40 protein-coding genes, 2 tRNA genes and 1 pseudogene are annotated in these 42,255 nt (G+C 72.3%); 30 read left to right on the forward strand and 13 right to left on the reverse strand.

Annotated elements, in window-relative coordinates:
• Nucleotides 1-1,308: Asp-tRNA(Asn)/Glu-tRNA(Gln) amidotransferase subunit GatB (gatB, locus tag VLJ82_RS08670; protein WP_408662940.1), on the forward strand; the 1,308-nt coding region annotated here is incomplete at its 5' end.
• 152 nt (nucleotides 1,309-1,460) lie between these two features.
• Nucleotides 1,461-1,814 (forward strand): pyridoxamine 5-phosphate oxidase, encoded by a 354-nt coding sequence (locus VLJ82_RS08675; protein ID WP_408662978.1) that lies wholly within the window; start codon nucleotides 1,461-1,463, stop codon nucleotides 1,812-1,814.
• A 13-nt stretch (nucleotides 1,815-1,827) separates the two neighbouring features.
• Here the strand turns inward: VLJ82_RS08675 and VLJ82_RS08680 are convergent, their stop codons facing one another.
• A complete protein-coding gene (locus VLJ82_RS08680) occupies nucleotides 1,828-3,075 on the reverse strand; it encodes a PQQ-dependent sugar dehydrogenase (RefSeq protein WP_408662941.1) in 1,248 nt (415 codons plus the stop codon).
• A gap of 80 nt (nucleotides 3,076-3,155) precedes the next feature.
• On the opposite strand from VLJ82_RS08680, the gene VLJ82_RS08685 reads away from it, so the two are divergent.
• Nucleotides 3,156-4,112: a 2-hydroxyacid dehydrogenase gene (locus VLJ82_RS08685; RefSeq protein WP_408662942.1), complete on the forward strand. Its 957-nt coding sequence runs from the start codon at nucleotides 3,156-3,158 to the stop codon at nucleotides 4,110-4,112.
• 41 nt (nucleotides 4,113-4,153) lie between these two features.
• Here VLJ82_RS08685 and VLJ82_RS08690 read toward each other — a convergent pair whose 3' ends face one another.
• Complete coding sequence (locus VLJ82_RS08690) at nucleotides 4,154-4,534, reverse strand: PH domain-containing protein (protein WP_408662943.1); 381 nt, start codon at nucleotides 4,532-4,534, stop codon at nucleotides 4,154-4,156.
• A 31-nt stretch (nucleotides 4,535-4,565) separates the two neighbouring features.
• Between VLJ82_RS08690 and ilvD the strand changes: the two genes are divergently transcribed.
• Nucleotides 4,566-6,266, forward strand: a complete 1,701-nt coding sequence (gene ilvD, locus VLJ82_RS08695; protein WP_408662944.1) for a dihydroxy-acid dehydratase — start codon at nucleotides 4,566-4,568, stop codon at nucleotides 6,264-6,266.
• A 42-nt stretch (nucleotides 6,267-6,308) separates the two neighbouring features.
• On the opposite strand, the gene VLJ82_RS08700 is transcribed toward ilvD, so the two are convergent.
• On the reverse strand, nucleotides 6,309-7,097 hold the full coding sequence (locus VLJ82_RS08700; protein ID WP_408662945.1) for a CAP domain-containing protein: 789 nt from the start codon (nucleotides 7,095-7,097) through the stop codon (nucleotides 6,309-6,311).
• A gap of 436 nt (nucleotides 7,098-7,533) precedes the next feature.
• Here VLJ82_RS08700 and VLJ82_RS08705 point away from each other — a divergent pair.
• The 7 genes and pseudogenes from VLJ82_RS08705 to VLJ82_RS08735 all read left to right on the forward strand — a co-directional run.
• A pseudogene (locus VLJ82_RS08705) lies at nucleotides 7,534-9,342 on the forward strand (acetolactate synthase large subunit); the annotation flags it as partial.
• Nucleotides 9,343-9,462: 120 nt separating this feature from the next.
• Nucleotides 9,463-9,984 carry an acetolactate synthase small subunit gene (gene ilvN, locus VLJ82_RS08710; RefSeq protein ID WP_408662946.1) on the forward strand — a complete coding sequence of 174 codons (522 nt, stop codon included), beginning with the start codon at nucleotides 9,463-9,465 and terminating at the stop codon, nucleotides 9,982-9,984.
• Nucleotides 9,985-10,094: 110 nt separating this feature from the next.
• A complete protein-coding gene (gene ilvC / locus VLJ82_RS08715) occupies nucleotides 10,095-11,129 on the forward strand; it encodes a ketol-acid reductoisomerase (RefSeq protein ID WP_408662947.1) in 1,035 nt (344 codons plus the stop codon).
• A gap of 28 nt (nucleotides 11,130-11,157) precedes the next feature.
• Nucleotides 11,158-12,180: a 3-isopropylmalate dehydrogenase gene (locus VLJ82_RS08720; RefSeq protein WP_408662948.1), complete on the forward strand. Its 1,023-nt coding sequence runs from the start codon at nucleotides 11,158-11,160 to the stop codon at nucleotides 12,178-12,180.
• A gap of 53 nt (nucleotides 12,181-12,233) precedes the next feature.
• Nucleotides 12,234-13,841, forward strand: a complete 1,608-nt coding sequence (gene cimA / locus VLJ82_RS08725; protein WP_408662949.1) for a citramalate synthase — start codon at nucleotides 12,234-12,236, stop codon at nucleotides 13,839-13,841.
• 106 nt (nucleotides 13,842-13,947) lie between these two features.
• Nucleotides 13,948-15,270 (forward strand): HNH endonuclease signature motif containing protein, encoded by a 1,323-nt coding sequence (locus tag VLJ82_RS08730; RefSeq protein ID WP_408662950.1) that lies wholly within the window; start codon nucleotides 13,948-13,950, stop codon nucleotides 15,268-15,270.
• A gap of 140 nt (nucleotides 15,271-15,410) precedes the next feature.
• Complete coding sequence (locus VLJ82_RS08735) at nucleotides 15,411-16,223, forward strand: class I SAM-dependent methyltransferase (protein WP_408662951.1); 813 nt, start codon at nucleotides 15,411-15,413, stop codon at nucleotides 16,221-16,223.
• Between the two features lie 22 nt (nucleotides 16,224-16,245).
• Here the strand turns inward: VLJ82_RS08735 and VLJ82_RS08740 are convergent, their stop codons facing one another.
• Nucleotides 16,246-16,680, reverse strand: coding sequence for a hypothetical protein (locus VLJ82_RS08740; RefSeq protein WP_408662952.1), 435 nt, complete (start codon nucleotides 16,678-16,680; stop codon nucleotides 16,246-16,248).
• A gap of 84 nt (nucleotides 16,681-16,764) precedes the next feature.
• On the opposite strand from VLJ82_RS08740, the gene VLJ82_RS08745 reads away from it, so the two are divergent.
• The 5 genes from VLJ82_RS08745 to VLJ82_RS08765 all read left to right on the forward strand — a co-directional run bounded on the left by VLJ82_RS08745 (nucleotide 16,765) and on the right by VLJ82_RS08765 (nucleotide 20,668).
• Nucleotides 16,765-17,559: a fumarylacetoacetate hydrolase family protein gene (locus VLJ82_RS08745; RefSeq protein WP_408662953.1), complete on the forward strand. Its 795-nt coding sequence runs from the start codon at nucleotides 16,765-16,767 to the stop codon at nucleotides 17,557-17,559.
• Complete coding sequence (gene gltX, locus VLJ82_RS08750; RefSeq protein ID WP_408662954.1) at nucleotides 17,556-19,040, forward strand: glutamate--tRNA ligase; 1,485 nt, start codon at nucleotides 17,556-17,558, stop codon at nucleotides 19,038-19,040. The genes VLJ82_RS08745 and gltX overlap by 4 nt, the downstream gene beginning before the upstream one ends.
• A 240-nt stretch (nucleotides 19,041-19,280) precedes the next feature.
• Nucleotides 19,281-19,352, forward strand: a tRNA-Gln gene (locus VLJ82_RS08755).
• A gap of 63 nt (nucleotides 19,353-19,415) precedes the next feature.
• Nucleotides 19,416-19,488, forward strand: a tRNA-Glu gene (locus VLJ82_RS08760).
• A gap of 187 nt (nucleotides 19,489-19,675) precedes the next feature.
• A complete protein-coding gene (locus tag VLJ82_RS08765; RefSeq protein WP_408662955.1) occupies nucleotides 19,676-20,668 on the forward strand; it encodes a peptidoglycan-binding domain-containing protein in 993 nt (330 codons plus the stop codon).
• Between the two features lie 34 nt (nucleotides 20,669-20,702).
• On the opposite strand, the gene VLJ82_RS08770 is transcribed toward VLJ82_RS08765, so the two are convergent.
• Complete coding sequence (locus VLJ82_RS08770; protein ID WP_408662956.1) at nucleotides 20,703-21,239, reverse strand: flavin reductase family protein; 537 nt, start codon at nucleotides 21,237-21,239, stop codon at nucleotides 20,703-20,705.
• Nucleotides 21,240-21,409: 170 nt separating this feature from the next.
• Between VLJ82_RS08770 and VLJ82_RS08775 the strand changes: the two genes are divergently transcribed.
• The 5 genes from VLJ82_RS08775 to VLJ82_RS08795 all read left to right on the forward strand — a co-directional run bounded on the left by VLJ82_RS08775 (nucleotide 21,410) and on the right by VLJ82_RS08795 (nucleotide 24,103).
• Nucleotides 21,410-22,288: a Gfo/Idh/MocA family protein gene (locus VLJ82_RS08775; protein WP_408662957.1), complete on the forward strand. Its 879-nt coding sequence runs from the start codon at nucleotides 21,410-21,412 to the stop codon at nucleotides 22,286-22,288.
• A gap of 67 nt (nucleotides 22,289-22,355) precedes the next feature.
• The gene (locus VLJ82_RS08780; RefSeq protein ID WP_408662958.1) at nucleotides 22,356-22,931 is read left to right on the forward strand and encodes an adenylate kinase; all 576 of its coding nucleotides are present in this window, start codon (nucleotides 22,356-22,358) and stop codon (nucleotides 22,929-22,931) included.
• Between the two features lie 231 nt (nucleotides 22,932-23,162).
• The gene (locus VLJ82_RS08785) at nucleotides 23,163-23,453 is read left to right on the forward strand and encodes a three-helix bundle dimerization domain-containing protein (protein WP_408662959.1); all 291 of its coding nucleotides are present in this window, start codon (nucleotides 23,163-23,165) and stop codon (nucleotides 23,451-23,453) included.
• A gap of 107 nt (nucleotides 23,454-23,560) precedes the next feature.
• Nucleotides 23,561-23,734: a CsbD family protein gene (locus tag VLJ82_RS08790; RefSeq protein WP_408662960.1), complete on the forward strand. Its 174-nt coding sequence runs from the start codon at nucleotides 23,561-23,563 to the stop codon at nucleotides 23,732-23,734.
• Nucleotides 23,735-23,824: 90 nt separating this feature from the next.
• Nucleotides 23,825-24,103 (forward strand): GlsB/YeaQ/YmgE family stress response membrane protein, encoded by a 279-nt coding sequence (locus VLJ82_RS08795; protein WP_408662961.1) that lies wholly within the window; start codon nucleotides 23,825-23,827, stop codon nucleotides 24,101-24,103.
• Between the two features lie 214 nt (nucleotides 24,104-24,317).
• Here VLJ82_RS08795 and VLJ82_RS08800 read toward each other — a convergent pair whose 3' ends face one another.
• Nucleotides 24,318-25,022, reverse strand: a complete 705-nt coding sequence (locus tag VLJ82_RS08800; protein WP_408662962.1) for an IclR family transcriptional regulator — start codon at nucleotides 25,020-25,022, stop codon at nucleotides 24,318-24,320.
• A gap of 77 nt (nucleotides 25,023-25,099) precedes the next feature.
• Between VLJ82_RS08800 and leuC the strand changes: the two genes are divergently transcribed.
• From leuC to VLJ82_RS08815, 3 genes are all read left to right on the forward strand, one after another.
• Nucleotides 25,100-26,497, forward strand: a complete 1,398-nt coding sequence (gene leuC / locus VLJ82_RS08805) for a 3-isopropylmalate dehydratase large subunit (protein ID WP_408662963.1) — start codon at nucleotides 25,100-25,102, stop codon at nucleotides 26,495-26,497.
• Between the two features lie 12 nt (nucleotides 26,498-26,509).
• A complete protein-coding gene (leuD, locus tag VLJ82_RS08810; protein WP_408662964.1) occupies nucleotides 26,510-27,106 on the forward strand; it encodes a 3-isopropylmalate dehydratase small subunit in 597 nt (198 codons plus the stop codon).
• Nucleotides 27,107-27,361: 255 nt separating this feature from the next.
• Entirely contained in the window at nucleotides 27,362-28,150 is a 789-nt protein-coding gene (locus tag VLJ82_RS08815; protein ID WP_408662965.1) for an HU family DNA-binding protein, read from the forward strand.
• A gap of 71 nt (nucleotides 28,151-28,221) precedes the next feature.
• On the opposite strand, the gene VLJ82_RS08820 is transcribed toward VLJ82_RS08815, so the two are convergent.
• Genes VLJ82_RS08820 through cofC form a run of 3 tightly spaced genes read right to left on the reverse strand, consistent with a single transcriptional unit; the run spans nucleotide 28,222 to nucleotide 31,917 of the window.
• A complete protein-coding gene (locus VLJ82_RS08820; protein WP_408662966.1) occupies nucleotides 28,222-29,112 on the reverse strand; it encodes an NUDIX hydrolase in 891 nt (296 codons plus the stop codon).
• Nucleotides 29,109-31,253 carry an RNA degradosome polyphosphate kinase gene (locus VLJ82_RS08825; RefSeq protein WP_408662967.1) on the reverse strand — a complete coding sequence of 715 codons (2,145 nt, stop codon included), beginning with the start codon at nucleotides 31,251-31,253 and terminating at the stop codon, nucleotides 29,109-29,111. The genes VLJ82_RS08820 and VLJ82_RS08825 overlap by 4 nt, the downstream gene beginning before the upstream one ends.
• A 43-nt stretch (nucleotides 31,254-31,296) precedes the next feature.
• Nucleotides 31,297-31,917: a 2-phospho-L-lactate guanylyltransferase gene (cofC, locus tag VLJ82_RS08830; protein WP_408662968.1), complete on the reverse strand. Its 621-nt coding sequence runs from the start codon at nucleotides 31,915-31,917 to the stop codon at nucleotides 31,297-31,299.
• 149 nt (nucleotides 31,918-32,066) lie between these two features.
• Here cofC and VLJ82_RS08835 point away from each other — a divergent pair, with 149 nt between their 5' ends.
• Genes VLJ82_RS08835 through VLJ82_RS08845 form a run of 3 tightly spaced genes read left to right on the forward strand, consistent with a single transcriptional unit; the run spans nucleotide 32,067 to nucleotide 34,859 of the window.
• Complete coding sequence (locus tag VLJ82_RS08835; protein ID WP_408662969.1) at nucleotides 32,067-32,765, forward strand: lysophospholipid acyltransferase family protein; 699 nt, start codon at nucleotides 32,067-32,069, stop codon at nucleotides 32,763-32,765.
• Complete coding sequence (locus VLJ82_RS08840) at nucleotides 32,762-33,760, forward strand: NAD(P)H-dependent glycerol-3-phosphate dehydrogenase (RefSeq protein WP_408662970.1); 999 nt, start codon at nucleotides 32,762-32,764, stop codon at nucleotides 33,758-33,760. The genes VLJ82_RS08835 and VLJ82_RS08840 overlap by 4 nt, the downstream gene beginning before the upstream one ends.
• A 22-nt stretch (nucleotides 33,761-33,782) precedes the next feature.
• Nucleotides 33,783-34,859: a D-alanine--D-alanine ligase family protein gene (locus VLJ82_RS08845; RefSeq protein WP_408662971.1), complete on the forward strand. Its 1,077-nt coding sequence runs from the start codon at nucleotides 33,783-33,785 to the stop codon at nucleotides 34,857-34,859.
• An 89-nt stretch (nucleotides 34,860-34,948) separates the two neighbouring features.
• Here the strand turns inward: VLJ82_RS08845 and VLJ82_RS08850 are convergent, their stop codons facing one another.
• Both VLJ82_RS08850 and VLJ82_RS08855 read right to left on the reverse strand, forming a co-directional pair.
• Nucleotides 34,949-35,386, reverse strand: a complete 438-nt coding sequence (locus VLJ82_RS08850) for a DUF3515 family protein (protein WP_408662972.1) — start codon at nucleotides 35,384-35,386, stop codon at nucleotides 34,949-34,951.
• A 179-nt stretch (nucleotides 35,387-35,565) separates the two neighbouring features.
• Complete coding sequence (locus VLJ82_RS08855) at nucleotides 35,566-35,808, reverse strand: Lrp/AsnC family transcriptional regulator (RefSeq protein WP_408662973.1); 243 nt, start codon at nucleotides 35,806-35,808, stop codon at nucleotides 35,566-35,568.
• Nucleotides 35,809-35,990: 182 nt separating this feature from the next.
• Between VLJ82_RS08855 and VLJ82_RS08860 the strand changes: the two genes are divergently transcribed.
• Nucleotides 35,991-36,938 (forward strand): thiamine-phosphate kinase, encoded by a 948-nt coding sequence (locus VLJ82_RS08860; protein ID WP_408662979.1) that lies wholly within the window; start codon nucleotides 35,991-35,993, stop codon nucleotides 36,936-36,938.
• Nucleotides 36,939-37,029: 91 nt separating this feature from the next.
• Here the strand turns inward: VLJ82_RS08860 and rpmB are convergent, their stop codons facing one another.
• Nucleotides 37,030-37,221, reverse strand: coding sequence for a 50S ribosomal protein L28 (gene rpmB, locus VLJ82_RS08865; RefSeq protein ID WP_408662974.1), 192 nt, complete (start codon nucleotides 37,219-37,221; stop codon nucleotides 37,030-37,032).
• Between the two features lie 252 nt (nucleotides 37,222-37,473).
• Between rpmB and VLJ82_RS08870 the strand changes: the two genes are divergently transcribed.
• Entirely contained in the window at nucleotides 37,474-39,096 is a 1,623-nt protein-coding gene (locus tag VLJ82_RS08870) for a DAK2 domain-containing protein (protein WP_408662975.1), read from the forward strand.
• A gap of 66 nt (nucleotides 39,097-39,162) precedes the next feature.
• The gene (recG, locus tag VLJ82_RS08875; RefSeq protein WP_408662976.1) at nucleotides 39,163-41,355 is read left to right on the forward strand and encodes an ATP-dependent DNA helicase RecG; all 2,193 of its coding nucleotides are present in this window, start codon (nucleotides 39,163-39,165) and stop codon (nucleotides 41,353-41,355) included.
• Nucleotides 41,356-41,392: 37 nt separating this feature from the next.
• Here recG and VLJ82_RS08880 read toward each other — a convergent pair.
• The coding region (locus VLJ82_RS08880; RefSeq protein ID WP_408662977.1) for a hypothetical protein at nucleotides 41,393-42,255 on the reverse strand (863 nt) is incomplete at its 5' end.

Consider the following 42,255-nt stretch of genomic DNA (forward strand, 5'->3'; position numbering starts at 1 on the left):
GCGATCGAGTACACCATCAAGATCGGCCTGGCGCTGAACTGCTCGATCGCCTCGTGGTGCCGGTTCGCCCGCAAGAACTACTTCTACCCGGACATGCCGAAGAACTACCAGATCTCGCAGTACGACGAGCCGCTGTGCACCGACGGCTACCTCGACGTCGAGGTGCACGGCGAGACGGTGCGGGTCGGGATCGAGCGGGTGCACCTGGAGGAGGACACCGGCAAGAACACCCACGTCGGCGGCGCGACCGGGCGGATCCACGGTGCGGACTACTCGCTGGTCGACTTCAACCGGGCCGGCATCCCGCTGGTGGAGATCGTCACCAAGCCGGTCGCCGGCACCGGTGCGCTGGCCCCGGAGGTGGCCCGTGCCTACGTGGCGGAGCTGCGCGACATCCTGCGCACGCTCGGGGTCTCCGACGTCCGGATGGAGCAGGGCAGCCTGCGCTGCGACGTCAACACCTCGCTCACCCCGGCGGGCTCGGCGGAGTGGGGCACCCGGACCGAGACCAAGAACGTCAACTCGCTGCGCAGCGTCGAGCGGGCGATGCGCTCGGAGATGATCCGGCAGGCGGCGCTGCTGGACGCCGGGGGGAAGGTCAAGCAGGAGACCCGGCACTTCCAGGAGACCACCGGCCAGACCCGGTCCGGACGCAGCAAGGAGGAGGCCACCGACTACCGGTACTTCCCCGAGCCGGACCTGGTGCCGGTGGCGCCGGACGCCGGCTGGGTGGAGCAGCTGCGGGCCGGCCTGCCGGAACTGCCCGCCGCCCGCCGCAGCCGGCTGCGCGCCGAACTGGGCCTGAGCGCCGAGGAGCTGCAGGCGCTGGTCAACGCCGGTGCGGTGGACGTCTTCGCCGACACCGTGGCCGCCGGCGCGCCCGCGGCCGAGGCCCGCAACTGGTGGCTGGGCTACCTCGCCCAGCTGGCCAACGCCCGCGAGATCGAGGTGGCGGTGCTGCCCATCTCGCCGGCGCAGGTGGCCAAGGTGATCGAGCTGGTCGGCGCCGGAACGCTGTCTACCGCGCTCGGCCGGCAGGTGGTGGACGCGGTGCTGGAGACCGGCGACGACGTCGAGCAGGTGATCGCCGAGCGGGGCCTGGCGGTGGTGTCGGACACCAGCGCGCTGACCGAGGCCGCCGACGCCGCGATCGCGGCCAACCCGGACGTCGCCGAGAAGGTGCGCGGCGGCAAGCTGCCGGCGGTCGGGGTGCTGGTCGGCTCGGTGATGAAGGCGACCCGCGGCCAGGCCGACGCGGCCACCGTCCGGGCGATCCTGCTGGAACGGCTCGGAGTGTCCGAGGGCTGAGCGTTGTCGGTGCCGGCTGGTAGACCATCCGGCATGGCCAGCTGGAGGGAACTCGCCACCGACGCCCCGGACTTCGCCGCCCGGGTGCGGGCCCGTTTCGACGCGGGCACCAACAGACCCTGGCCACCCTGCGCCGGGACGGCTCGCCGCGGATCAGCGGCTCCGAGCTCGTTGTCACCGACGACGAGGTGACGCTGGGCATGATGCCGGACTCGGTGAAGCTGGCCGACGTCCGGCGCGATCCCCGGGTGGCGCTGCACTCGCCGACCCTGGAACCGCCGCCGGGCGATCCCGGTGCCTGGCTGGGCGAGGCGAAGCTGGCCGGCCGGCTGGTCGAGATCGAGCGACCGCCCGACGTGCCACCCGACGCGGCCTCGTTCCGGCTGGACGTCACCGAGGCGGTGCTGACCTACGTCACCAGCTCCGTTCCGGACGGCCCGGTGGACCTGCTGGTGGTGGAGTCCTGGCATCCCGGCATCGGCCACCGGCGCCGGGCCCGCCGCTGAGCGGGGCGAACCGTCAGGTGATCGGGCTCGCGGTGTCGTCCGACGGCGAGATCCGGATGACCCGGTCGTCGTCGGCGGTCGGCCTGCCCTGGCCGTCCCGGTTGCGGGTGGTCAGCCACAGCGCCCCGTCCGGCGCGGCGACCACGGTAGCCAGCCGGCCGTACCGGTTCTGCAGCGCGGGGCTGAACGCGCCCAGCGTGACCGCGCCGCCGGAACCCTGGGTCAGGTTGCTGACGGCCAGCGACCGGCCGGTGGAGGTGGCCACGAACAGCCGTCCGGCGGCTATCGCGCAGCCACCGCCGCCGCCGAGCGCCGGCGGCAGCGTCCGGAGCGGATCCACCGACGAGGACAGGTTGCCGGGCCAGCCGTAGTCGTTGTCCGGACGGATCACGTTCACCTCGTCGGCGTCCCCGCCGACGCCGGGCGTCCCCGCCGAGATCGCGATCCGCAGGCCGGTGCGGGTGTCCACGCACAACCCGTCGACGCTGCGCAGCCCGAGGCTGAACACCGGCGAGCTGGGCAGCGGGTTGCTCGGCAGCGGCCGGCCGATGTCGCTGGTGCGCAGGATCTTGCCGGCCAGGCTGCTGGTCGAGGCCGCCAGTGCCGGCTGGCCGGCGTCGCCGGTGCCGATCAGCAGGGCGCCGGTGGCGTCGAAGGCCAGCCGGCCGGCGTTGCCGGTGCGGCCCTTCGGAATGCCGGTGACGATCGCCGACGGCGGCGAGCCGAGCGCGAAGTGCACCACCCGGTTGTCGGTGGCGGTGCTCAGGTAGGCATAGACCAGGCCGTCCTGGTCGAAGGTGGGCGAGATCGCCAGGTCCAGCAGGCCGCCGTCGCCGCTGCCGTCCACGACCAGCCGCTGCACCGGGGTGGCCGGCCGCCCGGGCACCGGCTGCACCCGCAGGATCCTGCCGGTGGTGCGCTCGCCGACCAGCGCGGTGCCGTCCGGCAGCACCACCAGCCCGGTCGGCTGGTTCAGCTTGGTCGCCAGCACGGCGGGGTCGGTGGCCGGGGTGCCGGTCGGCGCGGAGCCGGACGGGCCGGGGGGCGGGGCGCTGCCCGAGGAGCTGTCCGACGGCGACGGGGCCGGCAGCCGGGGGGCCGGCAGCTGCGGGCGCGGGTCGTTGTTGCCCTGGTAGTTCGGCTGCGGCACCCAGGTCGGCGGGTCGCCGGCCGTCCCGCTCCGGCAGCCGGTGGTGCCGGCCAGCACGGCGGCGACGGCCACCACCGGGACCGCCGTCCGGGTCAGCAGGGAAGGCAACACCGGTCCAGTCTGCCTGCTCGAGCTGTGTGACGGGCATGGGACGGAGAGAACCCACCGGTCGTCACGCTAGTTTGATGCGCGTGAGCCAACTGTGCGTGCCGTCCACCGCCGTCCGCGACCGCGGGCTGGCCATGGCCCGGCGCCAGGACGATCCGCAACCCGAGCTGATCGAGCTGCTGTCCGGCGCGGTGATCCACGAGCCGACCAGCCTGCCGGGCCAGGAGCTGGCCGGTGTCGACTTCTGGGTGCCGGACTTCCTGGGCGCCGACCCGGTGCTGTACCGGGGGATCGTCGCGGCGATGCCGGGCCTGCGGGTGATCCAGGCCCAGACCGCCGGGGTGGACGTGCTGCTGCAGGTGCTCCCCGACGGCGTCGAGCTCTGCGACGCGCGGGGCGTGCACGGCTCGTCCACCGCCGAGTGGGCGCTGACCGCGCTGCTGTCGGTGTTCCGGGAGTTCCCCCGGTTCGAGCGGGCCCGCCAGCAGCGGCGCTGGGACTACTCGGTCACCGACGAGCTGGCCGGCAAGCGGGTGCTGATCGTCGGGGCCGGCGACGTCGGCCAGCAGCTGGCCCGCCGGATCACCGCCTGCGACGCCATTCCGGTGCTGGTCGCGCGGACCGCGCGCGAGGGGGTCTTCTCGATCGGAGAGCTGCCCGACCTGCTGCCGGGCGCCGACGCGGTGGTGCTGATCGTGCCCAAGACGCCGGAGACCGTCGGCATGGTGGACGCGGCGTTCCTGGCCGCGATGCCGGACGGCGCCGTGCTGGTCAACGCCGCCCGCGGGCCGGTAGTGCACACCGCCGCGCTGCTGGCCGAGCTGACCTCGGGACGGCTGCGGGCCGCGGTGGACGTCGTCGATCCGGAGCCGCTGCCCTCGGACCACCCGCTGTGGCTGGCTCCCAACCTGCTGCTCACCCCGCACGTCGCGGGTTCGGTGCTGGGTTTCGGCGACCGGTTCGCAGCCCTGCTGGTCAGCCAGCTGCACCGGTACCTGCACGGCGAGCAGCTGGCGAACGTGGTCACCGGCGAGTACTGACGCCGCGGTGGCTGCCGCCCCTGCCGGCCGCCGCAACCGGCTCAGCCGGCGGCTGCCGGGTCCGGTATCCGTCCGGCGCCGGCAGCGATCAGGTCGTCCAGCCGGGTGCTGCGCACGCACGGCAGCTTCAGCTGGCCACCGATCCGGTCCACCGCGTACACCGCCCCGGAGCGGTCCAGCCGCAGGCCGGCGAGCTCGTCCCAGCCGATCATCCGGGAGCCGAACATCGCCCGGGCGTGCACGCCGCGCTCGTCGACGATGGTGGCGGTGCGGGCGACGTAGCACGCCCCGGCCAGCGGCAGCAGGTAGACCAGCGCCAGCACCGGCGAGTGCACCACCGCGGTGCAGCACAGCGCGGTGAACGCCACGATCAGGTAGGACAACGCCGGATGCTTGAGCACGGTCCGCTGCGGAGTCGTCATGGCCGCCAGCCTAGGTCGTAGGCTCGACGCCGTGAGCACCCAGCAGCCCGGCAGTAAGGCACGCCACCACCGCAAGCCGCACTCCGGCGCGGTCACCGACGGCATCGAACGGGCCGCCTCCCGGGGGATGCTGCGCGCAGTGGGCATGGGCGACGACGACTGGGGCAAGCCACAGATCGGGGTGGCCTCGTCCTGGAACGAGATCACGCCCTGCAACCTGTCGCTGGACCGGCTGGCCAAGCGGGCCAAGGAGGGCGTCCGGGGCGCCGACGGGTTCCCGCTGGAGTTCGGCACCATCTCGGTCTCCGACGGCATCTCGATGGGCCACGAGGGCATGCACTACTCGCTGGTCTCCCGGGAGGTGATCGCCGACTCGGTCGAGACGGTGTTCCGGGCCGAGCGGCTGGACGGCGCGGTGCTGCTGGCGGGCTGTGACAAGTCGCTGCCGGGCATGCTGATGGCCGCGGCCCGGCTGGACGTCGCCGCGGTGTTCCTGTACGCCGGCTCCACGCTGCCCGGCAAGCTGCACGGCAACGACGTCACCATCATCGACGCCTTCGAGGGGGTCGGCGCGTGCCTGGCGGGCAAGATCACCCGCGACGAGCTGGACGAGATCGAACGCGCCGTCTGCCCCGGCGAGGGCGCCTGCGGCGGGATGTACACCGCCAACACGATGGCCTCGGCGGCCGAGGCGCTCGGCATGTCGCTGCCCGGCTCGGCGGCGCCGCCCGCGCCGGACTCGCGCCGGGACGCCTATGCCGGCCGCTCCGGCGAGGCGGCCGTGCACCTGGTGGACGCCGGGATCACCGCGCGTCAGATCCTGACCAGGCAGGCGTTCGAGAACGCCATCACGGTGGTGATGGCGCTCGGCGGTTCCACCAACGCGGTGCTGCACCTGCTGGCCATCGCCCGGGAGGCTGCGGTGGAGCTGTCGCTGGACGACTTCAACCGGATCGGCGACAAGGTGCCGCACCTGGCCGACCTCAAGCCGTTCGGCCGGTTCGTGATGACCGACGTGGACCGGATCGGCGGCATTCCGGTGGTGATGCGGGCCCTGCTGGACGCCGGCCTGCTGCACGGCGACGCGCTGACCGTGACCGGCCGGACGCTGGCGGAGAACCTGGCGCTGCTGGCGCCGCCCGCGCCGGACGGCGAGGTGATCCGGCCGCTGGCCAGCCCTCTGCACCGCACCGGTGGGATCACCATCCTGCATGGCTCGCTGGCTCCGGAGGGCGCGGTGGTCAAGACGGCCGGCTTCGACACCGACGTCTTCGACGGCACCGCCCGGGTCTTCGACCGCGAGCAGGCCGCGATGGAGGCGGTGGCGGCCGGCACGCTGCAGGCCGGCGACGTGCTGGTGATCCGCTGGGAAGGTCCCAAGGGCGGCCCGGGGATGCGCGAGATGCTGGCGATCACCGGTGCGATCAAGGGCGCCGGCCTCGGCAGGGACGTGCTGCTGCTCACCGACGGCCGGTTCTCCGGCGGCACCACGGGGCTGTGCATCGGGCATGTCGCCCCGGAGGCGGCGGTCGGCGGCCCGATCGCGCTGGTCGCCGACGGGGACCGGATCGTCGTCGACATCGCCAACCGGAGCATCGAGCTGCACGTCGACGGGGCGGAGCTGGAGCGGCGGCGGGAGGCCTGGCAGCCGCTGCCGCCCCGGTTCGACACCGGCGTGCTGCGCAAGTACGCCCAGCTGGTCGGATCCGCCGCGCACGGCGCGATCTGCTGACGGGAAAGCTCCGGCTACCGCGCGATCTGATCCACCCGCGGGTCAGGACAGCTGCGCGAAGTCCTCGGTGATCCACAGCAGGTGGTGTGCCGGGTCGAGCAGCACGTCGATGCCCACCGCGTCGACCGCGCCGGACAGCAGTGCCTGCCGGTGGCTGTCGTCCGGCGGTTGCTCGGCCAGCATCGCCTGCTGGACGGCCAGGGCGCCGGATGAGCTGAGCGTGCCGGTGTTGCCCACCACCTCCGCGGCGTAGCTGCCGAGCACGCCCTGGTTCGCCTGCCGGACGCCCAGTGCCGGTTCCCCGCCGACCCGCGGGCTGAGCTGGTTGGCTTGTGCCATCGCCGCGTTGTGCCCGGCGGCGCTGCGCTGCAGCCGCGGGTTCCAGCTCAGCGCCGGCAGGCCCGCGTCCCGGCGCGCCTTGTTGAGCGCGGAGAACAGCGCGTGCGCGATGGCGGTCGAGTTCGACGCCGAGTGCGGGGTGGCCGGCTCGCTGGTGCGGGGTGCGGGCCGGCTGGAGGTGGCCGGCGCCGGAGCACCGGCCGCGGTCGGTCCGGGTGTGCCGGCGCCCGGCATGCCGATGCCGGCCCGGGTGCTGGCCGCGGGCAGCAGTTCGGTGACCGGCGGTACGTAGCCGTTGGTGCCGGCAGAGGGCGCGGTCTGCGTCCGGCTGGGCGACGTGCTGGGCCGGCTGGTGGCCGTTGCCAGCACCGACGAGCTCGCGCTGGGGTGATCGGGCAGCAGGATGGCGCCGGCGAAGGTCAGCGGCCGGCGGGTGCTGCCCGACATGACCATGGTGGCCACGGCGACCGTGCTGATCGTCGCCGCCGCCATCCATAACCAGAAGGTAGGGGGCCGCACCGCTGGCATGCCCGAATGGTGCCACGCGGTTATGGCAAAAGTCAGCAACGAATCGACGTAAATATGATGTGGGATTGCAAGGCGGATCCGCCTTCGGACACTGCCCGATCGCACCGGACGCCAATTGCCTTCCAGCGCAGGGAGATCTCTCCCTGCGTGCGGTAAGGAGGCCGCCCGGCTCGGAGAACCTTGGACGGCCGCCGATACCCGTGTATGGTCATCGCCATGCAGCAGCACCTGGTACTTATCGCATAGCGCGTCCGGCGGCTACCAACCGCAGCGACGCGCAGACCCTTCGTGCACACCGCACGAGGGGTTTTTTGTTGCCCACCCGACCGCTAGGACGTCCTAGTACCCAGCACTACACAGCCTTACTTCACAAGCAGAACACGTACCACCGCACCGCCGGAAGGATCCAGCCATGGCACCGACACCCGCCTCCGACCAGTCCGCGCAGCTCACCGGCGCGCAGGCCCTGGTCCGGTCGTTGGAGGAGATGGGCACCGACGTGGTCTTCGGCATTCCGGGCGGGGCGATCCTGCCGGCCTATGACCCGCTCTACGACTCCCGCAAGGTGCGCCACATCCTGGTACGGCACGAGCAGGGCGCCGGTCACGCGGCGGAGGGGTACGCCCAGGTCACCGGGAAGGTGGGGGTGTGCATGGCCACCTCCGGTCCCGGCGCGACCAATCTGGTGACGCCGATCGCGAATGCCTTTCTCGACTCGGTTCCGATCGTGGCCATCACCGGCCAGGTGCCGTTGCCGGCGGTCGGCACCGATGCCTTCCAGGAGGCCGACATCTCCGGGATCACGCTGCCCATCACCAAGCACAACTTCCTGGTGCAGCACGCCGAGCAGATCCCGCAGACCATCGCGGAGGCGTTCCACCTTGCCGCGACTGGGCGTCCCGGCCCGGTGCTGGTGGACATCCCGAAGGACATCCTGCAGCAGCAGACCGCGTTCCGGTGGCCGCCGGTGCTCGACCTGCCCGGCTACCGGCCGGTGACCAGGCCGCACGGCAAGCAGATCCGCGAGGCCGCCGCCCTGATCGCCACCGCCCGGCGTCCGGTGCTCTACGTCGGCGGCGGAGTGCTCAAGGCCCGCGCCACCGCCGAGCTCGCCCGGTTCGCCGAGCTGTCCGGCATACCGGTGGTCACCACGCTGATGGCGCGCGGCGCGTTCCCGGACTCGCACCGCCAGCACCTGGGGATGCCCGGCATGCACGGCACGGTGGCCGCGGTCACCGCACTGCAGAAGGCGGATCTGCTGATCGCGCTCGGCACCCGGTTCGACGACCGGGTAACCGGCCGGCTGGACTCGTTCGCCCCGCACGCGGCGGTGATCCACGCCGACATCGACCCCGCCGAGATCGGCAAGAACCGGGTGGCCGACGTGCCGATCGTGGGCGACGCCCGCGAGGTGCTCGGCGAGCTGACCACCGCGCTGCGGGCCGAGTTCGCCGCCGGGCACCGCGCCGACCTGGCCGGCTGGTGGCGCGAGATCGACCGCTGGCGCGAGACCTACCCGCTGGGCTACGAGGAGCCCGCCGACGGCAGCCTGGCGCCACAGTACGTGATCGAGCGGCTGGGCAGGATCGCCGGTCCCGACACGGTGTTCGCCGCCGGGGTGGGGCAGCACCAGATGTGGGCGGCGCAGTTCATCTCCTACGACAAGCCCTACACCTGGATCAACTCCGGGGGAGCCGGCACGATGGGCTACGCGGTGCCGGCGGCGATGGGCGCCAAGGTCGGCGCGCCGGACACCCTGGTGTGGGCCATCGACGGCGACGGCTGCTTCCAGATGACCAACCAGGAGCTGGCCACCTGTGCCATCGAGGGAATCCCGATCAAGGTCGCGGTGATCAACAACGGCAACCTGGGCATGGTGCGGCAGTGGCAGGCGCTGTTCTACCAGGAGCGGTACTCCAACACCGAGCTGGGCACCCATCACCGGCCGCGCGGCAGCCAGCCGCCGGTCCGGATCCCGGACTTCGTCAAGCTGGCCGACGCGCTCGGCTGCGTGGGCCTGCGCTGCGAGTCGGCCGCCGAGGTGGACGCCACCATCGAGAAGGCGATGTCGATCGACGACCAGCCGGTGGTGGTGGACTTCACGGTCGGCAAGGACGCCATGGTGTGGCCGATGGTGGTGGCCGGCACCTCCAACGACGAGATCCTCGCCGCGCGCGGCATCCGTCCCGACTTCGACTCGGGAGTCTGAGCGATGAGTGAGCATCGCAGCGAGCGCAGCGAGCGAGGAGCGCAGCGAATGCCAGCGATGAGCGCTCGCGCGAAGAGCCAGCAGACGAGTGAGCTTGGTACGCGGGAGAGGGACTGACTGATGAGCGTGCACACCTTGTCGGTGCTGGTGGAGAACAAGCCCGGCGTGCTGGCCCGGGTGGCGGGCCTGTTCAGCCGGCGCGGGTTCAACATCGAGTCGCTGGCGGTCGGGCCCACCGAGCATCCGGAGATCTCCCGGATCACGATCCTGGTCTCGGTCGAGGGCAATGCCCTGGAGCAGGTCACCAAGCAGCTCAACAAGCTGGTCAACGTGCTCAAGATCGTCGAGCTCGAAGAGGGCCAGGCGGTGCAGCGCGAACTGCTGCTGGTCAAGGTGCGCGCCGACGACGGCAACCGCCGGGTAGTGCTCGATATCGTGGAACTGTTCAATGCCAAGGTGGTCGACGTCACCCCCGAAGCGCTCACCGTCGAGGTGGTCGGCCCGCCTGCCAAGCTTGACGCAGTGCTGAAGATGATGGGGCCGTTGATCCGTGAGATGGTGCAGTCCGGCATGGTGGCACTCGGCCGGGGTCCACGCTCGATGACACAGGCGGCGTTGCGCGCCGTGGAACGAGCCGGTTGACCGCCGGTCCCGCCCGCGACTTCTCGGCGGACGGGATCCAGCGGATGAAATCCAGCACAGCAGCGGCCGTCACAGGGGCGGCCGGCCGGACGAGAGGGACACCATTCCAGATGGCCGTGGAGATGTACTACGACGACGACGCCGACCTGTCCATCGTGCAGGGCCGCACGGTCGCGGTCCTCGGCTTCGGCAGCCAGGGTCACGCGCATGCGCTGAACCTGCGGGACTCCGGCGTGGACGTCCGGGTGGGACTGCCGGCCGGCTCGCGCAGCCGCGGCAAGGCCGAGGACGCCGGGTTGCGGGTGCTGACGCCAGCCGACGCCGCCGCCGAGGCCGACCTGATCATGGTGCTGGCGCCCGATCACGTGCAGCGCTCGCTGTATGCCGAGTCGATCGAGCCGAACCTGCAGGACGGCGACGCGCTGTTCTTCGGGCACGGCTTCAACATCCGGTTCGGCTACATCACCCCGCCGCCGAACGTGGACGTGGCGATGGTGGCGCCCAAGGGCCCCGGGCACCTGGTGCGCCGGCAGTTCACCGACGGCAAGGGCGTCCCGGTGCTGGTCGCGGTGGAGCAGGACGCCGCCGGCAAGGCGCTCGAGCTCGCGCTGTCCTACGCCAAGGCGATCGGCGGCACCCGCGCCGGGGCGATCCGGACCACCTTCACCGAGGAGACCGAGACCGACCTGTTCGGCGAGCAGGCGGTGCTGTGCGGCGGTGCGTCCCAGCTGGTCCAGTACGGCTTCGAAGTGCTCACCGAGGCCGGCTACGAGCCGGAGATCGCCTACTTCGAGTGCCTGCACGAGCTCAAGCTGATCGTCGACCTGATGTATGAGGGCGGGATCGCCAAGCAGCGCTGGTCGGTCTCCGACACCGCCGAGTACGGCGACTACGTCTCCGGCCCGCGGGTGATCGACGCGCACGTGAAGGAGAACATGCGCACCATCCTGCGCGAGATCCAGGACGGCTCGTTCGCCGCCCGGTTCATCGCCGACCAGGACGCCGGCGCGCCGGAGTTCAGGCAGTTGCGGGCCAAGGCGGAGCAGCACCCGATCGAGGAGACCGGTCGCAAGCTGCGCGGCCTGATGAGCTGGGTGAACAGTGACGCCGACGCCGACTACCACGAGGGCAGCGCGGCGCGATGAGCGCTCGCGCGAAGAGCGGATCGACTCCGTGAAGCTGGCGGTCATCCCGGGCGACGGGATCGGGATCGAGGTGACCGAGCAGGCACTGCGGGTCCTCGACGCGGTGCTGCCCGCGGTGACCACCACCCACTACGACCTGGGTGCCGCGCAGTGGCATCGCACCGGGGAGGCGCTGCCGGACTCGGTGCTGGCCGAGCTGCGCCAGCACGACGCCATCCTGCTCGGTGCGGTGGGCGATCCGTCCGTGCCGTCCGGGGTGCTCGAGCGCGGCTTGCTGTTGCGGTTGCGGTTCGAGCTCGACCACTACGTCAACCTGCGCCCGGCCAAGCTCTACCCGGGTGTCAGCACGCCGCTCGCCGGCCGGCCCGAGATCGACTTCGTGGTGTACCGGGAAGGCACCGAGGGGCCCTACGCCGGCAACGGCGGCGTGCTGCGCAAGCACACCGCGCACGAGATCGCGACCGAGGTGAGCGTCAACACCGCCTTCGGTGTGGAGCGGGTCGTCCGGGCTGCGTTCGACGGCGCCACTCGCCGCCCGCGCAAGCACCTGACCCTGGTGCACAAGAACAACGTGCTGGTGCACGCCGGCGACCTGTGGACCCGGACCGTGCACCGGGTGGCCGAGGAGTACCCGGACGTCACCGTCGCCTACCACCACGTGGACGCGGCGACGATCTACCTGGTGACCGATCCCGGCCGGTACGACGTGATCGTCACCGACAATCTGTTCGGCGACATCCTCACCGACCTGGCGGCGGCCGTTGCCGGTGGCATCGGCCTGGCGGCAAGCGGAAACCTCAACCCGGGACGGACCACCCCGTCGATGTTCGAACCGGTACACGGCTCGGCACCGGACATCGCCGGCCAGGGCAAGGCCGACCCGACCGCGGCGATCCTGTCGGTCGGGATGCTGCTCGGCCATCTCGGCCACGAGCAGCCGGCGGCCCGGATCGAGGCGGCGGTGGCCGCCGACCTCGGCACCCGCGATCCCGGCAACCCGGGCAGCACCCACCAGATCGGCGAGCGGATCGCCGCGGCTGCCGCCCACTGATCCACCCGTCCGGCCCGGCAGCTTCCAGCCGGGAAGACGAATTGAGGAAACACATGTTCAGCGACGACTTCCACGTCTTCGACACCACCCTGCGCGACGGCGCCCAGCGCGAGGGGATCAGCTACTCGGTCACCGACAAGCTGGCGGTGGCCCGGCTGCTGGACTCGCTGGGAGTCGGGTTCATCGAGGGCGGCTGGCCGGGTGCGGTGCCCAAGGACACCGAGTTCTTCGCCAGGGCCGCGGCGGGCGAGCTGTCGTTGCGGCACGCCACCCTGGTGGCCTTCGGCGCCACCCGCAAGGCGGGCGTCGCGGTGGCCGACGACCCGCAGGTGGCCGCGCTGCTGGCCAGCCGGGCGCCGGTGATCACCCTGGTGGCCAAGTCCGACGTCTGGCACGTCGAGCGCGCCCTGCGGACCAGCCCGCAGGAGAACCTGGCGATGGTGTCGGACACGGTGGGCTACCTGGTGGCGGCCGGCCGGCGGGTGTTCGTCGACTGCGAGCACTTCTTCGACGGGTACTCCCACGATCCCGACTACGGGGTGCAGGTGCTGGACGCGGCCGCGTCGGCCGGCGCGGACGTCGGGGTGCTGTGCGACACCAACGGCGGCATGCTGCCGATGGGGATCTCGCAGGTGGTGTCGGCGGTGGCGGCACGGACCGGCATCCGGCTGGGCATCCACGCCCAGGACGACTCCGGCTGCGCGGTGGCCAACACCCTGGCCGCGGTGGCCGCCGGTGCGACCCACGTCCAGTGCACCGCCAACGGCTACGGCGAGCGGGCCGGCAACGCGAACCTGTTCTCGGTGCTCGGCGGACTGGTGTTCAAGATGGGGCTGGACGTGCTGCCGCCCGGCACGATCGCCGAGAGCGTCCGGGTCGCGCATGCCATCGCCGAGATCGCCAATCTCGCGCCGGACCCGCACGCACCCTACGTGGGCGGTTCCGCCTTCGCGCACAAGGCGGGGCTGCACGCCTCGGCGATCAAGGTCGGGCCCGAGCTGTACAACCACCTCGACCCGACGCTGGTCGGCAACAGCCAGCGCATCCTGATCACCGAGATGGCCGGCCGGGCCTCGGTGGAGCTGAAGTCGGCCGAGCTGGGAGTGGATCTCCGGACGCACCCGGACGTGGTCGGCAAGGTGGTGGACCGCATCAAGGCCCAGGAGTCGGCCGGCTGGTCCTACGAGGCGGCGGATGCCTCGTTCGAGTTGCTGGTACGCGAGGAACTGCACACCGTGCCCGTGCAGTTCGTGCTGGAGTCCTACCGGGTGATCATCGACCGGGGCGAGGACGGCAGCATGATCACCGAGGCGACCGTGAAGGTGCGTGCCGGTGACCGGCGGATGATCACCACCGCGGAGGGCAACGGCCCGATCAACGCGCTGGACCTGGCGCTGCGCTCGGCGCTGGAAGGGATCTTCCCGCAGCTGGCCGATCTGGAATTGTCCGACTACAAGGTGCGCATCGTGCCGGGCAAGCACGGCACCGACGCGACCAGCCGGGTGCTCATCGAAACCTCCGACAAGGCCAGCGAGTGGACGACGGTCGGGGTGCATCCGAACATCGTCGAGGCGTCCTGGCTGGCACTGGCCGACGCGGTGCGGTACGGCCTGCTGGAGCGGGGGGCTCGGTTGGACCGCCCTGAGCCGTTGGCCAGCTGACGTCGCGCTTCGCCTTCGCCGCTCAGCGCCCTCAGGCTGTCGTTGACGGTGAGGACTCCCTTTCTCTGAAAGGGTTTTGTCAGACCCTGTCGCTAGTGTCCGATGCATGGACACACTGGCTGACGGACAGCCGTCGGCGCCGCTGCGCGAGGTCGTCGGTGAGCTCTCGCGCTACCTCGCGGACGTGACGGCCGACCTGTTCGGCAAGCTGACCGACGCCGACGTGCTGGCCGAGCTGCAGGAGTTCGAGAGCCTCCGGCGCCGGCTTGCGGTGGTGGACCACGCCCTGGTCGCCGAACTCGACCGGCGCGCGCTGGCGGGCCGGCTGGTGGTGGCATCGACATCGACGCTGCTGCAGGCGGCATTGCGGCTCTCCCCGCACGAGGCCAAGCAGCGGGTGAGCGCGTCGCAGGTGTGCGGACCGCGCTGGTCGCTCACCGGCGAGCGGCTGGAGTCGTTGTTGCCCGAGGTAGCCGCCGGCCAGGCGGCGGGGGTGGTGTCGGTAGAGCAGGCCAGGGTGATCGCCGAGACGCTGGAGGAGCTGCCCGGTTCGGTGGCTCCGGCGGATGTCTCGGCCGCCGAACGACACCTGGTCGTGACCGCCGCGCACCTGCCACCGCGCCAGGTGGGCATCGCCGGACGGCGGATCCTGGCCCAGCTGGACCCGGACGGCGTGCTCGCCTCCGATGCCGAGCACGCCCGCCGCCGATCGTTCGCGCTCATGCCCCAAGCCGATGGCGGGTACCGGGCGGTCGGCCGGCTGACACCGGCCTGCGGCGCGCTGTTGCTGTCCTGGCTGAGCCCGCGCTCGGCGCCCCGTCCGGCACAGGGCATGGCCGGCGACCCGGCCCAGGCGATTCCGGACTCCCGCAACCACGGTCAGCGAATGCACGACGCATTGCAGGAGTTGGCCGGTCTGGCCGTCCGGCGCACCGAGTTGCTCGACTCCGGCGCACCGGCCCAGGTGATCATCAGCATGACCGCAGACCAGCTCGCGGACCGGCAGGGATGGGCCGAGACCAGCTTCGGCCAGCTGCTCACCGTCGGCCAGGCGTTGAAGCTTGCCGACGAGGCGGCCATCACCCTGCTGGTACGCGATGCCCGGGGCGCGGTGCTGCGGCAGGGCCGCACCAAGCGGATCGCTACCCGCAGCCAGACCCTTGCCCTGATCGCGCGGGATGGCGGCTGCTCCTTCCCGGGGTGCGACAAGCCGCCCGAGTGGTGCCAACGCCACCACATCGTGCCCTGGGCCGACGGCGGAACTACCGATCTGGACAACCTGACGCTGCTGTGCTCCAGCCATCACCGCGACTTCGAGGCCGCGGGCTGGGCCTGCCGGCTGGTCGACGGCCTGCCAACGTGGATCCCGCCGGGATGGGTCGATCCCACCCGGACACCGAGATGGCATCACCGGATCGACAGGCGGTAGGTCGGCCGATCACGAACAGAGCGCCCGGGTGCCGACGGGTGCGCACAACGCTGGGAAGGATCCAGAAAGCTCGACCGGAGCCGGTACTTTACGGCTGCTGTCCCGCTCCTGGAACGTGTCGACATGATGGGGGAGTGTGGGTGAACGCGAACAAGGCTCTATGGGAAAAGGGCGATTTCACGCGGATCGCGGAAAGCATGCGAGCCAGCGGCGAGGCAATCGTCGCCAGGCTCGGGATCACGCCCGATCTCACGGTGCTGGATCTGGGATGCGGCGACGGAACCACCGCACTGCCGGCGGCGAGGTATGCCAGCCGGGTACTGGGCGTCGACATCTCCGAGCCGCTGGTCGCCGCCGGGACGCGCCGGGCGGAGCGGCACGGTCTGACGAACCTGACCTTCCAGCAGGGTGACGCCAGCGACCTCGGCGAATTCCCGGACGCCACCTTCGACCTGGTTCTCAGCTTCTTCGGTGCAATGTTCGCGCCGCGCCCGTCCGAGGTCGCGAAGGAGATGGTGCGGGTAACCCGGCCCGGCGGCCGGATCGTCATGGGCAACTGGATTCCGGGTGATCCGACCCTGGTGGCGCAACTGTTGCGGATCAGCTCCGCATACTCGCCACCCCCACCGGAGGGCTTCGTCAGCCCCGTGACGTGGGGGATCGACAAGGACGTCGTCGAGCGCTTCACCGGTGCCGGCGTCCCGGCCGACGACATCTCCTTCGCCAGGGACACCTACACCTTCGAACTGGATGCGAGCCCGTCGGAGTTCCTGGCCACCTTCAAGACCTACTACGGCCCCACCATGAACGCCTACCAGGCGGCGGAGGCGAACGGTCGCGCCGCTGAACTGCACGCCGAGCTGGAAGAGCTGTTCACCAGCCAGAACACCAACGCCACCGACGCGACCACCTGCATTCCCGCGACCTTCCTGCGGGTCACGGTGGACTGCTGAACATCCGCCCGCGGGCAGCCGGTTAGCGGGCCAGGCAGCTCGCGCCGCAGCCGCCGGCCGTGCTGCCGGCCGGGCAGGCCAACCCGGTGCTGCCGCAGCGGCCGCCGCTCACCCCGGCCGGTACGCCGCCAGCGCGGCTCATCCCGGTCGAACCGCCGCCAGCGCCACTCGCCCCGGCCGGCACGCCGCACGGCCCGGCCGCCGCCATCAGCACCTCGTCCAGCCGCTGCTCGGCCGCCGCGGCCTCGGTGAGCGCCGCCGACCGCCGAAGCCCCCAGGCGATCCCCAGCAGCACCAGCGCCAGCAGCCCGACCAGCAGGCCCGCCAGCATCCAGCCAACACCGTGCCGGGAGAAGGCCAGCATCCCGGCAACCAGCAGCACCCCGCCGAGTGGCGCCAGCGCGAGCGCCAGCCGCCGCCGGCGGGCCGGCGGGATCGCGTTCAGCTGCTCGCTCACCCAGCCAGTATCCGGCACGCCCGGCGCCCGGGCCGGCCCCGGGCACCCCGTCCGGGCCGATCGCCCGGCGGTAGCCTGTGGTCCGTGCGCATCGCGAGATTTGTTCATCCCGGCGGGATCGCCTGGGGAGTGGTGGAGTCCCCGTCCTCGGCCGGGCCCAACCCGCCGTGGGAGTCCCTCACCGTGGCCGCCATCAAGGACCACCCGATGGGCGCCATCGAGTTCACCGGCGAGCGGTTCGCGATCGGCGACGTTCGGCTGCTGGCGCCCATCCTGCCCAGCAAGGTGATCGCGGTCGGCCGCAACTACGCCGCCCACGCCGCCGAGATGGGCACCGACGTCCCGGAACGGCCGCTGATCTTCCTCAAGCCGTCCACCGCGGTGATCGGCACCCGGGACGTGATCCGGCTGCCCGCCGACTCCGACCAGGTCGAGCACGAGGCCGAGCTGGGGCTGGTGATCGGCAAGCTCGCCAAGGACCTGCCCCGCGAGCAGGCGCTGGGCGCGGTCTTCGGCTACACCTGCGCCAACGACGTCACCGCCCGCGACCAGCAGCGCGCCGACGTCCAGTTCACCCGCGCCAAGAGCTACGACTCGTTCTGCCCGATCGGCCCGTGGATCGACACCAGCTTCGACCCGAGCGGGGTGCGGGTCCGGGCGCTGGTCAACGGCGAGGTGAAGCAGGACGGCAACACCCGCGACATGATCTTCGACGTGGCCACCATCGTCTCCTTCGTCTCGCATGTGATGACCCTGGTCCCGGGCGACGTCATCCTCACCGGCACCCCGGACGGCGTCGGCCGGATCGCCGACGGCGACACCGTGACCATCGCCATCGACGGCCTTGGTGAACTCGTCAACCCGGTCCGCGCCAAGTGAGCGCCGCCACCGGTTCCGACATCCGGGTGCGGTTCTGCCCGTCGCCGACCGGCGTGCCGCACGTCGGCCTGATCCGCACCTGCCTGTTCAACTGGGCCTTCGCCCGCCACCACGGCGGCAGCTTCGTCTTCCGGATCGAGGACACCGACGCCGCGCGGGACACCCAGGAGTCCTACGAGATGCTGCTGGACACGCTGCGCTGGTTCGGCATGGACTGGGACGAGGGACCCGAGGTGGGCGGCCCGTACGGCCCGTACCGGCAGAGCGAGCGCCGGGAGGTCTACCGGGACGTGGTGGACCGGCTGCTGGCCGCCGGGCACCTGTACGAGTCCTACAGCACCGCCGAGGAGACCGAGGCCCGGCACCGGGCGGCCGGCCGGGACCCGAAGCTGGGCTACGACAACTTCGACCGGGACCTCACCGCCGAGCAGCGAGCCGGCTACCGCGCCGAGGGCCGGGAGCCGGTGCTGCGGCTGCGGATGCCCGAGGAGGAGATCGGCTGGCACGACCTGGTCCGCGGCGAGATCCGCTTCCTGGCCAGCACCGTCCCGGACTTCGTGGTGGTCCGGGCCAACGGCGAGCCGCTCTACACGCTGGTCAACCCGGTGGACGACGCGCTGATGCGGATCACCCATGTGATCCGCGGCGAGGACCTGCTGCCCTCCACGCCCCGCCAGATCGCGCTGTACCGGGCGCTGATCGACATCGGCGTCGCCGAGGCGGTGCCGGAGTTCGGCCACCTGCCCTACGTGATGGGCGAGGGCAACAAGAAGCTGTCCAAGCGCGATCCGCAGGCCTCGCTCTACCTCTACCGCGACGAGGGCTACCTGCCCGAAGGCATGATCAACTACCTCGCGCTGCTCGGCTGGTCGATCGCCGAGGACCGCGACATCTTCTCCCCGGACGAGCTGGTCGCCGCCTTCGACGGCGGCCGGATCTCCACCAACCCGGCCCGCTTCGACCCGAAGAAGTGCCTGGCCATCAACGCCACCCACGTCCGGCTGCTCGCCCCGGACGACTTCGCCCGGCGGTTGCGGGGCTATCTGGCCCGGGCCGGCCTGATCGGCGAGCAGCCGAGCCAGGCCGAGCTGGACCTGATCGCCGGCGCGGCGCCGCTGGTGCAGGAGCGGGTGCAGACCCTCGGCGAGGGTGCGGACATGCTGCGCTTCCTGTTCGTCGCCGACTCCGACTTCGTCCGCGACGAGCCGGCGGTGGCCAAGCAGCTCGGCGCGGACGGGCAGGCGGTGCTGGCGGCCTCCATCCCGGCGCTGGAGGGGCTGGCGGAGTGGAGCGTCGAGGCGATCGAGCAGGCGTTGCGCGCCGAGCTGCTGGAGCGGCTGCAGCTCAAGCCGCGCAGTGCCTTCGGGCCGCTGCGGGTGGCCGTCACCGGCCGGCAGGTCTCGCCGCCGCTGTTCGAGTCGCTGCAGCTGCTGGGCCGGGAGACCACCCTGGCCAGGATGCGCAGCGCCCAGGCCGGCTGACCCAATCGGGCGGCTGAGCTGGGGGACTGAGCCGACGGACCGAACCGGGTGGCTGAGCTGAGGGACTGAGCCGACGGACCGAACCGCGAGACCAGGTCGGAGGACGAGCCAGGTGACCGGCCGGGTAACCCAGCCCGACAGGGCGGGAGGACATGCCGAGCCACGCCCGATTTCGGTAGCGCGCCGGCCGTCGGGTAGAGTCTCGTCTCGGCTTGTTCAGCAGTTCGGACGGGCAGGCAATGGGGTATGGGGTAATTGGCAGCCCAACTGATTCTGGTTCAGTTAGTCTAGGTTCGAGTCCTGGTACCCCAGCGCGGAAGCCGCATCCAGCGGTTTGTGCAGCAGAAAGTTCAGCGGTTAGCGTGTTCTACCTAGGGCCCCGTCGTCTAGCGGCCTAGGACGCCGCCCTCTCACGGCGGTAGCGAGGGTTCGAATCCCTTCGGGGCTACCCGATCAAGAGCCTCCAGATCCTCTGGAGGCTCTTGTGCTTTCCAGGGTGCTTTCCCAGGCCGGCCGCTCCGGCACCGATTCCGGTCAAATCCTGCATTCATCTTCAGCGTCCGGCTCCTTCGCCGATAGGCACCCCCGAAGCCTGGACCGAGAAACGTGCCGAGAGCCCGTCCCTGGAGATGCCGATGCGCCGCGCCACCCTGTTCCGCCTGCTCGACAAGCCCGTCCGGAAGGCAGTGCTGTTGCTCCTGGCGACCACGCTGAGCGGGGGTGTGCTGGTGGCGGCCGCGCCGGCCAGCCCGGCCGCGATCGTGGTGCCGAGCCTGAAGGCGCCGGCCGGCCTGCTGAGCCCGATCGAGCCGCTGGCCCCCTACGTCGAGCAGATCGCCTGCCAGCCGGGCTACCGGGCCGGCACCCTGGCACTGGGCCGGATGCTGGTGGCGACCTACCCCAACACCAGCTTCGGCGGTCCGCGCGACTGCGGTGCCGACCCGAGCGAGCACTACGACTCGCGAGCCCTGGACTGGATGAACTCGGTGCGCAACCCGGTGCAGGGCATGCAGGCCTACATGGTGGTTAAGTTCCTGCTGGCCACCGACCGCTGGGGCAACACGTTCGCCAACGCCCGGCGGATGGGCCTGATGTACATGATCTGGAACAACAAGATCTGGGGCTCCTGGAGCGGCAAGTGGGAGGAGTACCACGGCTGCTTCAGCACCCCGCAGCCCGCGTACGACACCGCCTGCCACCGCGACCACATGCACTTCTCGCTGTCCTGGAACGGCGCGATCGGCCGCACCTCGTTCTGGAGCCGGCATGTCTGGGCGGCCACCGACTACGGGCCGTGCCGCCCGAGCGACCTGAACTGGTCCGGCGACTACGGCACCTTCCGGCCCACCCCGTGCCCGCGCTACCGCAAGGTCAGCGCCCCGGGCGGCTCGTCGCCGGCGATGCAGGAGCTGGTGAAGTACTCCGGTGCCACCATGTTCCCGGGCATGCGCGGCGGCCCGATCATGGCGGTGCAGCGGGCCTTCAACAAGCCGATCACCGGACGCTACGACGCGGCCACGGTGGCTGCGGTGAACCGGTTCAAGGCGGCGCGCGGGCTGCCGGCCAACGGCATTATCGAGGCGCGCACCTGGCGCGCCCTGCTTGCCGCCTACAAGCCCCGCAGCTAGCGATTCCGGCCCGGAGCTAGCCGCCGCCTGGCAGCTAGCCGCCCGGATTCTCGCCGGGCACCGTCAGGTACCGGCCCCGCCGGTGGATCAGCGGCGGGGCGTCCTCGCCGAACTCGGCGTGTGCCACCTCCAGCTGGACCAGCAGGCCCCAGCCCAGCTCGACCGGCGGCCGGTCACCGAGCCGGCACCCCGCCCAGCCGGTCGCGCCGGCCAGTGCCGGGCCCCACTCGGTCTGGGTCCAGTCGGCCAGCCGGAACGGGCCGCCCGGCGCGGGAGCGACGTAGCCGAAGGCGTCGGCCAGCTGCCGGTGCTGCCAGCTCAGCACGCTGACCACTGCCGAGCCGGTGGCGCGCAGCGCGTCCCACAACTCCGACAGCGGATCCAGCACGCCGGCGACGTACCCGGGCTGGCCGTCGGCGACCAGCAGCGACGAGACCGTCAGCCCGGCCCGCTCGCCCGCCGCGCCCGCGGTCCACAGCGTCACCGGCGAGGGCAACCGGCCGCGCAGCCGCCGGACCGGGCTGCGGTCGGACTCCGGCGGCAGGAACGGGTGCTCGCCGGAGATGGTCATGGCCCCAAGTCTGGCACCGCCGTCCGGCCGGTCCGCGGCGCCGGTCCCGCGCGGACTCGTATCCGTTGCACAGGGCCCTGGCGGGCAGAGCGGATCCGAGATCGAGCAGCCGGCGGTCCGGCCGCCGTCGCGCGGATGGCAGAGTGGGCCCAGGCAGACGGGAGCACGCGATGAGCCTGCGGGTAGGACTGGTCGGCAACGGCCACTGGGCACGGGTCACCCACGCGGCCGGCCTGAACCGCGAACCTTCGGTGGAACTGGCCGGGATCTGGGGCCGGGATCCGGCCAAGACCCGGGCGCTGGCCGACGAGCTGGCCACCACCGGCTACGACGAGGTGGCCGAGCTGTTCGACGCGGTGGACGCGGTCGCCTTCTCGGTGCCGCCCCAGGTGCAGGCCGAGCTGGCGCTGCGTGCCGCCCGGGCCGGCAAGCACCTGCTGCTGGAGAAGCCGATCGCGGTGTCGCTGCCCGCGGCGCAGACGCTCGCCGACGCGGTCGCCGAGGCCGGCGTCGCCTCGGTGGTCTTCTTCACCGGACGCTTCGACGCCGGCCAGCGGCGCTGGTTGGAGCAGGTGACGCAGCGCTCGGACTGGTGCGGCGCGGCGGGCCTGTGGCTCGGCTCGGCCTTCGCGCCCGGCAGCCCCTTCGACACCCCGTGGCGGCACGACAAGGGCGGGCTGTGGGACGTCGGGCCGCATGCGCTGGCGATGCTCATCGGGGCACTCGGGGAGGTCGAGGAGATCACCGCCCGGCCCGGCCGGGGCGACCTGGTGCACCTGATCCTGCGGCACGCCGGCGGGGTGAGCAGCAGCTGCGCGGTCAGCATCGCCACCCCGGAGGCCGCCGCGCAGGTGAGCCTGACGGTGTGGGGCCCGGACGGCCGGGTGGAGCTGCCGGAACGCGGTGACCCCACCCAGGCGCTGTCCGTCGCGGCCCGGGAACTCGCCGAGGCCGCCGGCCAGCCGGCACCGAGCCATCCCTGCGACGTGCGGCTGGGGCTGTCGGTGGTGCGGTTGCTCGCCGAGGCCGAGCAGCAGCTCAGCCGGTGAACGCCGTCGACACCGTGCCCGCCGACGCCGCGCGGTGCGCTCCGGACGCCCGGCCGGGACGGCCGCGATGAGGACGATGCTGCTGGGCGGGCCGGGTTCGGGCAAGGGAACCCAGGGCCAGCGGCTGGCCCGGCACTACGGCGTGCCGCACATCGCCTCCGGTGACCTGCTGCGAGCCGAGGTGCGGGCCGGCACCGACCTGGGCCGGCAGGTGGCCGGCTGCCTGGACGCGGGCCGGCTGGTGCCCGACGAGCTGATCTCCGACCTGATGCTCCCGGCGGTGCTGAGCGCGGCCGAGGCCGGCGGCTACATCCTGGACGGCTTCCCCCGGTCGGTCGCCCAGGCGGTGTCGGCCGATGCCGCGCTGGCCGAGTCCGGGGCCGGCCTGCAGTCCGTGCTCTTCCTCGCCGTGGCGGAGCAGGAACTGGTCCGCCGGCTGCTGGAGCGTGCCGAGTCGGCGGGCCGCAGCGACGACACCGCCGAGGTGATCGCGGACCGGTTGCGGGTCTTCGAGGCCGAGACCCGCCCGCTGATCGAGCACTACCGGGCCCAGCGGCTGCTGATCGAGATGGCCGCCGACCAGCCGGCGGACCGGGTGACCGAGGCGATCCTGGCCGCGCTGGAGGCCCGCGACGGGAAGTAATCACCCGTTACACCGACAATCCGGGCGCGTTGTTTCGACATCTATCCCCAACCGGGCCAGCACCGGCTAGAATGATCAGATCGGCTATGCAGCCAGCCGGGAACGATTCCGTTCGATGCAGGTCGACGCTGCTGGCGGGGCACGCTGAGCCACCCGGTACTCATTCGGTACTCCTGAGCTCATGGGCTGGTGCCGCGGTTGCGTTACACCTCCGGTTGATCCGAGGTCCGCATGACCACACTGCCCGATGCCCGTATCTCACCCGAAGACGAACCGCACTACCACGACCGGTCCTTCGCCGACATCGTCGAGCGGCTGTTCCGCGAGTTCGAAGACCGGCTGTCTCTCACCGCGATCGTCGAGGTGGTGCGGGAATCCCGCCTGCACCTGCGCGGATCGCCGATCGGCGCGCTGCCCGAGCTCACCGAACGGCTCGCGCACGAACGGCTCGAACGACTTGTTTCGCTGGTCATCGGCGATGAGCCGGTGCCAGCAGCTACCCAGTTGACCGCGCTGTCCTGACGGTCACCCAGGCTCGGCCGGTAAAATCACTCTCAAGCTGAGGGTCATGCCGGCCGTGCAAGAACCAGCGACGCCCGAAGCGGTGTCCCGTTGGAGGAGGAGAATTCATGAGTGCATTGGACAAGGCCAAGAACAAGGCCGAAGAGGTCGGCGGTGTAGCCAAGGAGCACGCGGGCCGGGCCACCGGCGATGACCGCCTGGAGTCCGAGGGCCAGACCGACCAGGTCAAGGGCAACCTCAAGCAGGCAGGCGAGAAGGTCAAGGACGCCTTCAAGGACTGAGCGCCGGCCGGCTCGTCCCACCGGGCTCACCGGGGGACCAGCCGTCGGTGAGCCCGTCCGTCCCCGTCAGTTATCTAAGGAGTGTGCCTCATGCTCGGTTTGATCATCTCTCTCATCATCATCGGCCTGATCGCCGGCGCGATCGCCCGGCTGCTGGTGCCCGGGCGGCAGGACATCGGCATCCTCGCAACGATCCTGCTCGGCATCGTCGGCTCGTTCATCGGTGGCTTCCTCGGCTACCTGATCTTCCACAAGGATGGCGACGACGGCTTCTTCCAGCCGTCCGGCATCATCGGCTCGATCATCGGTGCGGTCATCGCGCTGCTGATCTGGCAGCGGGTCGGCGGAAAGCGGGGCGCTCTCCACTGACCCGGGCGCTGCCCAGGCCGCCTGCGTGCCTGGGATGAACGGCCACGAGGGGGCAGTCGCGACGCGACTGCCCCCTCGTGCTGTCCCGGGCACGAAACTGTCCGGAGGGCATGGGCCTGTCCGGAGGGCATGGGCCTGTCCGGAGGCGGTGCCGTCGTAAGACACCGGCGCTGGCTGCCGAAGTGGGCGGTACCCCCGGTGGCGTCCGACGCGCTCAGGAATCGCCGGCGTGCAGGCGCTGCGCCGCGGCCGCCAGGACCGGTGCCAACCGCTGTCCCGGTGAGCGGCCCAGCCGCTCGACCGGCCCAGACACCGAGATGGCCGCGATCACCTGCCGCCCGGTCCCGAACACCGGCGCCGACACCGAGGCCACGCCCGCCTCGCGCTGGCCGATCGACTGGGCCCAGCCGCGCCGGCGCACCTCGGCCAGCGTCCGGTCACTGAACTCGGCCTGCTCGAGCAGCAGGGCGATCGTCGCCGGCGGTTCCCAGGCGCACAGCACCTGGGCGCCCGAGCCCGCGGTCATCGGCAGCCGGGCACCCAGCGGCACGGTGGTCCGCAGCCCGCTGGCCCGTTCGGCGGTGGCCACGCAGACCCGGTCCAGCCCGTCCCGGCGGTAGAGCTGGGCACTCTCGCCAGCGGTGTCGCGCAGCCAGGCGAGCACCTCGTCCGCCCGTTCCAGCAACGGATCCGAGGCGGCCGCGGCCAGCTCGGCGAGTCGCGGCCCAGGCACGAACCGGCCGTCCCGGTCGCGGGCCAGCAACCGGTGCACCTCCAGCGCCACCGCCAGCCGGTGCGCGGTCGCCCGCGGGATTCCGGTGCGCTCCACCAGATCGGCGAGGCCGGCCGGCCCGGCGGCGGCCGCGTTGAGCACGGCCACCGTCTTGTCAAGCACGCCGATGCCGCTATGCTGTCCCATATAGCGATACTAGAGTCTCATATATTGAGACGCAAGGGTCGCGACACCGGCGACCGGCACGAGGTGGGAGAGTGGCGATGGGCAGCACGCTGGCGGAGAAACTGTGGTCGAGTCACCTGGTGCGCAGCGGCGCCGGTGAGCCCGACCTGCTCTACATCGACATGCACCTCGTCCACGAGGTGACCAGCCCGCAGGCCTTCGACGGCCTGCGGCTGGCCGGCCGGACCGTCCGCCGGCCGGAGCTGACCCTGGCCACCGAGGACCACAACGTCCCTACCACCGACCTGCTCGCGCCGATCGCCGACCCGGTCAGCCGGACCCAGATCGAGACGTTGCGCCGCAACTGCGAGGAATTCGGCATCACCCTGTATCCGATGGGGCATTCCGAGCAGGGCATCGTGCACGTGATCGGGCCGCAGCTGGGCATCACCCAGCCGGGCATGACGCTGGTCTGCGGCGACTCGCACACCTCCACGCACGGCGCGTTCGGGGCGCTGGCCTTCGGCATCGGCACTAGCCAGGTGGAGCACGTGCTGGCCACCCAGACGCTGCCGCTGGAACGCCCTCAGACCTTGGCGGTGACCGTCGACGGCCAGCTGCCGCCGGGGGTCACCCCGAAGGACGTCATCCTCGCGGTGATCGCGCGGACCGGCACCGGCGGCGGCCAGGGCTACATGGTGGAGTACCGCGGCGAGGTGTTCCGGCAGATGAGCATGGAAGGCCGGATGACCGTGTGCAACATGAGCATCGAGTGGGGAGCCCGGGCCGGCCTGATCGCCCCGGACCAGACCACCTTCGACTACCTGCGCGGCCGCCCGCACGCACCGACCGGTGCCGAGTGGGACGCCGCGGTGGCCTACTGGAGCACCCTGGTCACCGACCCGGACGCGGTCTTCGACGCCGAGGTGCGGCTGTCGGCCGAGGACATCAGCCCGTTCGTCACCTGGGGAACCAACCCCGCCCAGGGCGCGCCGCTGTCCGAGCGGGTGCCGGATCCGGCCGGCTTCGCCACCGAGTCCGAGCGGGTGTCGGCCGAGAAGGCCCTGTCGTACATGGGATTGTCGGCCGGCACGCCGCTGCGCGACATCGAGATCGACACCGTCTTCCTCGGCTCGTGCACCAACGGACGGATCGAGGACCTGCGGGCCGCCGCCGCGGTGCTGCGTGGCCGCACGGTGGCCGACGGGGTGCGGATGCTGGTGGTGCCGGGCTCCATGCGGGTCCGCGAGCAGGCCGAGCGGGAGGGGCTGGACGCGGTGTTCACCGCGGCCGGGGCGCAGTGGCGCCAGGCCGGCTGCTCGATGTGCCTGGGCATGAACCCCGACCAGCTCGCTCCGGGCGAGCGCAGCGCCTCGACCTCGAACCGCAATTTCGAAGGCCGCCAGGGCAAGGGCGGCCGGACCCACCTGGTCTCGCCGCCGGTAGCCGCGGCCACCGCCGTCACCGGGCGCCTGACCAGCCCGGCCGATCTGTAGGGCAGGAAAGACATGGACACCTTCACCGTGCACACCGGCCGGGCCGTGCCGTTGCGGCGCAGCAATGTCGACACCGACCAGATCATTCCGGCGGTCTACCTCAAGCGGATCACCCGGACCGGCTTCGCCGACGCGCTGTTCCAGGCCTGGCGTGCCGACGAACCGGACTTCGTGCTGAACCGGCAACGCCATGCTGGTGCGTCGGTGCTGGTGGCCGGCCCCGACTTCGGCACCGGCTCGTCACGCGAGCACGCGGTATGGGCGCTCTGGGACTACGGATTCCGGGTGGTCATCTCCTCGCGTTTCGGCGACATCTTCAGGGGCAACTCGCTCAAGGCGGGGTTGCTGACCGTGGTGCTGCCGGAGCCGGTCGTGCAGCGGTTGCTCGACGACGTCGATGACGACCCGGGCGTCGAGGTGACCGTCGACCTGCGACAGCGGCAGGTGCGCTGGCTGGCCGAGGTGCACGGCTTCGAGCTCGACGACTACACCCGCTGGCGGTTGCTGGAAGGGCTGGACGACATCGCGTTGACGCTGCGCGACACCGCCGCCATCGACCGCTACGAGCAGGGCCGCCAGCCGTGGCTGCCGGTGGCGCAACCCCGCTGAGCTGCGCCTGATCTGCTCCAGGCCTGCTATATGGCCTGATCCGGGCCTGCGGCGGAGCCTGCTCCGGCCTGCGGCGGAGCCTGCTCCGGCCTGCGACGAGGGCTGTTCCCGGCATGCTCCTGGCCTGCCGCGCGCCGCTCCGCGGCCGGGATCGGGCTTGCGACACAACCGATTGCGTTGTTTCTCGGGCAGCCACGCCTTACCGTTCCTGCGGAAGGTTGGCCACGGTGGCCGACCGGCGTCCTGGGAGGACACGTGAACAAGGCTCAGTTCATCGAGGCGCTGGCGAGCCGTCTCGGTTCGGACAAGAAGTCGGCCGGCACCGCACTCGACGCCGTGCTCGATGAGATCTACGCCGTCGTGGTCAGGGGAGAGAAGCTGGCTATCACCGGTTTCGGCTCGTTCGAGAAGCGGGACCGGGGTGCGCGGACCGCGCGCAACCCCGCGACCGGCGCCAGCGTCAAGGTCAAGAAGACCTCGGTCCCGGCGTTCCGGGCCGGTGCCGAGTTCAAGGCCGTGACCAGCGGCGCGAAGAAGCTGCCCAAGGTGGCGGCCGCGAAGGCCGCTCCGGCCAGGGCTGCTGCCACCAAGGCAGCCTCCGGTGCGGCTGGTGCCGCCAAGGCGGCCTCGGGTGCGGTCACCGCGGCGGGCAAGGCTGCCGGCAAGGCGGTGGCGAGCAAGGCCAGTGCCGCCAAGGCAACCGCGGGCAGGGCAACCGCCAAGGCCGCCCCGGCCAAGGAGTCGCCGGCCAAGACGGGTGCAGCCAAGGCGAGCGCGGCCAAGGCGAGCGCGGCCAAGGCAACCGGCACGAAGACCACCGGCACCAAGACCACTGGCACCAAGGCAGCGGGCACCAAGGCCGCAAGCACCAAGGCAGCGGGCGCCAAGGCCGCCCCGGCCGCCAAGGCATCCGCCAAGGCCGCCCCGGCCAAGGCATCCGCCGGCCGGACGACCGCCGCCAAGGCCGGCGCCGCGAAGGCCGCCCCGGCAGCCCAGCCGGCCAAGGCAGCGAGCAAGCGGACGCCCGCCAAGCGTTCCGGCTGATCAGGCGCCGGCCGGCCCGCCATCCGGTGCCGGCCCGGATTGCCTGTGCGAACCGGGCGGTTCGGCGCCGGTCAGGAGTACGGGCGCGGGTAGTAGTCCGCCGCGACCACGCCGCGGTCGGCGACCGACAGCGCCCACACCGAACCCTTGCGGCACGGATGCGGCGCCCCCGGCACCCCGAGTTGCTCGAGCAGTGCCGGGATCGTCTCGCCCTGGCTGCAGATCAGGGTGGTACCCGGCTGGGCCAGCAGCTCCCGGACCGCCGCCAGGCCCGCGTCCGGGTCCTTGTCCCACGCCTCGTCGGACAGCGCGGGGGCGCTGTGCACCGGCAGGCCCAGCTGGTCGGCCACCGGCCGGACGCTCTGCTCGCAGCGCACCCGGTCGGCGGCCAGCACCCGCTGCGGAGCGAAGGCCAGCAGCGCCGCGACCGAGTCACGCGCCTGCCGCCGGCCCATCTTGTCCAGCGGCCGGAGCCGATCGTCACCGGAGTAGTCCGAGCGCTTGCCGGCCTTGGCATGCCGCAGCAGCAACAACGTCCGGGTGTCGCCGGGCAGCCGGGCGAAATCGGCCAGCACCCCGCGGTCGGCCGGATAGCTCAACTGCTGGGTGGCCTCGGCCACGGTGGCCCAGCGCAGCCGGTCCACCTCGTCGCCAGGGGCGTGCTCACCGTCGCGGTAGCGCATCGCCCAGTAGGACACCTGCTTGATCGCGCCGTCGTCGCCGAACGGGTATTCCACCGACGCAAGCCGGCGGCCGACCTCGACCCGGGCGCCGGTCTCCTCGGCCACCTCGCGGGCCGCCCCGGCCAGCGGATGCTCGCCGGGATGCAGCTTGCCCTTCGGCAGCGACCAGTCGTCGTAGCGCGGCCGGTGCACCACCGCCACCAGCACCCGGTCGCCGTCCTGGCGCCACAGCACCCCGCCGGCCGCCGGGGTGGCTCGGGCCTGCGTCGCGCCGCTCACGTGCCGCCGCGGGAGGCGAGCCGGGCCAGCAGCACCTGCTGGTAGTCCACCGGCCGGCTGCCGCCGCGGCGGATCCACTGGTCGTCCGGCTGCAACTCCCAGGCAGTGGTCTCCGGGTCGAAGGCCAGGTCCAGGGTGGTGCGCAACTGCTCGGTGTTGGCGCCGGTGACCTGGGTGAGCACCTCGACCCGCCGGTCGAGGTTGCGGTGCATCAGGTCGGCCGAACCGATCCAGTACTCGGGCTGGTCGTCGTTGGCGAAGTAGAAGATCCGGGAATGCTCCAGGAACCGGCCCAGCACCGAACGGACCGTGATGTTCTCGCTCAGCCCGGGCACGCCGGCCTTGATGGTGCAGAAGGTCCGCACCATCAACTCCACCCGGACACCGGCTTGCGAGGCCTGATACAGCGCGTCGATCAGGGTTTCGTCCACCAGGTGGTTGCACTTGATCTGGATGTGGCCGGCTCGGCCGGCCCGGGCATGGGCGATCTCGCGCTCGATGCGGGCCAGCAGCCCGGGACGCAGACCCTGCGGTGCCACCAGCAGCGTCCGGTACTCGGTCTGGCGGGAGTAGCCGGTGAGCACGTTGAACAGGTCCGTCAGGTCCGCGCAGATCTTCTCGTCGGCGGTGAACAGGCCCAGGTCCTCGTACAACCGCGCGGTCTTGGGGTGGTAGTTGCCGGTCCCGATGTGGGCGTAGCGGCGCAGCGAGCCGCCTTCGGAGCGCACCACCAGCGAGGTCTTGCAGTGGGTCTTGAGGCCCACCAGGCCGTACACCACGTGGCAGCCGGCCCGCTCCAGCGCCTTGGCCCACTTGATGTTGGCCTGCTCGTCGAAGCGTGCCTTGATCTCGACCAGCACCATCACCTGCTTGCCGGCCTCGGCGGCGTCGATCAGGGCGTCCACGATGGGGGAATCGCCCGAGGTCCGGTACAGCGTCTGCTTGATCGCCAGCACGTTCGGGTCGGCCGCGGCCTGCTCGATGAAGCGCTGCACGCTGGTGGCGAACGACTCGTAGGGGTGGTGCACCAGCACGTCACCGTCGCGCAGGGTGGCGAACACCGACTTCGGCGTCTCGCCGTCGACGAAGCGCGGATGGGTGGCCGGCACGAACGGCTTCTCCTTCAGCGACGGCCGGTCCAGGTCATAGACCTGCCAGAGCGCGCCGAGGTCGAGCAGGCCCGGTACCCGCAGCACCTCCTCCGGTTGCACGTCGATCTCGCTGGTCAGCAGGTCCAGCACCTCTTCGGCGATGTTGTCGGCCACCTCCAGCCGGACCGCCGGGCCGAACCGGCGCCGCACCAGCTCGCGCTCCAGGGCCTGCAGCAGGTCCTCGTCGCGGTCCTCCTCCACCTCGAAGTCGGTGTTGCGGGTGACCCGGAACAGGTGGTGCTGCACGATGTGCATCCCCGGGAACAGCGCCGACAGGTGGGCCGCGATCAGCTCTTCCAGCGGCAGGAAGCCCGCCGTCTCCGGGGTCTTGTCCACCATGACGAACCGGGGCACGTTGTTGGGCACCTTCACCCGGGCGAACTTGTCCAGCTCCGAACCCGGCTCGCGGACCAGCACCGCGAGGTTGAGCGAGAGCCCGGAGATGTAGGGGAACGGGTGCGCCGGGTCGACCGCCAGCGGGGTGAGCACCGGAAAGACCTGGGAGTGGAAGTACTCAGTCAGCTCCCGCTGCTGGCCGGGATCGAGGTGTTCCCAGTTCAGGATCCGGATGCCTTCGGCGGCCAGCGCCGGCTCGATGTCGGAGTCGAAGCAGCGGGAGTGCCGCGCCATCAGCTCACGGCTGCGTTCACCGATCATCATCAGGGTCTCGCGGGTGGTGAGCCCGTCCGGCCCGCGCACCGCCAGCCCCATCTCCAGCCGCCGCTTCAGCCCCGCCACCCGCACCATGTAGAACTCGTCGAGGTTGCTGGCGAAGATGGCCAGGAACTTCATCCGCTCCAGCAGCGGCTGGCGGCGGTCCTCGGCCAGCGCGAGCACCCGGGCGTTGAAGTTCAGCCAGGACATCTCCCGGTTGGAGAACCGGTCCTCGGGAAGCTCGACCTCGGGCTGGGATGCCGGCGGCGCCGACTGTTCCGGCTCCGGGACGACGGAACCGGCCGGGGACGGCGCGGAGGCAACTGTGTCGGTCATGGGGTCATTCTGCCCGCCGGAGCCGGGGGAGGGAGAATGCCGTTCACACCAGGTCGGCCACCAGTTGCGAGGTCAGCACCCCGGCGCCCAGCTCCAGGCACCGGCGCAGGTCCGCCACCGAGTCCACGTCGCAGCGCAGGCTGGCCGCGGCGGGCAGCTCGGCCGCCCCGGAGGCCAGGTGCCGCTGCGCGGAGTCCGGGCCGAACATCGGGTCCAGCAGCACGCCCGGCCCGGCGGCCAGCAGGGTGGTCCCGCTGCCCTCGGAGTCCCGGACGAAACCGCGGCCGTCCACCGGCGCCATGTACAGCACCGCCAGCAGATCGGCGGCCCGCAACGCCGGCAGGTCGCCGACCAGCGCCACCACCCCGTCGGCGGGGAAGCGCCGGGCGAGCTCGGCGGCGGCCGCGGCGAGCGCGGGGTTCAGGCCGCCGCCGGCGTCGGGCAGGATCTCGATCTCGACCGGCAGCGCGGCGGCCGGCTGTCCCGACACCACGAACAGCCCGCCCACCAGGGGATGGGTGCGCAGCGCCAGCACCGCGTCCAGAGTGTCGAGCTGGATGGCCCGGACCAGGTCGGCATGCTGGACGTCCTCGCGGATGGCGGCCCGCAGCCGGGTCTTGGCCGGCGCGCCGTGCTTGATCGGTACCAGAACTCGCCACTGCACTCCCAAGATGCTGCCACCAGGGCACGGCGGTGGCAGACTCGCACCCGCCGGGGAGCGCATCCGGGCCGGCGCCCGGGACAGCAACCCGAGACAGCAAGAGGCGGAAGGGAACTCGATTGGTACGGCATGCCGAGCGGGTGGGACCGTACATGCGGTTCGCCGTCCTGCTGGTCTATCCCCTGGTCAGCCTGCTGTTCCGGCGCCGCTGGATCGGCCTGGAGCGGATCCCGGCCACTGGACCGGCCATCGTGGCGGTCAACCACATCTCCTACGCCGACCCGCTGATCTTCGCCCGGTTCGTCTGGGACGCCGGCCGGGTGCCGCGCTACCTGGCCAAGGCCAGCCTGTTCCGGCTGCCGTTCGGCCTCGGCCGGATCGTCGCCGGCGCCGGCCAGATCCCGGTGCACCGCGACACCGCCGACGCCGGGCAGGCGCTGCAGGGCGCCGTCGAGGCGCTGGGGCGCGGCGAGATGGTGCTGATCTACCCGGAGGGCACCGTGACCCGCGATCCCGGCTTCTGGCCGATGCAGGCCAAGACCGGGGTGGCCCGGCTGGCGCTGCTGGCGCCCGGCGTGCCGGTGATCCCGGTCGGGCAGTGGGGTGCCCAGCACTTCCTCGACGTCTACGGCCGCCGGTTCCGGCCGCTGCCGCGCAAGCGGATCACCATCGCCGCCGGCGAGCCGGTGGACCTGTCCGGCTTCGCCGGCAGCGCGCCGACCTCGGCGGTGCTGCACGAGATGACCGACCGGATCATGACCGACGTCCGCGACCTGGTCGCCGGCATCCGCGGCGAAGAGCCGCCGGCCGAGTTCTACCAGCGTCCGGCGGCCCGGGAGGGCCGGTCGTGACCCGCGCCGCGGTGCTGGGCTCCGGCTCCTGGGGCACCACCTTCGCCAAGGTGCTGGTGGACGCCGGCACCGACACGGTGATCTGGGCCCGCCGCCCGGAGCTGGCCGAGACCATCAGCCGCGAGCACGTCAACCCGGACTACCTGATGGGGTTGGCGCTGCCGCCGGCGCTGCGGGCGACCGCCGACGCCGCCGAGGCGATCGACGGCGCCGACCTGGTGGTGCTGGCGGTGCCGTCCCAGGCGCTGCGGGAGAACCTGGCCGGCTGGGCCGGCCTGATCCCGCCCGAGGCGACCCTGGTCAGCCTGATGAAGGGCATCGAGCTGGGCACCGTCAAGCGGATGAGCGAGGTGATCAGCGAGGTGGCCGGCGCCGAGGCCGACCGGGTGGCGGTGGTGTCGGGACCGAACCTGGCCCGCGAGATCGCCATGGAGCAGCCGACCGCCACCGTGGTGGCCTGCACCGACACCGACCGCGGCGCCTTCGTGCAGCAGGCCTGCAACGCCCCGTACTTCCGCCCGTACACCAACATCGACGTGGTTGGCACCGAGCTGGGCGGCGCGGTCAAGAACGTCATCGCGCTGGCCTGCGGGATGGCTGCCGGAATGGGCTTCGGGAACAACACCATCGCCTCGCTGATCACCCGCGGGCTGGCCGAGACGTCCCGGCTGGGACTGGCGCTCGGTGCCGACCCGGTCACCTTCGCCGGGCTCGCGGGCCTGGGCGACCTGGTGGCCACCTGCGCCTCGCCGCTGTCGCGCAACCGCAGCTTCGGCGAGCGGCTGGGCAAGGGCGAGAGCCTGGAGCAGGCCCAGCAGGCCACCCACGGCCAGGTGGCGGAGGGGGTGAAGTCCTGCCGGTCGGTGCTGGAACTGGCCGGCCGGCACGGCATCGACGTCCCGATCACCCGGGTGATGGACTCGGTCTGCTACGGCAGCCTGGCGCCGGTGGACGCGGCCCGGCTGCTGATGAGCCGTTCCACCAAGAGCGAGTAGGTCTCGGCTAGCCTGGAAGGCCATGGCTCCACGAATCCGGATCGCCGTCGTCTACGGCGGCCGCAGCGCCGAACACCCGATCTCGGTGCTCAGCGCCGGCAGCGTGCTGGCGGCACTCGACCCCGCCAAGTACGAGGTGCTCACCCTGGGCATCACCCGGGACGGCGGCTGGGTGCGTACCGAGGTCGAGCCCCGGCAGCTGCAGATCACCGGCCAGACGCTGCCCGAGGTGCTGCCGGCCGGCACCGAGCTCGCGCTGCGGCCCGGCAGCGCCGAGGTCGCGGTGTTCGACGCCGCCTCGGCGATCGCGGTGCTGGACAGCGTCGACCTGGTCTTTCCGGTGCTGCACGGCGCCTACGGCGAGGACGGCACCATCCAGGGGCTGCTGGAGATGGCCGGGGTGGACTACGTCGGCTCGGGCGTGCTGGCCAGCGCCGCGGCGATGGACAAGGCGTTCGCCAAGACCATGCTGGCCGCCGCCGGGCTGGACGTGGGGCGCTACCTGGTGCTGCGGCCGGGGGACTTACTCGACGAGCGGGCGGTGGCCGAGCTGGGCCTGCCGCTGTTCGTCAAGCCCGCCCGGGCCGGTTCCAGCATCGGCATCTCCAAGGTGCGGACCGCCGACGAGCTGCCGGCCGCGCTGAAGCTGGCCTTCGAACACGACTCGAAGGTGTTGCTGGAGGCGGCGGTGGCCGGCCGGGAGATCGAGTGCGGGGTGCTGCAGGACGCCGACGGCACGGTGTCGGCGTCGCTGCCGGCCGAGATCCGGCTGCACTCGGACTACGACTGGTACAGCTTCGAAGCCAAGTACCTCGAGGACGCCTCGGACTTCGACGTGCCGGCCGAGGTCGGCACCGAGGCGGTCCGGGCGATCCAGGACGCCTCCTGCCGGGCCTTCCGGGCGCTGGACTGCGCGGGCCTGGCCCGGGTCGACTTCTTCCTCACGGCCGAGGGCCGGCTGGTGCTCAACGAGGTGAACACCATGCCCGGCTTCACCGCCATCTCGATGTACCCGAAGATGTGGGAGGCCAGCGGGGTCAGCTACCCCGAGCTGCTGGACCGGCTGATCGCCACCGCGCTGGCCCGCCGGAACGGCTGACCCGCCCGGCCAGCCCCGATTGATCCGCCTGCCCGGCCGATCGGCCTGCCTGGCTCGCCGGCCCCCTCGCCCGGCCCAGGTCGACTGGCCTACTTGCCGGGCCGGCAGATCGGCAATGCCGCGCCGGGATTGCCGGCCGCGTCGGTCGCGGTGCACAGCGCCGGCAGTGCCGACACCGCCGGGGCCAGCAGCGGCAACGGCTGGTCGGCGCCGGCCGGCACCGTGACGTCGATGGCCACACTGCGGTCCACCGTGGTGTAGATCGTCCGGTCCCGCTGCGGGTCGGGCTGCCAGAGCACCGAGTCGACCTCCACCAGTTGGGCGGCCTGCGGAGTGCCGAAGACGCTGGACCTGGCCACCCCGCAGCGGACCACCACGGCCGGGTTGCCCCAGGCGGCGACGAAGGAGGAGTCGGTGTCGGTGCGGCGCGGCGCCAGCCCGCCCAGCTGCACCGGCAGCTTGGCGAACACCTTGACGCAGGCCGCCTGGGTGGCCGCGTCCGGCGGTGGGGGAGCCGGCACGCTCACCGCCGGCAGCACCGAGCCGGACGGGGCCGCGCTCGGCGACCGGCCGCCGGGCGAGTCGGTGTGGCCGGCCGACAGCAGGAACGCCAGCAGGACCGTGACCGGGGCCGCGATCGCGGTGGCGATCAGCGCGGCTCGGCGTCGTGCGGAGTCGATGGCTCGTCCCGTGGCTGGATCGGGCGCTAGATGTGGACCACCGGGCAGGTCAGGGTCCGGGTGATGCCCGAGACGCCCTGCACCCTGGCCACCACCATCCGGCCCAGCTCGTCCATGTTCGCCGCCTCGGCACGCACGATCACGTCGTACGGGCCGGTGACGTCCTCGGCCATCGTGACGCCCTGCAGGTTGGCGATCTCCTGCGCCACCGAGGCGGCCTTGCCCACCTCAGTCTGGATCAGGATGTAGGCGCTCACCGAATCTGGCACGGCAGGGTCCTTTCGTCGTCAGCGTCGAGCACCTGAGAACCTAGCGCAACGCGGCCCGGTCACACCGTGCGGATCCGGCTGCCGGCGGTTGCCGCCGGTCGAGGATCATGGGGGTGCACACCGTCCGGGCAGGGGAGAACCGCTGCCGGGCGAGCGGCCGCACGCACTGGAGGCTGGTACCGATTTCCGAGCCGAGAACGATCGCTGAGCTGGGCGAGTTCGGCCTGATCCGGCGGATCACCGCCGCGTTGCCGCCGGCCGAGTCCGCCGTGGTGGGCCCCGGCGACGACGCGGCGGTGCTGGCCTGCCCGGACGGGCACGTGGTGGTCTCCACCGACCTGCTGATCGAGAACCGGCACTTCCGCCGCGACTGGTCGACCGCCAACGACATCGGCCACAAGGCGGTGGCCCGCAACTTCGCCGACATCGTCGCGATGGGCGCCCAGCCCAGCTCGTTGCTGGTGGGCCTGGCCGCCCCGCCGGACCTGGAGCTGAGCTGGCTGGACTCGCTGGTGGCCGGCTTCGCCGAGGAGTGCGCCGAGGTCGGGGCCGCCGTGGTCGGCGGCGATGTCAGCGCGGCCGAGACGATCGTGCTGGCGGTGACCGCGTTCGGTGACCTGCAGGGCCGCCGGCCGGTCCGGCTGTCCGGCGCCCGGCCCGGCAACCTGGTCGCGGTCACCGGCCGGCTCGGCTGGGCGGCGGCCGGCTACGCGGTGCTCTCGCGCGGCTTCCGCTCGCCGGTGCAGGTGGTCAACGCCCACCGCCGGCCCGAACCCCCCTACCGGGAGGGAATCCGGGCCGCCGAGCTGGGGGCGACCGCGATGACCGACGTCTCCGACGGCCTGGTCGCCGACCTGGGCCACCTCGCCGAGGCCAGCGGGGTGCGCATCGACCTGCGCCGCGACGCCCTGGAGCCGGTGGCCAAGCTGCGCGACGTCTCCTCCGCGCTCAACACCGACCCGATGATGTGGGTGCTGGGCGGCGGCGACGACTACGCGCTGGTGGCGACCTTCCCCAACGACACCCGGTTGCCCGACAGCTGGCAGGTGGTCGGCATGGTCAACGAGGGTTCCGGGGTGCGGGTGGACGGGCTGCGCTGGGCGCACGCCGGGCACCAGCACTTCCGCTGACCGGCCGCGCCCGGGGAGACAGCCGCGCCCGGACGGGGAAACGAAACGGGCCGGCTCCTCGATGAGGGAACCGGCCCGGTAAGCGCTGGGATCAGCCGCGGGTGACCTTGCCCGCCTTCAGGCAGGAGGTGCACACCGAGACCCGGCGCCGGGTGCCCGGAGCGACCAGTGCGCGGACGGTCTGCACGTTCGGGTTCCACCGGCGGTGGGTGCGGCGGTGCGAGTGCGAGACGGACATGCCGAAGCCGGGCCCCTTGCCGCAGACATCGCAGTGGCTGGCCACTATGGCCTCCTCAAGTTCGGGTGAGTGTTTCGATGGATCATTCGGACAACCGGCCAAGTGTAGCGAGGCCCCTCGGCGCTCTGCAAAACCGGCCGCCGGAAGGGCCGCCACCGACGCCGGCGCCGCGGACCCGGTAGGGACGCGGCGAGCCTGGGTCCGGCACGGCCCGAACACCGGCCGGTATCGCTTCCGGCACAGTATGGTGTCGGCCAGAGAAAGCCCCGTCGGGGTGCCGGCTGGAAGGTGCGCCAGATGCTCACGCTGCTCGACGCCTCGGCGGTGCGCCGCTGGTGCACCGCAGCGGTGGACGAGCTGGAGGCCCGCCGCGGCGAGATCGACGACCTGAACGTCTTCCCGATCCCGGACGGTGACACCGGCACCAATCTGGTGCTGACCCTGCGCGGCGCCGCCGACGCGGTGGCCACCGACCGCTCGCCGACCGCCGGCGGGGTGCTGGCGGCGATGGCCAAGGGCGCCCTGATGAACGCCCGGGGCAACTCCGGGGTGATCGTCTCGCAGATCCTGGCCGGCCTCGCCGAGGCGTGCCAGGGCGCCGTGGAGGCCGACGGGCGGCAGCTGGCCGCGGGGCTCCGGCTGGCCAGCGAGGCCGCCTACGCCGCGGTCGCCGAGCCGGTCGAGGGCACCATGCTGACGGTGGCCCGGGGCGGTGCGGACGCCGCGGCGCAGCTGGGCGAGTCGCCGGAGCTGTCCGCGGTGGCCGCCGCGGCCGCCGCTGGCGCCGCGGCCGCGCTCGCCGACACCCCCGAGCAGCTGGCGGTGCTGGCCGAGGCCGGGGTCGTCGACGCCGGTGGCTGCGGGCTGGTGGTGCTGCTGGAGGCGCTCGCCACGGTGGTCACCGGCCAGGGCGGCCGGCACGCGCCGGCCCGACTGCCGGTCCGCAACCGGCAGGCGCTGGAAGCGGTGCGCGAGGCCGGCAGCCCGGAGTTCGGCTACGAGGTGCAGTACCTGCTGCACGCGCCGGAGACCGCGCTGGGGCCGTTGAAGCAGGTTCTCGGCGAGCTCGGCGACTCGCTGGTGGTGGTCGGCGGCGGCGACGGGCTGTTCAACGTGCACGTGCACGTCAACGACGTGGGGGCGGCCATCGAGGCCGGCATCGAGGCCGGCCGGCCGCACCGGATCACCGTGGTCCGGTTCGCCGACCACCTCTCCGACGGCGCGGCGGCCCACCCCGCCGAGCCCGGCCAGACGGGCACCGCGCTGGTCGCGGTGGCGCCCGGGGATGGGCTGGCCGACCTGTTCCGCTCCGAGGGCGTCGCGGTGGTCGACGGCGGCCCGGGCGGCCGGGGTCCGCTGACCGCCGACGTGCTGGCCGAGATCCTCGCCACCGCCGCCGGCCAGGTGATCCTGCTGCCGAACTCCTCGGCGGTGCGCGAGGTGGCCGAGGCGGCCGCCACCCGGGCCCGCCAGCGCGGCGTAACCGTCGCGGTGGTGCCGACCAAGTCGCCGGTGCAGGGGCTGGCCGCGGTGGCGGTGCACGACGACAGCCGGCGTTTCGAGGACAACGTGATCGCCCTGGCCGAGGCCGCCGCCGCCACCAGGTTCGCCGAGGTCACCATCGCCGTCCGGGACTCGATCACCTACGCCGGGCGGTGCTCGGCCGGCGACGTGCTCGGCCTGATCGACGGCGAGGTGGTCGAGATCGGGCTGGACGTGGCGAAGGTCGGCATCAGCCTGGTCCGCCGGCTGGTGGCCGCCGGCGGCGAGCTGGTGACGGTGCTGTCCGGCTCGGACCGGGGGGCCTCGGCCGCGGCGCAGGCGGTGCACAGCTACCTGCGCAGCCGGCACCCGCTGGTGGAGGTCAACGTGTTCGTCGGGGGGCAGCCGAAGTACCCGCTGCTGATCGGCGTCGAGTAGCCGACCGGACGCACCACCCCGGTCCGGGTCGGCAGCCACGTCACCGGCTTCTGGCACAGTGACCCCATGGCAACCCGGGGCACGCTGCTGCGCGAGGTGCTGGGTGGCAAGGCGAGCACGGCGGTGGAGAAGGCCCTCGGGCTGAGCACGGTCGGCGAGCTGCTGCGGCACTACCCGCGCCGGTTCAACGAGCGTGGCGAGCTGACCGACCTGTCCCAGCTGGTCGAGGGCGACGAGGTCACCGTGCTGGCCGAGGTGGAGTCCACCAGCACCCGCCGGATACCGGGCCGCAAGCTGAACATCCTGGAGGTCTCGATCCGGTCCGGGCGGCACCGGGCCACCCTGAGCTTCTTCAACCAGCCGTGGCGGGAACGCGACCTGCGGCCCGGCCGGCAGGGCATGTTCGCCGGCAAGGTGACCCGGTTCCGCAACAAGCTGCAGCTGAACTCACCGGACTACATCCTGCTGGGCGAGTCCGGTGAGGACGGCACGGCCGGCATCGACCCGGAGGCGGCCGAGCAGCTGCAGGACTTCGCCGGCGCCCTGCTGCCGGTCTACCCGGCCGCCGCGGGGCTGCCGTCCTGGACGATCGCGCGCTGCGTCCGGCTGGTCCTCGACAGCCTCGACCCGGTGCCGGACCCGCTGCCCGCGGCCGTCCGGGACCGGGTGGGGGTGATCGGGCTGGACACCGCGCTGCGCCGCATCCACCGGCCGGACACCAGAGCCGAGTACGCGCAGGCGCGCCGCCGGCTGGCCTTCGACGAGGCGCTGGGCGTCCAGCTGGTGCTGGCCCAGCGCCGGCACGCCAACGCCGCCAACCCGGCGCTGGCCCGGCCGCGGATCGCCGGCGGCCTGGTCGATGCCTTCGACGCCCGGCTGCCGTTCACCTTCACCGGCGAGCAGCGCGAGATCGCCGCGATCCTGGAGGCCGAGCTCGCCGCCGAGCACCCGATGCATCGGCTGCTGCAGGGCGAGGTGGGCTCGGGCAAGACGGTGCTGGCGCTGCGGGCCATGCTGCAGGTGGTCGACGCCGGCGCCCAGGCCGCGCTGCTGGCACCCACCGAGGTGCTGGCCGCCCAGCACGAGCACAGCATCACCGAGCTGCTCGGCCCGCTGGCCCAGGCCGGCCGGCTGGGCGGCGCCGAGCAGGGCACCCAGGTGGTGCTGCTGACCGGGTCGATGTCGGCGCCGGCCCGGCGCGCGGCGTTGCTGGAGCTGGCCTCCGGAGCTGCCGGGATCGTGGTCGGCACCCACGCCCTGATCCAGGACCAGGTGCAGTTCGCCGAGCTGGGCCTGGTGGTGATCGACGAGCAGCACCGGTTCGGCGTCGAGCAGCGGGACGCGCTGCGCAGCAAGGCCGCCACCCCGCCGCACCTGCTGGTGATGACCGCGACGCCCATCCCGCGCACGGTGGCGATGACCGTCTTCGGCGACCTGGAGACCTCCGAGCTGCACGAGCTGCCGGGTGGGCGGGGCAGTGTGAGCAGCACCGTGGTGCCGGTCACCGAGCGTCCGGACTGGCTGGAGCGGGTCTGGCAGCGCGTCTCTGAGGAGGTGGCCGCCGGCCGCCAGGTGTTCGTGGTCTGCCCCCGGATCGGCGACGAGTCCGACGCCGAGGACATCGGCGCCGCGGCCGACGGCCAGCCGCAGACCGCCTCCGTGCTGGGCAGTTACGCCGAGCTCAGCTCCGGCCGGCTCGCCGGGCTGCGGCTGGCCCAGTTGCACGGCCGGATGCCGCCGGAGGACAAGAGCGCGGTGATGGCGGCGTTCGCGGCCGGCACGGTCGACGTGCTGGTGGCCACCACCGTCATCGAGGTCGGCATCAACGTGCCCAACGCCTCGCTGATGGTGATCCTGGACGCCGACCGGTTCGGGGTGTCCCAGCTGCACCAGCTGCGCGGCCGGGTCGGCCGTGGCGAGCACCCCGGACTGTGCCTGATGCTCAGCCAGCTGCCGTTCGGCCATCCGGCGCTGCAGCGGCTGGCCGAGGTCGCCAAGACCGTCGACGGGTTCGCCCTCGCCGAACTCGACCTTGCCCAGCGCCGCGAGGGGGACGTGCTGGGCGCCGCCCAGTCCGGCCGCAAGTCCCAGCTGAAGCTGCTGTCGCTGCTGGCCGACGCCCCGCTGATCAGCGCGGCCCGGGCCGAGGCGCAGCGGCTGATCGAGGCCGACCCGCAGCTGGCCGGCCATCCGGGGCTGCAGGAGTTCCTCTGGGAGTCCTTCGACTCCGACCGCAGCGAGTACCTGCACAAATCCTGAACCGGGCGCTTCGAGCCCGGCTGGTCTGTCGGCCGGCTCAGCGGGGCACCGCGAGCACCGGCGGCGACTGCAACATCAGGTCCTCGACCCGCACGTCCGGACGCAGCAGCCTGGCCGCCCCCTCCCGCCAGAGCAGCAGCTCGGCCCGGCGGCCCTCGTTCACGGCGATGACCAGCCAGTCGCCGTTGCCGGTGAAGGCCAGCCCGGGCAGCTCGGTGGGCGGCAGCGTCAGGCCGCCGACGGTCTCCAGCCGGCCGCTGTCCAGGTGCAGCACCGCCACGTCGAGCGGCGGCCCGAAGCCCGCGTCGTCGATGTGCGGGCCCTCGTAGGCCCGGGCCAGCGGAAAGGCCAGCCGGCTGCCGTCCGGGCTGAGCACGCCACCGACGATCGAGGTCTGGACGGGCAGCGGGTAGCCGCGTGCCGACACCGCCCCGGAGGCCAGGTCGTAGCGGTACAGCAGGCACTGCGCGGTCGCCGAGCACGGCCCGTCGAGCCACATCAGCACGTTGTGGTCGACGGTCAGCGAGCTGGCCCGGCCGAGCGGGCGGCCCAGCCGCCGGGTGGTCAGGTCGTAGCTGACCAGGGTGCCCGAGGACTCGCTGCGCCGCTCACCGGCCGCCGCCGTCAGCCCGATCAACCGGTGCCCGGAGATCGCGATCGGGTTCAGGCCGGCCGGCAGCCGGACCAGGCCCGGCCCGGGCAGCTGCACCAGCTGGATCGGGCCGTCGGTGGGAATGGCGGCCACTTCGGCGGCCCACACCCCGCCGTGCCCGTCGCCGAAGAGCGAGTCGATGTGCCGGTTGCTGGTCAGCGCCACCGTGCTGCTGCCCGGGCTGACCTGCACCACCATGCTGGTGTCGGTGGAATCGCAGGACTGCACCAGGGCGTAGCTGGCGTTGC

This window comes from Jatrophihabitans sp., assembly GCF_035474675.1.
Taxonomy (GTDB): Bacteria; Actinomycetota; Actinomycetes; order Mycobacteriales; family Jatrophihabitantaceae; genus Jatrophihabitans_A.

Bases quoted from the DNA above. Each gene is read 5' to 3' on its own strand.
- VLJ82_RS08690 (WP_408662943.1), bottom strand. From the start codon at position 4,534: ATGACGACTCCGCAGCGGACCGTGCTCAAGCATCCGGCGTTGTCCTAC.
- VLJ82_RS08700 (WP_408662945.1), bottom strand. From the start codon at position 7,097: ATGGCGGCGGCGACGATCAGCACGGTCGCCGTGGCCACCATGGTCATG.
- ilvN (WP_408662946.1), top strand. From the start codon at position 9,463: ATGAGCGTGCACACCTTGTCGGTGCTGGTGGAGAACAAGCCCGGCGTG.
- ilvC (WP_408662947.1), top strand. From the start codon at position 10,095: ATGGCCGTGGAGATGTACTACGACGACGACGCCGACCTGTCCATCGTG.
- cimA (WP_408662949.1), top strand. From the start codon at position 12,234: ATGTTCAGCGACGACTTCCACGTCTTCGACACCACCCTGCGCGACGGC.
- VLJ82_RS08730 (WP_408662950.1), top strand. From the start codon at position 13,948: ATGGACACACTGGCTGACGGACAGCCGTCGGCGCCGCTGCGCGAGGTC.
- VLJ82_RS08765 (WP_408662955.1), top strand. From the start codon at position 19,676: ATGCGCCGCGCCACCCTGTTCCGCCTGCTCGACAAGCCCGTCCGGAAG.
- VLJ82_RS08770 (WP_408662956.1), bottom strand. From the start codon at position 21,239: ATGACCATCTCCGGCGAGCACCCGTTCCTGCCGCCGGAGTCCGACCGC.
- VLJ82_RS08775 (WP_408662957.1), top strand. From the start codon at position 21,410: ATGAGCCTGCGGGTAGGACTGGTCGGCAACGGCCACTGGGCACGGGTC.
- VLJ82_RS08780 (WP_408662958.1), top strand. From the start codon at position 22,356: ATGAGGACGATGCTGCTGGGCGGGCCGGGTTCGGGCAAGGGAACCCAG.
- VLJ82_RS08785 (WP_408662959.1), top strand. From the start codon at position 23,163: ATGACCACACTGCCCGATGCCCGTATCTCACCCGAAGACGAACCGCAC.
- VLJ82_RS08790 (WP_408662960.1), top strand. From the start codon at position 23,561: ATGAGTGCATTGGACAAGGCCAAGAACAAGGCCGAAGAGGTCGGCGGT.
- VLJ82_RS08795 (WP_408662961.1), top strand. From the start codon at position 23,825: ATGCTCGGTTTGATCATCTCTCTCATCATCATCGGCCTGATCGCCGGC.
- VLJ82_RS08800 (WP_408662962.1), bottom strand. From the start codon at position 25,022: ATGGGACAGCATAGCGGCATCGGCGTGCTTGACAAGACGGTGGCCGTG.
- leuC (WP_408662963.1), top strand. From the start codon at position 25,100: ATGGGCAGCACGCTGGCGGAGAAACTGTGGTCGAGTCACCTGGTGCGC.
- leuD (WP_408662964.1), top strand. From the start codon at position 26,510: ATGGACACCTTCACCGTGCACACCGGCCGGGCCGTGCCGTTGCGGCGC.
- VLJ82_RS08825 (WP_408662967.1), bottom strand. From the start codon at position 31,253: ATGACCGACACAGTTGCCTCCGCGCCGTCCCCGGCCGGTTCCGTCGTC.
- VLJ82_RS08835 (WP_408662969.1), top strand. From the start codon at position 32,067: ATGCGGTTCGCCGTCCTGCTGGTCTATCCCCTGGTCAGCCTGCTGTTC.
- VLJ82_RS08845 (WP_408662971.1), top strand. From the start codon at position 33,783: ATGGCTCCACGAATCCGGATCGCCGTCGTCTACGGCGGCCGCAGCGCC.
- VLJ82_RS08870 (WP_408662975.1), top strand. From the start codon at position 37,474: ATGCTCACGCTGCTCGACGCCTCGGCGGTGCGCCGCTGGTGCACCGCA.
- recG (WP_408662976.1), top strand. From the start codon at position 39,163: ATGGCAACCCGGGGCACGCTGCTGCGCGAGGTGCTGGGTGGCAAGGCG.